30 protein-coding genes and 1 riboswitch are annotated in these 44504 nt (G+C 63.9%); of the genes, 13 read left to right on the top strand and 17 right to left on the bottom strand.

Annotation, left to right across the window (positions count from 1 at the left end):
• The first annotated feature begins 97 nt into the window (after positions 1–97).
• Positions 98–1414, top strand: coding sequence for a lipid IV(A) 3-deoxy-D-manno-octulosonic acid transferase (gene waaA / locus LN450_RS10475; RefSeq protein ID WP_011348528.1), 1317 nt, complete (start codon positions 98–100; stop codon positions 1412–1414).
• Between the two features lie 274 nt (positions 1415–1688).
• Here the strand turns inward: waaA and LN450_RS10470 are convergent, their stop codons facing one another.
• The 3 genes from LN450_RS10470 to LN450_RS10460 all read right to left on the bottom strand — a co-directional run bounded on the left by LN450_RS10470 (position 1689) and on the right by LN450_RS10460 (position 4530).
• The gene (locus LN450_RS10470; RefSeq protein ID WP_011348527.1) at positions 1689–3071 is read right to left on the bottom strand and encodes a TolC family outer membrane protein; all 1383 of its coding nucleotides are present in this window, start codon (positions 3069–3071) and stop codon (positions 1689–1691) included.
• 20 nt (positions 3072–3091) lie between these two features.
• A complete protein-coding gene (locus LN450_RS10465) occupies positions 3092–3748 on the bottom strand; it encodes a protein-L-isoaspartate O-methyltransferase family protein (RefSeq protein WP_011348526.1) in 657 nt (218 codons plus the stop codon).
• Between the two features lie 128 nt (positions 3749–3876).
• A complete protein-coding gene (locus LN450_RS10460; protein WP_003483364.1) occupies positions 3877–4530 on the bottom strand; it encodes a TetR/AcrR family transcriptional regulator in 654 nt (217 codons plus the stop codon).
• Positions 4531–4747: 217 nt separating this feature from the next.
• On the opposite strand from LN450_RS10460, the gene LN450_RS10455 reads away from it, so the two are divergent.
• A complete protein-coding gene (locus LN450_RS10455) occupies positions 4748–7750 on the top strand; it encodes a two-component regulator propeller domain-containing protein (protein ID WP_011348525.1) in 3003 nt (1000 codons plus the stop codon).
• Positions 7751–7992: 242 nt separating this feature from the next.
• On the opposite strand, the gene LN450_RS10450 is transcribed toward LN450_RS10455, so the two are convergent.
• Positions 7993–8877, bottom strand: a complete 885-nt coding sequence (locus LN450_RS10450; RefSeq protein WP_011348524.1) for a LysR family transcriptional regulator — start codon at positions 8875–8877, stop codon at positions 7993–7995.
• Positions 8878–8997: 120 nt separating this feature from the next.
• Between LN450_RS10450 and leuC the strand changes: the two genes are divergently transcribed.
• The 3 genes from leuC (at position 8998) to leuB (ending at position 12325) form a co-directional block, all read left to right on the top strand.
• Entirely contained in the window at positions 8998–10446 is a 1449-nt protein-coding gene (gene leuC / locus LN450_RS10445) for a 3-isopropylmalate dehydratase large subunit (RefSeq protein WP_011348523.1), read from the top strand.
• A gap of 67 nt (positions 10447–10513) precedes the next feature.
• Positions 10514–11161 (top strand): 3-isopropylmalate dehydratase small subunit, encoded by a 648-nt coding sequence (gene leuD / locus LN450_RS10440; RefSeq protein ID WP_007967735.1) that lies wholly within the window; start codon positions 10514–10516, stop codon positions 11159–11161.
• Between the two features lie 90 nt (positions 11162–11251).
• Positions 11252–12325 (top strand): 3-isopropylmalate dehydrogenase, encoded by a 1074-nt coding sequence (leuB, locus tag LN450_RS10435; RefSeq protein WP_011348522.1) that lies wholly within the window; start codon positions 11252–11254, stop codon positions 12323–12325.
• Positions 12326–12669: 344 nt separating this feature from the next.
• On the opposite strand, the gene LN450_RS10430 is transcribed toward leuB, so the two are convergent.
• The 5 genes from LN450_RS10430 to ilvC all read right to left on the bottom strand — a co-directional run bounded on the left by LN450_RS10430 (position 12670) and on the right by ilvC (position 18430).
• Complete coding sequence (locus LN450_RS10430; RefSeq protein ID WP_011348521.1) at positions 12670–14232, bottom strand: 2-isopropylmalate synthase; 1563 nt, start codon at positions 14230–14232, stop codon at positions 12670–12672.
• A complete protein-coding gene (locus LN450_RS10425; protein WP_008573702.1) occupies positions 14229–15299 on the bottom strand; it encodes a threonine dehydratase in 1071 nt (356 codons plus the stop codon). Before LN450_RS10425 ends, LN450_RS10430 begins: the two co-directional genes overlap by 4 nt.
• A 123-nt stretch (positions 15300–15422) precedes the next feature.
• Positions 15423–15680, bottom strand: a complete 258-nt coding sequence (locus tag LN450_RS10420) for an ACT domain-containing protein (protein WP_003483347.1) — start codon at positions 15678–15680, stop codon at positions 15423–15425.
• The gene (gene ilvG / locus LN450_RS10415; protein WP_011348519.1) at positions 15664–17385 is read right to left on the bottom strand and encodes an acetolactate synthase 2 catalytic subunit; all 1722 of its coding nucleotides are present in this window, start codon (positions 17383–17385) and stop codon (positions 15664–15666) included. Before ilvG ends, LN450_RS10420 begins: the two co-directional genes overlap by 17 nt.
• Positions 17386–17428: 43 nt before the next feature.
• Positions 17429–18430 carry a ketol-acid reductoisomerase gene (gene ilvC / locus LN450_RS10410; RefSeq protein WP_011348518.1) on the bottom strand — a complete coding sequence of 334 codons (1002 nt, stop codon included), beginning with the start codon at positions 18428–18430 and terminating at the stop codon, positions 17429–17431.
• A 651-nt stretch (positions 18431–19081) separates the two neighbouring features.
• On the opposite strand from ilvC, the gene ggt reads away from it, so the two are divergent.
• Positions 19082–20791 carry a gamma-glutamyltransferase gene (ggt, locus tag LN450_RS10405; RefSeq protein ID WP_011348517.1) on the top strand — a complete coding sequence of 570 codons (1710 nt, stop codon included), beginning with the start codon at positions 19082–19084 and terminating at the stop codon, positions 20789–20791.
• Between the two features lie 60 nt (positions 20792–20851).
• Positions 20852–22708, top strand: a complete 1857-nt coding sequence (locus LN450_RS10400) for a methyl-accepting chemotaxis protein (protein ID WP_170811237.1) — start codon at positions 20852–20854, stop codon at positions 22706–22708.
• 263 nt (positions 22709–22971) lie between these two features.
• Here LN450_RS10400 and LN450_RS10395 read toward each other — a convergent pair whose 3' ends face one another.
• Positions 22972–25743 (bottom strand): TonB-dependent receptor, encoded by a 2772-nt coding sequence (locus LN450_RS10395; RefSeq protein ID WP_039417072.1) that lies wholly within the window; start codon positions 25741–25743, stop codon positions 22972–22974.
• A 430-nt stretch (positions 25744–26173) separates the two neighbouring features.
• A riboswitch (TPP riboswitch) is annotated at positions 26174–26271 on the top strand.
• Positions 26272–26362: 91 nt separating this feature from the next.
• Here LN450_RS10395 and thiC point away from each other — a divergent pair.
• From thiC to LN450_RS10375, 4 genes are all read left to right on the top strand, one after another.
• Positions 26363–28240 (top strand): phosphomethylpyrimidine synthase ThiC, encoded by a 1878-nt coding sequence (gene thiC / locus LN450_RS10390; RefSeq protein ID WP_011348514.1) that lies wholly within the window; start codon positions 26363–26365, stop codon positions 28238–28240.
• Positions 28241–28665: 425 nt separating this feature from the next.
• The gene (locus LN450_RS10385; RefSeq protein ID WP_039417070.1) at positions 28666–31005 is read left to right on the top strand and encodes a winged helix-turn-helix transcriptional regulator; all 2340 of its coding nucleotides are present in this window, start codon (positions 28666–28668) and stop codon (positions 31003–31005) included.
• A gap of 110 nt (positions 31006–31115) precedes the next feature.
• Entirely contained in the window at positions 31116–32009 is an 894-nt protein-coding gene (locus LN450_RS10380) for a helix-turn-helix domain-containing protein (RefSeq protein ID WP_011348512.1), read from the top strand.
• Positions 32010–32057: 48 nt separating this feature from the next.
• Positions 32058–34901, top strand: coding sequence for a TonB-dependent receptor plug domain-containing protein (locus LN450_RS10375; protein WP_008573719.1), 2844 nt, complete (start codon positions 32058–32060; stop codon positions 34899–34901).
• A 416-nt stretch (positions 34902–35317) separates the two neighbouring features.
• Here LN450_RS10375 and LN450_RS10370 read toward each other — a convergent pair whose 3' ends face one another.
• Positions 35318–36466, bottom strand: a complete 1149-nt coding sequence (locus tag LN450_RS10370; RefSeq protein ID WP_029820216.1) for an HDOD domain-containing protein — start codon at positions 36464–36466, stop codon at positions 35318–35320.
• A 113-nt stretch (positions 36467–36579) separates the two neighbouring features.
• On the bottom strand, positions 36580–37116 hold the full coding sequence (ppa, locus tag LN450_RS10365) for an inorganic diphosphatase (RefSeq protein WP_005911986.1): 537 nt from the start codon (positions 37114–37116) through the stop codon (positions 36580–36582).
• 197 nt (positions 37117–37313) lie between these two features.
• Between ppa and LN450_RS10360 the strand changes: the two genes are divergently transcribed.
• Positions 37314–37796 (top strand): hypothetical protein, encoded by a 483-nt coding sequence (locus LN450_RS10360; RefSeq protein WP_011348511.1) that lies wholly within the window; start codon positions 37314–37316, stop codon positions 37794–37796.
• 287 nt (positions 37797–38083) lie between these two features.
• Here LN450_RS10360 and LN450_RS10355 read toward each other — a convergent pair whose 3' ends face one another.
• Entirely contained in the window at positions 38084–40111 is a 2028-nt protein-coding gene (locus tag LN450_RS10355; protein WP_011348510.1) for a sodium-translocating pyrophosphatase, read from the bottom strand.
• A gap of 251 nt (positions 40112–40362) precedes the next feature.
• On the opposite strand from LN450_RS10355, the gene LN450_RS10350 reads away from it, so the two are divergent.
• Positions 40363–40887 (top strand): hypothetical protein, encoded by a 525-nt coding sequence (locus LN450_RS10350; protein WP_011348509.1) that lies wholly within the window; start codon positions 40363–40365, stop codon positions 40885–40887.
• Between the two features lie 161 nt (positions 40888–41048).
• On the opposite strand, the gene LN450_RS10345 is transcribed toward LN450_RS10350, so the two are convergent.
• From LN450_RS10345 to LN450_RS10330, 4 genes are all read right to left on the bottom strand, one after another.
• On the bottom strand, positions 41049–42401 hold the full coding sequence (locus LN450_RS10345; protein ID WP_011348508.1) for a Tle-like phospholipase domain-containing protein: 1353 nt from the start codon (positions 42399–42401) through the stop codon (positions 41049–41051).
• A complete protein-coding gene (locus LN450_RS10340) occupies positions 42398–43045 on the bottom strand; it encodes a hypothetical protein (RefSeq protein ID WP_011348507.1) in 648 nt (215 codons plus the stop codon). Before LN450_RS10340 ends, LN450_RS10345 begins: the two co-directional genes overlap by 4 nt.
• Before the next feature lie 407 nt (positions 43046–43452).
• Entirely contained in the window at positions 43453–43797 is a 345-nt protein-coding gene (locus LN450_RS10335) for a DUF4189 domain-containing protein (protein WP_258292578.1), read from the bottom strand.
• A 209-nt stretch (positions 43798–44006) separates the two neighbouring features.
• The coding region (locus tag LN450_RS10330) for a type IV secretion system protein (RefSeq protein ID WP_228885061.1) at positions 44007–44504 on the bottom strand (498 nt) is incomplete at its 5' end.

The following is a 44504-nucleotide window of genomic DNA, read 5'->3' as shown; positions in this document are numbered from 1 at the left end:
TCGCACTCACCTCAACGTACATACCACGCTCTAAGGGATTGCGCCCAGCAGGCAGCGTGCACATGCGCACGCACGGACGCTCCCGTATCCTGCACGGATGCGGAAAGATCCGATCGAATGGCTGTTGCGCGGGCTGTACTCGGCGCTGCTCTACCTGTTGTTGCCGGTCACGGTGTACCACCTGGTGTGGCGCGGTTTCCGCGTGCGCGAATACTTCAATCGCTGGAACGAGCGCTATGCGTCCTACACGCACGCCTGCGGGCGCCCGCGGGTGTGGGTGCATGCGGTGTCGGTGGGCGAGGTCAACGCGTCCGCGCCGCTGGTCAATGCGCTACGAGCGCAGCGCCCGGATATCCGTTGGGTCATCACCACCATCACCCCCACCGGCTCCGAGCGCGTGCGCGCGCTGTGGGGCGATGCGGTGGACCATGTGTATCTGCCCTACGACGTGCCGGGCAGCGTGGGGCGGTTTCTCGAACACTTCCGCCCGCGCCTGGCCTTGATCCTGGAAACCGAGCTGTGGCCAAACATGTTGTTCGGCTGCCGCGATCGCCAGATTCCGGTGTACATCCTCAACGCACGGTTGTCGGCGCGCTCGTTGCGCGGCTATCGGTTGCTGGCGCCGTTGATCAGTCGTGCGCTGCGTACCGTCACCTGCGTGGCGGCGCAGTCGCAGGACGATGCCGAGCGGTTCGTCACCCTGGGCGCGCGCCCGAATCAGGTGATCGCGCTGGGCAATCTCAAGTTCGATATCGCCGCGCCAACGCAATTGCAGGCGTTGGTCGCGCAGTTTCGCACGCACGTGCCAGCCACGCGCCCAGTGTGGATCGCCGCCAGTACGCACGAAGGCGAAGAGGCCGCCGTTGCCGATATCCACGCACGGTTGCTGCTGCAATTTCCGGATTTGCTGCTGTTGTGGGCACCGCGCCATCCCGAGCGCTTTCCCAAGGTCGAGACGTTGGCACGCGAGCGCGGCTGGCGCGTTGCCACGCGCAAGGCGCAGCAATGGCCGCAGGCGGGCGACAAGGTATTCGTCATCGACACCCTGGGCGAGCTGATGAGCTTCTATGCGTGCGCGCAGGTGGCTTTCGTCGGTGGCAGTCTGCAACCGATCGGCGGGCATAACCTGCTTGAGCCGGCCGCCGTCGGAACGCCGGCAATCACTGGCCCGCATCTGCATAACTTCTCGGAGATTTCGCGGCGCATGCGCCAAGCCGATGCGGTTGCCATCTGCGAGGATGCCGAGTGCGTCTACCAGGCATTGGCGCGCCTGCTCGCCGACCCCGCACAACGCGAGGCGATGACCACTGCAGGCCTGGCGCTGGTCGCCAACGGCAAGGGCGCGGTGGCCCGCACCTTGGTGCAGATCGCTGCCGATCTGCCGCCGCTGGCGAGCGCGGGCGTTGTGGCATGAGGTTTGTCGCTCGCTGCGTGGCTGCGTGGCTGCGTGCATGGGCGTGCCGCACTCCGCCGAGCCTGGCGCCGGAGTGCAGCCCTCGTTGCGCTCAACCGTGAGAACTTGCGCCGGGCAGTGAGACGCGTGGTGGGATCACTTGCATCGGATGCTGCACGCCGGCGTTGCCGGGTTAGCGCACTTGCAGCCGCCGTCACGACAGGCGCGCATGCGGTTGCATCGCGCACAAAAAAGCGGGCCTTAGCCCGCTTTTTTTTTGTGCATCCAGCTCGCCTTACTGCAACGACCCACTGCCCTGCAGCTTGGATTCGGCGTCCTGCGATAGCAGGCGGTTGACGTCCTGCAGATCGGTGATGTCGAGCTTGCCGATGGCCTGGCCCAGCAGCAGGCGGTTCTGCAGGAAGTTGTAACGCGACTGTGCGTAGTTCAGTTGCGCCTGGAACAGCGTGCGCTGGTTTTGCACCACGTCCAGCACCGTGCGCGTGCCCACTTCCAGACCCACTTGCGAGGCGTCGTAGGCGGCTTGCGCCGACACCACGGCCAGGCGGCGGGCTTCCACTTCGCTGATACCGGCAACAACAGTCTGGTAGGCATTGCGGGTGTTGCGATCCAGCGCGCGCTTCTGCTGCTCGTAGGTGTCCTGCTGGATATCGCGTTGCGACAGTGCCTGACGCACGGCCGACTGGGTCGCGCCGCCGGCAAAGATCGGAATCGTCAGCGTGATGCCGACGGAATCGGTGTCGATGTCGCGGCCTGCGGTGGTGAAGTTGCCCGCCGCCTCATCCACCGTTCCCTGACCGCCCCAGCTATTGCTGCGGCCGACATTGGCACCCAGGCTCAGCGTGGGCAGATGGCCGGCACGCGCGGCACTGACCTGCGCCTCGGCAGCACTGACCTGCAACTGCTGCGCCCTCAGCGCCGGATTGTCGGCGATCGCGGTGGCAACCAATTGATCCACGTTGCTGTAGGCGGCCGGTACTTCGGGGCGGAACTCATCTGGCAATGCGCGCAAGCCGACCACAGGCTGGCCGGTGAGCTCGGTCAGTGCCTGGTAGTAGTCCTTGAGCGTATTGCGCGCGTTGATGGTGTCTGCCCGCGCCTGGTCGTACTGGGCGCGGGCCTCGTGCACGTCGGTGATCGGTGCAAGACCCACTTCCAGACGCTTGTCGGCGTAGTCGAACTGCTTCTTTGCGGCCGCTTCGTTGGTCTCGGCTGCCGCCAGCGACTCGATCCCCACCAGCACCTGGAAATATGCCGCCGAGGTGCGGGTGATCAGGTCGTTGTTGGCCGATGCCAGGGTGAAATCCGCAGCCTTGGCCACTTCGCGCTGCGCACGCAGGTTGGAAAACTGCGCCCAATTGAAGATGGTCTGGCTGCCCTGAATCGCGTACTGGCGCTGCTTGGTCGTGGAGCGGCCATCGACGCCCTCCAGCTCACGATGCGACTGGGTGTAGCCGGCGCTACCGTCCAGCTGCGGCAACAACGCCGCACGCGCCTGTACCTGACCCTCCCGATTGACCAGGCGCGTGGACTCGGCCACGGCCAGCTGCGGATCGCCGTTGCGGGCCATTTCGTAGACCTGCAGCAGGTCGGTGGCGTGCGCAGCCATCGGAGACAGGGCGGCGGCCAGGGCCAGGACGAGGGATCGGCGGATCATCGGGGGAGCTTCCTTGGGAATCAGAATTGGAATCGGGGCGTCGGTGCGGCGCCCTGGAGATAGGCGAGGTCGGTTTCGAACAACGATTCGATGCGCGGGGCGTTGACCTCGCCACGGACCAGGACCGCTTCCATCACCGGGTCGTGACCGCGCACGACGAACAACCGGCCGTTCGGGCGCAACCACTGCAGCCACTGGACGGGCAGCGTGTGGACCGCGCCGGTCACGCAGATGGCGTCGAAGCGACGCTCGCTCTGCCAGCCGAAGACATCGGCGGTTTCGATACGGACGTTGCTGCCCAGGCCGGTGCGGTCCAGATTGGCGCGCGCAGCCGCGGCCAGCGCCGGGTCGATCTCCAGGCTGAGGACTTCGCGCGCGAGTGCGGCCAGGCAGGCGGTGGCAAAGCCACTGCCGGTGCCGATTTCCAGTACGTCCTCGCCCGGTTGCAGGTCCAGTGCCTGCAACATGCGGCCTTCGACCACCGGCTTCATCATCTTGTGACCGGCCGACAGCGGAATTTCCACGTCGACATAGGCCAGCGTCTTGTAGGCCTCCGGCACGAAGGCTTCGCGCGGCATGCGCGCCAGCACGTCGAGTACGCGCAGGTCCAGCACGTCCCACGGCCGGATCTGCTGCTCGACCATCTTTTCGCGGGCCTGGGTGAAATCGATCGTCATGGTGCGGGTATCCAACGCGGTGGGGCGAACATTTTACCGGTGCGCGAGGCACCTGGCGCATCTAGCATCGCCGCGCGCTGCCATCCGGCGCAGTGCCGGAAGTCATCGCCACCAAAGGCCGGGGGCGCTCAGCGCGGTGCATAGGCCCTCAAAAAGAAGTCCACGCTGGTGTCGATGTGCTCATTGACCTGGGCGCGGGTGGGCTGGCCGTGCAGGCCGCACATCATCAGGGCGTAGAGCTCGCCCTTGAGCAGGCAGAAGAATTGCGAGGCAGCGCGCGCCACGTCCGGAATCTCCAGCTGGCCGTCGGCCACCCGCGCAGACAGGAAATCCGCCAGCGCCCGCTGCGTGCGCTTGGGGCCTGCATCCCAGAACATCTCGCGGATATGCACGTCGCCGGTCCCGGGCGCCATCATCATGCGGTGGGTGGAGATGGCCGATTCGGTGCTGACCATGGCGAAGAACGCATGGGCAATCTCGGTGAGCTGGTCGCGCAATGCGCCCTTGGGGGCGTGATCGAACAGGTCGTCCGGCATCATGTGCTGGCACTGGGCGCGGATCGCCTCGGAAAACAGGCTCTCCTTGTCGCCGAAGTGGCTATACACGGTCAGTTTGGAGACGCCGGCCTGCGCGGCGATCCCATCCATGCTGACCCCTGCATAGCCCTGCTCCATGAACATGGTGCGGGCGGCACCCAGGATGGCGGCACGCTTTCCAAGATCCTTGGGACGACCAGGGCCATTGCTCTTGGTCTTGGAATTGAGGGGGGACGAGCTGGACATGCCGTCAATACTAGACCATCGGGTTCTATATTTATACTCGGCGCACGACCGCTACGTTAACGGTTGCGCCTGCCCGGTTCCCGGTGTCGTGCCGCTCCCGGCAGCTGTCAGGGATCCACCGAAGGCAGCACAAAAACCCCGATGATAAATTTGCCGTAGGCCTGCCGGTGCATACGGGCAGGTATCTCCAGCGAGCACGGACGAGGGGACGGGGAGCGTGGGAAGGGGCGGTACGCAGGCGCACACAAGCTGCGTTCGCAGCACGTGCGTGCGGCGGATCGGGCAGGCGTGGCTGTGGCTGCTGTTGTGTTGCGCACTGCTCAACGCCTGGCCCGCGGCTTCGCAGGTGCTCAAGCACACTGCGTACCACACCGTCACGCGCTGGAACATGGACGACGGCCTGCCGCACAACCTGGTGCACGCGGTGGCCCAGGGCGAAGACGGGCTGATCTGGCTGGGTACCTGGGAAGGCGTGGCGCGCTTCAATGGGCGCGATTTCACCGTGTACGATCGCCAGAACACTCCCGGCGTCGAGCTGGGCGGGGTATTTGTGGTGGTTCGCGACAGCACCGGCGGCATGCTGTTCGGCACTGCGTTCGACGGCGTCTACCGCTATCAGGACGGTCATTGGCAGCAACTGGGCGATGCGTCGGCGCGGCATCTTGCGGTCAGCGCCCTGCTGCGGCGTGCCGATGGCGCGCTGTGGGTGGGCACGCCGCAGACGCTGTACCGCATCGAGGGCGACGGGCGGGTGGTCGACGTCGGCCGCCAGACCGGCTTGCCGCGTGCGCGCGTCACGGCATTGTCTGCGGACGAACGCGGCGACCTGTGGGTTGGTACCGAGGTCGGGCTGTATCGGCTGCCGCACGATGGCGTCCAGGCGGTGGCCTGGGGAAGGGGGCATGGAATGCGCGATGCGCCGGTACGGCGGCTGGCCAGCGACCGTCAGGGCGGCCTGTTGGTCGCCGGCGACGATGGCGTGTGGTGGTGGAGCCGTGGCGGTGGCCTGCAGCGTTTCCGCCAGGGCCAACGCGTGGATTCGCTGTTGCTGGACCGCCGCGGGCACCTGTGGATGAGCCTGTCTTCGGGCACGCTGGTGGTGCACAGCGGGCCGAACGACCCGGACGAGCAGATCGCCATTTCCGGCGTCGCCAGCCCGGCGCTGCTGGAAGACGCCGAAGGCCTGATCTGGGTCGGCAGCACCCACGGGCTGTTCCGCATTGCCGAGGGCGCCGCGCACGGCGTCACCCACGACGAGGGTCTGAGTTCGGACTACGTGCGCTGCGTGCTGCAGACCGGCGAGGGCACGGTGTGGGTGGGCAATGCCGTCGGCCTGGATCGTTGGCGCGAGGGCACCATCAGCCGCGTGTCGCTGTCGCCCAGCGAAGGAGGGCGCGTGCTCGAGCAATCGGTGCTGGCGCTGGCCGATGCTGGCGATGGCGGCGTGTGGGCCGGTACCTATAGCCAGGGCGTGGTGCGTCTGGACGCGCAAGGCCACGTGCTGGTGCGCATCGGCGCGGCCGATGGCCTGCCCTCGATGTCGGTGCGTGCGGTGTTGCCGGACGGCGACGATCTGTGGATCGGCACCACCGCCGGGCTGGTGCGCTGGCGCAACGGCAAGGCACGCCGCTACACCGCAGCCGACGGCGTACCGGATGGCTCGGTGCAGGTGTTGTACCGCGATGCGCAGGGCATCGTCTGGATCGGCACCGATCGCGGCGTGACCGCGCTGTCGCCGGACGGCAGTACCCGCGCCTGGCTGGGCGAGCAGGATTTCCCCGGACAGAACGCCTTCGATTTCCTGCGCGATGCCGCTGGCGATGTGTGGATTGCCAGCGATCGCGGCCTGCTGCGGTTGCGCGGCGATAGCTTCCGCGTCTACGACCACCGGGTCGGGCTACCGCGCGACAAGGTGTTTCGCGTAATCGACGACGGCCGTGGCTATTTCTGGCTGTCGAGCAACCACGGGGTGTTCCGCATCGCACGCGATAACTTCGACCAGCTCGATGCGGGCACGCGCGAGCAATTGAGCGTGGAAGTGGTCGACCGCAGCGACGGCATGCCCAGCAACCAGGGCAACGGCAGCAGCGCGCCGGCTGGCTGGCTGACCCAGTCCGGGCAGTTGCTGTTCCCCACCGCCGCAGGCCTGGGCGTGATCGATCCGGCCCGCGTGGGCACCTTGCAAGGCCATCGGGTGCCGATCGTCTTCGAGCGCCTGCTGGTCGATGGCATGGTGCAGCCGCTCAGTGGCCCGCACCGGTTCGGCGCCGAGACCCGGCGTATCGCGATCGTGTATGCCGGGCTGAATTTCCGCGGCCCGGACAAGGTGCGGTATCGCTACCGGCTGGAGGGCTTCGACCCGGAGTGGGTGGATGCCGACAATGCCAGCGAAGCGGTCTACACCAATTTGCCGCCGGGCCGTTTCCGCTTCCGCGTGCAAGCGATGTCGCTACCGGTGGATTGGCGGCAGAACGACCTGCTGGGCGAAGCCAGCCTGGTCATCGAACTGGCGCCGCCGTGGTGGCGCCGCGGCGAAGTGATCGGCCTGGGCATCCTCGGCCTGGCCAGCGTGATCTACGGGTTGTATCTGTGGCGTACCGCCAGCTATCGCCTGCGTCAGCGCCAGCTCAATACCGTCATCGACCGGCGCACGCGCGAACTGAGCGACAAGAACCTGGCGCTGCAGCAGGCCAGCCAGGAGCGCGAAGCGTTGATGCGCCAGCTGGAACACCGCGCCAGCCACGACGTGCTGACGGCGCTGCCGAACCGGCGCGAAGCCGAGCGTGTGCTGCAGCAATGGTTCGATGAGGCGCACGCCGGTGGCGCGGCGTTGGCGCTGGCGTTGATGGATATCGATCACTTCAAGCGTATCAACGACGACTACGGCCATGAGGTGGGCGATGCGGTGCTGTCGTCCATCGGCGGGGTGTTGAGCGAGCAGGATCAGGCGCATTGCTTTGCCGCGCGTCATGGTGGCGAAGAATTCCTGCTGGCGGCCACCGGGCTGGATGCAGGGCAGGCGCGCGCGCTGTTCGAGCGCATGCGACAGCGACTGGCCGTCATCGAAGTCGATGCGCAAGGCATGACCGTGCGTTGTACCGCCAGCATGGGCATGGCGATGAGCGATGAGGCGCCCAGCCGGCGCGAATTGCTGGCGTTGGCCGACCATCGTCTGTACGAAGCCAAGCGGCAGGGGCGGGATCGTTTGATCGGGCCGTAAGACGTTGCTGAGGCCTGTGAACTGCTGCATGCGGGCCCGATGCAAGACAGGTGTTGTTACATTGCACGGGCGGTGCGTGGCGAAGAAGAAGCGCAGCGTTGCCGGCCGGGCCGCGGCATCGCCGAGTCAGCAAGCCGCGTGCGCAGGACGCATCGCACCTCTCGTGCGCTCGTGCCGAGATCAAACTGCTGACGTTATCTTTCGCCGACACGTGCAGCACGCTGCAGACATTCGCCCACAGCCTACGCCTGCGCCGGATCCGCCTGCGCATGCAACAGCGCAACAAACACCTGCGCCGCACGCGACAAGGTGCGCCCGCCATGGGTAACGCATCCCAGCTCGCGGGATAACGCGACATCGGCCAGCGGGAGCGCCACGATCTGGTGGTCGATCATGCGCTCGGGCAGCACGCTCCAGGCCAGGCCCACCGACACCAGCATCTTGATCGTTTCCAGGTAATTGGTGGTCATGCGCAAACTCGGCACCAGGCCGCGCTCGGCGAACAGGTTGGCAACGATGCGATGGGTGAATGTGCCCGGATCGGGCAACACCGCCGGGTGCGCCACCACATCGTCCAGCGACACTGCAGGCAGTGCAGCCAACGGGTGATCGGGTGCAACGACGAACTGCAGGCGGTCGTGCCAGATCGGCTGCGCGCGCAGCGGAGCGCGCGTGTCCGGTGCCAGGGTGGTCACTGCCAGCTCCACCTCGCCGCGCAGCACCGCGGCGTACGCCAGCTCCGAATCCAGGAACTGGATGTCCAGCGCCGCCTGGGGATGTTGCGTGGCAAAACCGCGCAACAAGGCCGGCAGGCGGTGCAGACCCACATGGTGGCTGGTGGCCAGGCTCAAGCGGCCGCCAACGGCTGCACCCAAATGCTCCAGCACGCGGCGGGTGTCCTGCAGCTCGGCCAGGATGCGTTGCGCGCGCGGCAGCAACGCCTGTCCGGCTTCGGTCAGCACCACCTGCCGGCCCAGGCGATCGAACAGCCGCGCCGACAATTGCGCCTCCAGGAGTGCAATGCGTTTGCTTACCGCAGGCTGGGTCAGGTGCAAGGCCTCGCCGGCTGCCGAAAAGCTGCCGCTCTCGGCGATCGCCACGAATGCATTGAGGCTCGCCAGGTCCATTGCTATTCCTAAAATTCATTTCTTGAATAAACAATATGAATTTGCGTAATCCAAGGCAAGCTCCTAGCATCGATCTCAGCCAGGTGGGCGCACCCACCATCCGCCACTCGGATTGCCGCGATGACTGCCAAGACCCTGTACGACAAGCTGTGGGACCTGCATGAGGTCACACGCCGTGACGATGGTTCGTCGCTGATCTACATCGACCGCCACATCCTGCACGAGGTGACCTCGCCGCAAGCCTTCGAAGGCCTGCGCCTGGCCGGGCGCAAGCCATGGCGCATCGACGCCAATATCGCCACGCCCGATCACAACGTGCCGACCACGCGCGCCGAGCGCCAGGGCGGTCTGGAGTCGATTTCCGACGAGGTCTCGCGCCTGCAGGTGCAGACCCTGGACGAAAACTGCGACGACTTCGGCATCCTCGAGTTCAAGATGAACGATACCCGCCAGGGCATCGTGCACGTGGTCGGCCCCGAGCAGGGCGCCACCTTGCCGGGCATGACCGTGGTCTGCGGCGATTCGCACACGTCCACGCACGGCGCATTCGGCGCGCTGGCCCACGGCATCGGCACCTCGGAAGTCGAGCACGTGCTGGCCACCCAGTGCCTGATCGCCAAGAAGATGAAGAACATGCAGGTGCGCGTGGAAGGCACGCTGCCGTTCGGGGTGACCGCCAAGGACATCGTGCTGGCGGTGATCGGCAAGATCGGCACCGCCGGCGGCAATGGCCATGCGCTGGAATTTGCCGGCAGTGCCATCCGCGCGGCGTCGATGGAAGGCCGCATGACCATCTGCAACATGGCCATCGAAGCCGGTGCCCGCGTGGGCATGGTGGCGGTGGACGAGAAGACCATTGCCTACGTCAAAGGGCGGCCGTTCGCCCCCAAGGGCGCCCACTGGGATGCGGCGGTGGCGCTCTGGAGCACGCTGGTCTCCGACCCGGACGCGCACTTCGACACCGTGGTGGAGTTGCGTGCCGAAGACATCAAGCCGCAGGTCAGCTGGGGCACTTCGCCGGAAATGGTGCTGGCCATCGATCAGCACGTGCCCGATCCGGCCGCCGAGCAGGACCCGACCAAGCGCGATTCGATCGAGCGCGCGCTCAAATACATGGGATTGACCGCCAACCAGCCGATCACCGCCATCCGCCTGGATCGCGTATTCATCGGCTCGTGCACCAATTCGCGGATCGAAGACCTGCGTGCCGCCGCCGCAGTGGCCAAGGGCCGCAAGGTCGCTTCCACCATCAAGCAGGCGTTGGTGGTGCCGGGCTCGGGCCTGGTGAAGGCCCAGGCCGAAGCCGAAGGCCTGGACAAGGTGTTTCTGGACGCCGGCTTCGAATGGCGCGAGCCAGGCTGCTCGATGTGTCTGGCCATGAACCCGGACAAGCTGGGCAGCGGCGAGCATTGCGCGTCCACCTCCAACCGCAACTTCGAAGGTCGCCAGGGCGCCGGCGGCCGCACGCATCTGGTCAGCCCGGCGATGGCGGCGGCTGCGGCGGTGAGCGGGCATTTTGTCGATGTGCGTGAACTTGGAGATTCGGGAGTGGGGATTCGGGATTCGTAGAAGCGCTCCGCCCATCCGCAGCCTTTTCGAATCCCCAATCCCCAATCCCAAATCCCGGCCTCTCTCAATGACCCCTTTCACCCAACACACCGGACTGGTGGCGCCGCTGGATCGCGCCAATGTCGATACCGACCAGATCATTCCCAAGCAATTCCTGAAGTCGATCAAGCGCACCGGTTTCGGTCCGAACCTGTTCGACGAGTGGCGCTATCTGGATATCGGCGAGCCTGGTCGCGACAACAGCACGCGCCCGCTCAATCCCGAATTCGTGCTCAATTTCCCGCGCTATCAGGGCGCCAGCGTCTTGCTGGCCCGGGAAAACTTCGGCTGCGGTTCCTCGCGCGAGCATGCGCCGTGGGCGCTGGACGAGTACGGCTTTCGCACCGTAATCGCGCCGAGCTTTGCCGACATCTTCTACAACAACAGTTTCAAGAACGGCCTGCTGCCGATCGTGCTGGCCGAAGCGCAGGTCGATGCGTTGTTCGAACAATGCCTGGCGACCGAGGGCTACCAGCTCACCGTGGATCTGGCCGCACAACGCGTGCGCCGCCCCGATGGCGTGGAGTACGGCTTCGACATCGATGCCTTCCGCAAGCACTGCCTGCTCAACGGGCTGGACGATATCGGCCTCACCTTGCAGGACGCCGATGCCATCGGGCGCTTTGAGCAAGGCCATCGCGCGCGCCAGCCGTGGTTGTTTGGCGCGCTGCAGTGAGGTTGAGCCGCACGTGCGTGTGTCGATCGTGCCGCGTGCGTGTATTGCATTGAATTCAATGACGCTGCGGCGTCACTTCACGAGGGTGGCATGAGCAAGCAGATTCTGATTCTTCCCGGCGACGGGATCGGCCCGGAGATCATGGCCGAAGCGGTCAAGGTATTGAAGCGCATCGACGCGCAACACGGTCTGGGTTTCGAGCTGGTGTATGACGAGCTGGGCGGCGCTGCGTACGACAAATACGGCAGCCCGTTGGCCGATGAAACACTGGAGCGCGCGCGCGCCGCCGATGCGGTGTTGCTGGGCGCGGTGGGTGGCCCGCAGTGGGACACCATCGACCCGTCGCTGCGCCCGGAGCGCGGTTTGCTCAAGATCCGCTCGCAGCTGGGCTTGTTCGCCAACCTGCGGCCGGCATTGCTGTATCCGCAGCTGGCCGATGCGTCCACGCTCAAGCCCGAGGTGGTGGCCGGGCTGGATCTGCTGATCCTGCGCGAGCTCACCGGCGGCATCTATTTCGGCCAGCCGCGTGGTAACCGCACCTTGGACAACGGCGAACGCCAGGCGTACGACACCTTGCCGTATAGCGAGAGCGAGATTCGTCGCATCGCCAAGGCAGGTTTTGAGATGGCACGCCTGCGCGGGAAGAAGTTGTGTTCGGTCGACAAGGCCAACGTGCTGGCATCGAGCCAGCTATGGCGTGCAGTGGTCGAGGAAGTGGCCAAGGACTACCCGGATATCGCGCTGTCGCATATGTACGTGGACAACGCGGCGATGCAGTTGGTGCGCGCGCCCAAGCAGTTCGATGTGATCGTGACCGACAACATGTTCGGTGACATTCTCTCCGACCAGGCATCCATGCTCACCGGTTCCATCGGCATGCTGCCGTCGGCCTCGCTGGATGCCAACAGCAAAGGCATGTACGAGCCGTGCCATGGTTCGGCGCCGGACATCGCCGGCAAGGGCATTGCCAATCCGCTGGCCACGATCCTGTCGGTGGCGATGATGTTGCGCTACACCTTCGCGCAGGCCGATGCCGCAGACGCCATCGAGCGCGCCGTGGGCAAGGTCCTCGATCAAGGCCTGCGCACTGCCGACATCTGGTCGGAAGGCACCACGAAGGTGGGCACCGTGGCAATGGGCGATGCGGTGGTGGCTGCGCTGTAAAAGCGCTCGCAGTCCCGGAGCGTTGTAGTGCGCGGGAATGGTCGCCAGCGCAATAACGCATCCGTGTCCTCAGCTGCCGACAGCAGCCGGTGGTACCTGCGCGTGTGCCGGTGTGGCAACTTGAGCGGCATGGATGCTGCGCCAGAGCCTACATGGATGTGCTTGCGGCGTGTCCCAGGCCGGTACGCGTGTAAGCGCCTGCAGCAGACCGGAGCTTTGCCACGTTGGCAAGCGCGCAAGCAGCCAACCGACACACTTGTAAAAAGTTCGCAAGCAAAAACCGAAACGGCCAGCAGATCACTCTGCTGGCCGTGAGGCTTGCATCATCGATCCAACGCGCAGCGTTACGCGACCGCAGCCGTCTTGCCGGCGACCACGCCACGTTCGCGCTGACGCAACAAGCGGTTGGCCACATCCAGCCACGCCAGCGCACTTGCTTCGATGATGTCCTTGCTGGTGCCGGTGCCTTCGTATTCCACGCCGTCGTGGCGCACGCTCAGGCTGGCTTCGCCGCGTGCGTCCGCGCCGATGCCCACGCTGTGCACCTGGTAGCTGTCCAGTTCCAGCTTTACGCCAGTGGCCGAGGCCAATGCACCGAAGAGCGCATCCACCGGGCCATTGCCCTGTGCGGTTTCGGCCACGCGATTGCCTTCCGGGTCGGACAACTCCACCAGTGCATTCGCGCGGCTGCCCACATCGCTGATGGTCATCGATGCCAGGCGGTAGCCTTCCTGCACGGTGGCGTCCTGCATCAATGCCTGTAGATCGGCATCGGTGACCACGCGCTGCTTCTCGCACAGCGCCTTGAACTGTTCGAACACCAGCTTGACCTCTTCCTCCTCCAGCAGATAACCCAGCGCACGCAGGCGCTGCTCGACCGCGGCGCGGCCGCTGTGGCGGCCCAGCACCATTTGCGAGGATTCCCAGCCCACATCTTCCGGGCGCATGATTTCGTAGGTGCCGCGATGGCGCAGCATGCCGTGCTGATGAATGCCCGATTCGTGCGCGAATGCGTTGCCGCCCACAACCGCCTTGTTGCGCTGCACCGGCATGCCGACCAGACGCTGCAACAATTGCGAGGTGGAGACGATACGCGGCGTATTGATCGCCGAATCGATGTTGTAGAACGCACCGCGCACCTTCAGCGCCATGGTGATTTCTTCCAGCGCGCAATTGCCCGCGCGCTCGCCGATGCCATTGATGGTGCATTCCACCTGGCGCGCACCGCCTTCGATGGCCGCCAGCGAGTTGGCCACCGCCAGGCCCAGATCGTTGTGGCAATGCGCGCTGAAGATGACCTTGTCGGCACCTTCCACGCTGGCGATCAGACGCGAGAACATGCCGCGGATTTCTTCCGGCGTGGTGAAGCCGACCGTGTCGGGCAAATTGATCGTGGTGGCGCCGGCGGCGATCGCCACGCGGGTGACTTCGGCCAGGAAATCTTCTTCGGTGCGGGTTGCATCCTCGGCAGAAAATTCCACATCGTCGATATAGCCGCGCGCCAGCGTCACGTGCCTGTGCACCGATTCCAGCACCTGCTCGCGGCTCATGCGCAGTTTGTGCTCGCGATGCAGCGGGCTGGTGGACAGGAACACATGCAGGCGCGGGTTTGCGGCTGTTTCCAGCGCCTTGGCCGAGGTTTCGATGTCGGCCTGCAGGCAGCGCGACAACACCGCCAGGGTGGGGCGACGCAGTTCGCGGCCCATCATCGCCACCGCTTCGCGGTCCGAATGCGAACTGGCGGGAAAACCGGTTTCGATGATGTCCACGCCGAGTTCGTCCAGCGCGCGCGCCATGACCAGCTTCTGCTGGGGCGTCATGCTGCAGCCGGGGGATTGCTCGCCGTCGCGCAGGGTGGTGTCGAAAATTCGGATACGCGGGGTCTGGTTGGATACGGTCGTGTTCACCAGGAAGACTCCTCTACGGCGATGGCGGTGACAGGCGTTGAAGCGACTGCGGATGGGCGGGAATGAACGTGTGTGGCGGGTGGCGGATTGGCGCTGCGTTCGTTGCGCAGCCGCTCGGTATTGCGACGGCGCGGCTTGCGTGGCGGACGCGGCCGCACCTCGGACAAGAGTGTGGCCAGCACGGTTGCGTCGATATTACCGCCAGAGACCACCGCACATTTGCGTTTGCCGGAAACGCGGCGACCGGCGGCCAGGGCGAGGGCGCCGGCGCCCTCGGCAATGACGTGTTCTTCCAGTGCCAGGCGTACCAATGTTTCGCGCAATTCGGCCTCGCGCACGATCACCACGTCATCGAGCAGGCTCGAGCACAGGCGGCGCGTGAGCAGGCCTGGAATCTTGACCTTCACGCCATCGGCGAGTGTCGGCACCGGGGTGATCTCGCGCAGATCGCCACGGACGGCGCGCGCCATCGAATCCACACCTTCCACCTGCGCCCCGACCACGCGCACGCCTTGCGACTTCAATGCCAGCGCCACGCCGGAGGCCAGGCCACCGCCGCCGATCGGCACGATCACCACGTCCGGCGCATGCGCCGCCAGCTCGATGCCAACCGTGCCCTGGCCGGCGATCACGTCCGGGTCGTCGAAGGCGGACAGGAAGCGATAGCCGTTTTGGTCGGCCAGCTCGCGCGCAAACGCGAACGCTTCGTCGTAGCTGTTGCCATGCTGGCGCACGGTGGCGCCCCAATGCGCGACACCGGCAATCTTGGTCTGCGGCGCGCCGTAGGGCATCACCGTGATGGCCTGCACGCCCAGCCGGTACGCCGACCACGCCACGCCTTGCGCGTGGTTGCCGGCCGAGGCGCAGATCACCGGGCGCTCGTCGCCGCGTTCCAGCCCGGCCAGCAACGCATTCAATGCGCCGCGCACCTTGTAGGAGCCAGTGCGCTGCAAATTCTCCAGCTTCAACCACACACCGAAGCGTTCGGCGTAGTGCAGCGGCGTGGGCGACAGGTACTTGCGCAGGCGCGCCTGTGCGGCCAGCACGTCGGCCACGCTGACGGCCACGTCGCCTACCTCTGGCTCCTGTGCGGAAGGGCGGCCGGAATCAGGCATTGCGGCACGCGCGCGGCCGATCCGGAAGAAGACACCTCCGGACGGCAGTCTGATGGTCGCGCGAGGTCTGCATGCTCATGCCGCAGCCTCGACCGATTCCAGTGCGGTGATTACCACCGATTCGCAGTCGTAGACCTTCTCCAGCTGCAGGCGCAGCGTTTCCGGCGGACGGTTGCTGTCCACATCCAGCAGCAGATGCCAGCGCCCGGCATCGTCCGGCGCTGCTGCGCCCTGGATCGCACATGGGCGGAAGCCACGGCGTTCGGTCATGCCGATCACCCGCACCAACGCGCCTTCTGCCGGCTTCAGCACCAGATCAAGCCGGTAACGCATGCGATGTCTCCTTGGCCGCGTGTGCGGGATTGCTGTCCAGCATGGTGCTGTTGGCGTTGTTGGGCGGCACCAGCGGCCACACATTGGCACGCGCGTCGATCGCGACATGCAGCAGGCCGGGACCGGGCTGGGCCAGCAGCTCGGCCAGTGCCGCATCCACGTCGCCGCGGGCGATGATGCGCTTGGCCGAAATGCCGAACACTTGCGCCAGCGCCGCAAAATCCGGGTTGTCGGACAGGTCGATTTCGCTGTAACGCTCGGCAAAGAACAGTTCCTGCCACTGCCGCACCATGCCCAGCGAGCTGTTGTCCAGCAGCACGATCTTCACCGGCAGCTTGCAGCGTGCGATCGTCACCAGCTCCTGCACGTTCATCATGAAACTACCGTCGCCGGAGACCAGCACCACGGTGCGGTCAGGGCAGGCGAACTGTGCGCCCATCGCGGCCGGCAGGCCGAAGCCCATGGTGCCGAGGGCGCCGCTGGTGAGGTGATTGCGCGGATCGTTGAAGCGGCAATGCTGCGCCACCCACATCTGATGCTGACCCACATCGCAGGCGATGATGGTGTCGGCCGGAGCCACTTCGCTCAGGCGCTTCAGCAGCGCCGGTGCGTAGATATCGGTGCCGGGCGCGTCGTAACGCGCGCCGAACTTTTCGCGGTTGGCAAAACAACGCGTGCGCCAGGCCTGGCAGTTGCCGCGTGCCGCACTCAAGGCCTTCAAACTGACTGCTACGTCGCCGGGCACCGCGATATCGGCAGTGCGCAGCTTGGAGATTTCATATGCGTCGGCATCCAGATGGATGACGCGCGCAAACGGGGCGAACTCGCTCAGCTTACCGGTGGCACGGTCGTCGAAACGCGCACCGACCACCACCAGCAGATCGCATTCCTGGATGGCCATATTGGCCGCACGGGTCCCGTGCATGCCAAGCATGCCAAGGTAGTCCGGATGCGCATGCGGCAATGCACCCAGGCCGCGCAAGGTCAGCGCGGTCGGGATGCCGGTGGCTTCGACGAAACGGCGGAACGCCTCCACCGCGCCGGCCAGCGCGATTCCGCCCCCGCCGTACACCACCGGGCGCTCGGCACTGGCGATCGCCGCCAGTGCTTCGGCCAGCTTTGCGTCCGCCGGCGCCGGCGGCGGCTGCACCGCTGCCGGAACATGCAGGGGCAGATGCGAAGCGTCGGCCACCTGCACGTCCTTGGGCAGGTCGATCAGCACCGGCCCGGGACGTCCTTCGCGCGCAATGCGGAATGCCTCGCGCACCATCTCCGGAAGCTCCTCCACACGCCGCACCAGAAAGCTGTGCTTGACGATCGGCATGGTCATGCCGAACACGTCCAGCTCCTGGAAGGCGTCGGTGCCCAGCAGCGGCGTGGCGACCTGGCCGGTCAGGCAGATCATCGGCACCGAGTCCAGCATCGCATCGGCGATGCCGGTAACCAGGTTGGACGCGCCCGGGCCGGAGGTGGCCACGCACACGCCGACCCGGCCGCTGGCACGGGCATAGCCGTTGGCAGCCAGTGCGGCGCCCTGTTCGTGACGAACCAGGATGTGCTTGAGCCTGGAATCCACCAGGGCGTCGTAGAACGGCATGATGGTGCCGCCCGGATAGCCGAACAGCGTTTCCACGCCTTCGGCTTCCAGGGCCTGCGTCAGCCAGCGCGCGCCATTGCGGGGCGTGCTGTGTGCGGAGGTGTTCATGCGTTGCGGACCTTCGGTTTAAGCGGTGGGGGAGGCGGCGGCGTTATGCCGCCTGTTGATTCGCAGGTGCGGCAGCGGCTTGCTGTTGCCCGTTGAGCCACACCATCTTGGCGCGCAGCTTCTTGCCCACTTCCTCGATCGGGTGTTCCAGATCGGCCTGCTTGAACTTGTTGTAGTTCGGCAGGCCGGCGTCGTATTCGGCTACCCAGTTCTTGGTGAAGGTGCCGTTCTGGATGTCGGTCAGCACATCCTTCATGCGCGCCTTGGTGCCGGCATCGATCACGCGCGGGCCGCTGACATAATCGCCGTATTGTGCGGTTTCGGACACGAATTCCAGCATGCGGGTGATGCCGCCTTCGTAGAACAGGTCCACGATCAACTTCAATTCGTGCAGCACTTCGTAGTATGCGATTTCGGGCTGATACCCGGCCTCGACCAGCACTTCGAAACCGGCCTGCACCAGCGAGGAGGCGCCGCCGCACAGCACGGCCTGCTCGCCGAACAGATCGGTTTCGGTTTCTTCCTTGAACGTGGTCTTGATGATATTGGCGCGCGCGCCACCCAGGCCGCCGGCATAGGTCAGCGCGAACTGCTCGGCCTTGCCGCTGGTGTCCTGGTAGACCGCATAGATGCACGGCACGCCGCGGCCGATTTCATATTCGCGACGCACCAATGCGCCCGGGCCCTTGGGCGCGACCAGCACCACGTCCAGATCGGCGCGCGGTTTGATCATGTCGAAGTGCACGTTCAGGCCATGCGCGAACAGCAGGCAGGCGCCCTGCTTCATGTTCGGGGCGATGACCTCTTCGTAGAGCTTCTTCTGCACCATGTCCGGGGTCAGGATGGCGACCAGGTCCGCGCTCTTGACCGCTTCGGACGGCGCCACGACGATGAAGCCATCGGCCTGCGCCTTGGCTTCGGTCGGGCCGCCGGCACGCAGGCCGACGGTGACGTCGAAGCCGGAATCGCGCAGGTTCAGCGCATGTGCGCGGCCCTGGCTGCCGTAGCCGATGATCGCGATTTTCGGTTGGGTGTCGTTGCTCATGGAATGTCCTTGCGGGGTTGGCAGTGGAGATGGGCAGTGGATAAATGGATCAGCCGGCAGTGCGTGCACTGGCCGGCTGAGCAAAGCGGGGACGCGCGATGACAGTGCGCAGGCAACCACAGGCACTCATGCGCAGCTGGGCGCATGGCGATGTTGCGGATGTGGCAGTGATGTCGTTCATGTCATTCGAAACTTTTGGTGATCCCTGAAACGCGAAACCCCGCGCCGTTGCCGGTGCGGGGTCTGATCGAAGCCTTGTGTGTCTGTTGCCTACACGAAGTCTCGTCCCGCACCGGTTGGCGAGGTAATAAGTACGAGCACGAGAAGCGACGCAGCCAACGCGCCGGAGGGCGCGGACAGTGGGGCGTTCGAGGTGGTGAAGTGGTGCGGCATGGGCCTGAGATAACCACCGCGGCAACCAGGGTGTCAACCCTTGCGCTTGAAACATCCGCATCGATGGGCCGAGTCGCGTGCAAAGCCCCGTCGCAGCTGCATGGTTACTGCTGAAACCTGATCGGGACGGCACGACAAGCGCCGACGGGGATCACCATCTGCGCGGCATTGAGCGCGCTGCCAAGTGTCGATCGGACGGCAGGACGCGGCCCGCTGGTATGGTTGGCACCTCATTCTCAGTGTCAGGGGCCCTCGGTGATGCGTCGCGTACCTGTGTTGTTGGTGTCTGCTCTGGCGTTGCTCGCGCCGCCCCTCGGCGCTGCCGACCGCGTCACCGGGCAGCCGTTTGCCACCCGCTCGGAAGTCATTGCGCCGCATGCCATGGCCGCGACCTCGCAACCGCTGGCCACCCAGATCGCGCTGGACGTGATGAAGGATGGCGGCTCGGCGGTGGATGCAGCGATCGCGGCTAATGCGGCGCTGGGCCTGATGGAGCCCACCGGCAATGGCGTGGGAGGGGATCTATTTGCGATCGTTTGGGACCCCAAGACCCACAAGCTCTACGGCTACAACGGCTCCGGCCGCTCGCCCAAATCGCTGACCCTGGCCGAATTCCAGCGCCGTGGCTTGAAGGACATTCCGCCGACCGGCCCGTTGCCGGTGTCGGTGCCGGGCGCGGTGGACGGCTGGTTCGCGCTGCACGCGCGCTTCGGGCGCAAGCCGATGGCACAGAACCTGGCGCCGGCGATCCGCTACGCGCGCGAAGGCCATCCGGTCGCCGAGACCATCGCCTATTACTGGGACCGTTCGGTGCCGCGCCTGTCGCAATACCCCGGGTTCAAGGAGCAATTCACCATCGACGGCCACGCCCCGCGCAAGGGCGAGCTGTGGAAGAACCCGAACCTGGCCAACACGCTGCAGCAGATCGCCGACGGCGGCCGCGACGCGTTCTACGAGGGCGAGATCGCGCGCACCATCGGTGCCTACTTCAAGGCCAACGGCGGCTACCTCAGCTATGAGGACCTGGCCAGCCATACGGGCGAGTGGGTCGAACCGGTGTCCACCAATTATCGCGGCGTTGATGTGTGGGAACTGCCGCCCAACAGCCAGGGCATCGCCGCGTTGCAGATGCTCAATATCCTGGAGGGTTACGATTTCTCCAAGATTCCGTTCGGCTCGGCCGAGCACGTGCACTTGTTCACCGAGGCCAAGAAGCTGGCCTTCGCCGACCGCGCGCGCTTCTACGCCGACCCGGCGTTTCAGCCGGCACCGCTGGCCAGGCTGATCTCCAAGGACTACGCCAACCAGCGGCGCGCGCTGATTTCGATGGACAAGGCGCTCAAGGAAGTACAGCCAGGGACACCCAGGCAACTGGAAGAAGGCGACACCATCTATATGACCGTGGCCGATGCCGACGGCATGATGGTCTCGCTGATCCAGTCCAACTACCGCGGCATGGGCAGCGGCATGGCGCCGCCGGGGCTGGGTTTCATCCTGCAGGACCGCGGCGAGATGTTCGTGCTGAAGAAGGATCATCCCAACGGCTACGCGCCGGGCAAGCGGCCGTTCCAGACCATCATCCCGGCCTTCGTCACCAAGGACGGCAAGCCCTGGCTGAGCTTCGGCGTGATGGGCGGGGCGATGCAGCCGCAGGGGCACGTGCAGATCGTGATGAACCTGGTGGACTTCCACATGAACCTGCAGGAAGCCGGCGACGCGCCGCGTATCCAGCACGAGGACTCCACCGAACCGACCGGGCAGGCCACCGCGATGCGCGATGGCGGCGAGGTGAATCTGGAAACCGGCTTCTCCTACGACACCATCCGCGCGCTGATGCGCAAAGGCCACCGGGTGATCTTTGCCGACGGTCCGTACGGCGGGTATCAGGCCATCGCCCGCGATGCGGCCAGCGGCGTGTACTACGGTGCGTCGGAAAGCCGCAAGGACGGCCAGGCGGCCGGATACTGAGCGCGCGACACGGTTGAGGTTGCCGCTCAACTCCGGCCGCCGCACGCCGCTAATCACGGGATGGAGCAGGAGCCCCTCATGAATTCGATGCAACAGCCCGATCCGCCGTCGCAGACCCAGACGGCCGTGCTCCCGGATGCGCCCGTGGCCTTGCTGCGTTTGTCCGCCGAGGCGTGTGTGGTGGCCTGCAACCGCGTCGGCCTGGATGTGCTGGGCAAAACGGCGCTCGAGCTGCAGGGCGCGCCGGCCTCGGTGGTGTGGGGCTTGAGCGCCGCCGATCTGGTTGGCGAAGACGGCGTCTGGGCTGCCCCGGGCGACGACCCGGCGCGGCGCGTGCGCTATGTGCGCGACCGCGCGCATGGCGGCTGGATGCTGTCGCTGCCGCATGTGGAAACGGCGATCCTGTTGCGCGAGGCCACGCGTCTGGCCGACGGCAGCCGGCCGGTGCCGATCTCGCCCCTGCTGCAGCCGCTGGTTGCACGCCTGCAGGCCGAGCACGAAGACCGCACGGTGCTCGAGCGCACTGCCCAGGCGCTGGCCGGCTGCGAACTCGAACTCCTGTTGCCGCCGGGACTGGCGGATACCGAGATGGGCCGGCGCCTGCAAGCCGGGTTCGGCAATCTGGCCGAGGCCATCCGCCAGGCAGTGGCCTTGTCGGTGCAGATCGCTGCCGAAGTGCCGCCGCTGGTGGCCGAGAACGACGAAATGGTGCGCCAGTCGCAGGCGCAGAACGAGGCACTGGACGGTGCGCGCACCGCGGTGGAGCGCCTGTCGTCCAGCCTGCAGGACGTCAATGCCGACCTGGCGCAGGTGATTGCGCTGGCCGCCAGCGCCGACGACAGTGCGCGGCAAGGTGTGGCTGCCGCGCATGCGCTGGGCCAAGCAATGCACGAAGTGGAGCGCCGAGCGTCACGTGCGGGCGAAGTCATCGAGGTCATCGATTCGGTGGCGTTCCAGACCAATATCCTGTCGATCAATGCCAGCATCGAAGCCGCGCATGCCGGCGATGCCGGGCGCGGGTTTGCGGTGGTGGCCACCGAGATCCGGCGGCTGGCCGAACGCGCCGCAGCGGCCGCACGCGACGTACGCGCGATCCTGGCCGAAACCAGCGCCGCCGTAGGGGAGGGCGCGGCCTCCGCACGTGGCACCGAAGCGGTGCTCGATGGCATCACCCGCGTGCTCGGGCAGGCCAGCAGCGCGATGACCACCGTGGCCGGGCGCATCCAGGCGCAGGACGGCGAAATTCGCGGGATCGAGCGTGCGGTAGATGGCGTGGTGGCGTTGGGCCGCAGCAATCTGCAGCATGCCGCGCACGTGGCCGAACGCAGCGAAGCGCTGGAGCGCGGCACCGAAACCCTGCGCGATTGCGTGGGCTTGTTCCGGTTGCCGCCGGACCCGCTGCAGGTGCCCAGGCACGCGCGGGTCAAGGAGCTGGCCGTTGCCACGGCCGGCAAGATCGGCAGTGCGCTGGCGCAAGCCATTGCGCGCGGGCAGATCGAGCAAGCCGCATTGTTCGCGCGCACCTATACGCCGATCGCCGGCGTGGAGCCGCCCAAGTTCAGTACCGACTTCGATGCGCTCTGCGACCAGCTACTGCCCGCTTTGCAGGAGCCGCTGCTGGACGCGCACCCGTGGATTGTCTTCGCCATCTGCGCCAACCCCGATGGGTATGTGCCCACGCACAACCTGCGCTTCACCCAACCGTTGACCGGCGATGCCAAGCGCGATCTGGTCGGCAACCGCACCAAGCGCAAGTTCACCGACCGCGTTGGGCGCAGCGTGGGCGCGCATACCGATCCTTACCGCCTGCAGGTCTATCGCCGCGATACCGGCCAGATCATGTTCGACCTGTCCACGCCGATCTTCGTCGGCGGCAAGCACTGGGGCGGCTTGCGGGTGGGCTATACGCTGGAGTGATGGCCTCGCCCGGCCGGGGTTTGGCTGCTGCGCCTCAAGCCGGACAGCAAAAAAAAGCCGCCGAAGATCGGCGGCAGGGAGAGAGAGCAGGTTTCTTGTTGTAGTAGCTGCAGGCTAGCGGTGCGATATGCCCTGGAAATGTCTGTGCATGTCGCTATCGCCGTGCCGTGTGCCAAGCGCTCGATTGCGTGTTAGCCGTGCCACATAGACAACGACCTCCCGAGGGAGGCCGTTGTGACAACACGTGGATCAGGACAGCATGCTCAGAAGCGCTGCGTGTACTGCAGGTAGCTGTAGCGTCCCGGGATGGCGTAGGCCGGATCGAACGAGTTGGCCGAGGCGCTGAGCGCGACCGGCGGGTCGCGGTCAAAGACGTTGTTCAGACCCAACCGCACGGTCGCATTCCATGGAAGCTGGTAAGACACCTGCATGTCGTTGAACGCAGTCGCCGCAACGTGGCGATAGTTTCCGTTGTCGTCCAGTTCCGAATCGTAGTCCTTCATGCCCGAGTAGTACCGCACGGCCCAGTTGGCGGCCAGATTGCCGTAGCTCCAGTCCAGGGTGAGCGTGCCGCGGGTGCGCCAGTTCGGATTATTGGTGTGGTAGATGCCGTTGTAGCTTTCCCACGCAGAATTGTCGTCCTGCTTTTGCTCGTTGACGGCCACGTAGGTCGAATCCAGCGTCAGCATGAACTGACCGATTGCGGTCTGCGGCAGTTTGTAACGCGCGGTGAAATCGTAGCCTTGCATGCGTTGCTCGCCGACATTCACCGGCTGGATCACCAGGCCGGTGATGGTCCCTGTCGCATCGCGGGTCACCAGATCGCAGAACGCCGAGATGTTGAACTGGTAACACTGCGACAGGATCTGATTGGCGCTGAATTCGGTGATGGCGTCGGTGATTTCGATCTTCCACCAGTCCAGCGACACGTCCAGGCCCTGCACCGAAGCCGGGCTGTAGACAAAGCCAAGCGTGGTGTTCTTGGATTTTTCCGGTTGCAGATTGGCGTTGCTGGTGTAGGTGAACGGATAGATGGTTTGGCCGGAGTTGCCGCTGGCGCTGTTGTATTCGGCAACGTAATTGGCAGGCACGCCGCGGGCTGCGCATGCGGCCGCAATCGCGCTGGTGTAGGAGGTGCTATTGGTCGAGCAGGGATCGGAATAGGTGTCGAAACTGTCCGAGGCGCCCAGATACAGATCTTCGATCGATGGCGCGCGGAAACCGGTGGCGTAATTGCCGCGAATCAGCAGGTCGGCGACCGGCTTCCACTTGAAGCCGAACTTGCTATTGGTGGTGCTGCCGAAGGTGTTGTAGTCCGAATAACGCACTGCTGCGCTCAATTCCAGCAACTGCGCACCGGGCACATCCTTCAGCAGCGGAATCGCCACTTCGGTGTAGTAGTCGTTGAGCGTGTACGAGCCAGAGGTGGGCGTAAACGAATTACCCGAGGTATAGCCGGCCGAAATCAAGGCATCCGGTGAGGAGAATCCGCTTTCCTCGCGATGTTCGACACCGGCGGCAAAACTCATCCAGCCGGCGGGCAGCTCGAACAGCTCGCCGGTGAGGTTGGCGGTGAAGCTACTGTTTTTATATTGATATGTGTTGTGCGCAGTGAACAGGATGTAGTCCAGCATTTCCTGGGTCACGCCGCCGGCCGGCGACAAGGGGTTGAACGGTACGCAGCCGGCAATAACGGCGCCGCCGCTGTCCAGGCACGCCAGGGTGCCATTGACGATGCCCGATGCACCGAGCGCATTGCCCAGGTTGAGCAGATTGACATCGCCATACTGGGTTTCGGTCTGGTCGGTCTGGTTGTGCGCAAAGCCCACATCCCAACTGAACTGCCTGTCGGCAAACTGGAAGTCACCTTCCAGCCCGGTGTACACGTGCGAGGTCTTGACGTCCTGCTGATAGGTGCGTGCGAATTCGGTCAAGCGGTGCGACCAACCCACATCGCGCCCGTCGCCGCCGTAGGCAGTGTTGTACGGGTTGTAGTAGCTTTCGCCGCTCAACAGGATGCCGGTGTTGACGGAGGCCAGCGGAAAGCCTGCCAATTGCTGTGACGACTGGCGCCGGTTATACAGTCCATCGAACTTGAAGCGCACGTTGTCGGTGAGTGCGTAGTTGCCCTGCACGTACAACGCGTCGCGCTTCTGCGGCGTGACCAGGTAATTGTCCTTGGCGTAGTTGTAGCCATATTCGGACGTGTTGAAGGCGGTGTACTGGTCCAGGCCATAGCGCGGATACCTGCTGTCGCCGCTCGCGGTGGCGCTGTCGGGCAATACCGTCCAGGCGCCGCTGGTGCCATTTGCACGGAGGCGGCCGCTTGCCGAGTAGCTGCTATAGGCCGACGAGCCCGCGCCGTACACCGGCTCGGCAGAGATCTCCCGGTCGCCTGCCATCACCGCATCTTCCTTGACGCTGGACAAGCCGATGACCAGATTGCCGCGCTCGCTGGTGGCGCCCACGGTCGCGTCGAAGGAGGTGCGCTGACCGTCGCCCTGGCCGTATTGGCCAACGTAGGCGTTGACTTCGGCGCCATCGAAATTGGTACGGGTAATGATGTTGACCACGCCCGCGATGGCATCGGAGCCATAGATCGACGAGGCGCCATCCTTGAGGACTTCCACGCGCTCCACGATGGCCGAGGGGATGGTGTTCAGATCCACCGAACCGGACAGGCCCGAGACCCAGCGCCGGCCATTGACCAACACCAGCGTGCGTGAGGCGCCCAGGTTGCGCAGGCTCACCGTGGCCGAGCCGTCGCCGCCGTTGTTGACGGTGCTGTTCATCGTCGCGCCATTGGAGGGAATGCGCTTGAGAACGTCGGCAACCGAGGTCAGGCCCTGCTTTTCGATGTCCTGGCGCGTGAGTACCAGTACCGGTTGCGAATTTTCCACGTCGACCGAGCGGATGCGCGAGCCGGTGACTTCGATCTTGTCCAGGTTGGTCGGACTCTTGTCGGTTTGTTCCTGGGCGATGGCGCTCGTGCTGACGCACAGGCTGATGGCGATCGCGAGCGAGCCCCGACGCATCGTCGGGTGGAGCGTTGTCTTAGTCATATGTACGGCGGTTCCCGGTAGAGGAGGAGCGACAGCGCGATCCCCGTGAATGACACCTGCATGCGTGCGGCGTCTTCGGCACGCCACGCAGGCTTAGCGGGAATTTAACGAGCGGGTTTCGCCGCCGTTTTTCGTCAATCGGCGCCTTGTTGCGTGGCGACGCGCGCAATGCATCGGCGCGCCATGTAATGCCCGGGCGACGCTGGGCGTGTGCTGCAGCGACGTGAGATGACCTGTGCGGACATATGTCGCCGCCGAACGCGACAACCTTGCGACGCGCAACAGCAGGCCGGTGCGGCCGCTGCTTCAGTGCGGTATGCCCTACGGGTTTAGCGCGGGCCGTGCGCGCTGGGGGTATGTGGCGGATTTTGTTTAGCTGCGCAGGTGCAATGTGGTTTAATCGCCGCCGAAGTGGGGGTACCGCAGCGTGCTGCGGTTGAGATAGTCCCTTCGAACCTGATCCGGCTGATACCGGCGTAGGGAAGCTTCGTCAGATGCGATGGTTCGTGCGTGCACGGGCAGTCGGTATCGAGCGCCGCCGCTTCGTCCGCACTGCGACTCCTTCGCAGGGCCAGCACACAGGACGAATGCCATGAATGCCGCGCCCACCGTTTTGCAACAACAAGCCCAGTCGTTGTCGGAGGCTGTCACCCAGCCGATTCCCGGTTCACGCAAGATCTTCGTGCAAGGCTCGCGCGCCGATCTGCAGGTGCCGATGCGCGAGATCGCCTTGACGCGCACGCCCACCTTGTTCGGCGGCGAAGAGAATCCGCCGCTCAGCGTCTACGACACGTCCGGGCCTTACACCGATCCGCGGGTGGCGATCGATCTGGCAGCCGGTCTGGCACCGCTGCGTGCGCAGTGGATTGCCGAGCGTGGCGACACCGTCGCCCTGGACGGGCTGAGCTCCAGCTTCGGGCGTGGCCGCGAGCACGATGTGCGTCTGGATGCAGTGCGCTTTCCGGCGCGGCGTCTGCCGCGGGTAGCGCGACAGGGCGCCAACGTCACCCAGATGCATTACGCGCGCCGCGGCATCATCACGCCGGAAATGGAGTACGTGGCGATCCGCGAAAACCAGCGCCTGGAAGCGGTGACCGATGCAAGCTTGCGCAGGCAGCACCCGGGCCAGGCGTTCGGAGCTTCGATCCAGCAACGCATTACACCGGAGTTCGTGCGCGAAGAGATCGCACGGGGCCGCGCGATCTTGCCCAACAACATCAATCACCCCGAGAGCGAGCCGATGATCATCGGCCGCAATTTCCTGACCAAGATCAATGCCAACATCGGCAACAGCGCGGTGTCTTCAGGCATTGCCGAAGAGGTCGAGAAGCTGGTGTGGTCGATCCGCTGGGGCGGGGACACGGTCATGGATCTGTCCACCGGCAAGCACATCCATGAGACGCGCGAATGGATCATCCGCAACTCGCCGGTCCCGATCGGCACGGTGCCGATCTATCAGGCGCTGGAGAAGGTCGATGGACGCGCCGAGGCGCTGACCTGGGAAATTTTTCGCGACACCTTGATCGAGCAGGCCGAACAGGGCGTGGATTACTTCACCATCCACGCCGGCGTGTTGCTGCGTTACGTACCGCTGACCGCACAGCGCGTGACCGGCATCGTCTCGCGTGGCGGTTCGATCATGGCCAAGTGGTGCCTGGCGCATCACAAGGAGAATTTTCTCTACACGCACTTCGAAGACATCTGCCAGATCATGAAGGCCTACGACGTGGCGTTTTCGTTGGGCGATGGCCTACGCCCCGGCTGCATCGCCGACGCCAACGACGCGGCGCAATTCGGCGAGCTGGAAACGCTGGGCGAGCTGACCAAGCTCGCCTGGAAACACGATGTGCAGACCATGATTGAAGGCCCCGGCCATGTGCCGATGCAATTGATCAAGGAAAACATGGACAAGCAGCTGCGCGAATGCGGCGAGGCGCCGTTCTACACCCTGGGGCCGCTGACTACCGACATCGCGCCGGGCTACGACCACATCACCAGCGCGATCGGTGCGGCGATGATCGGCTGGTTCGGCACCGCCATGCTCTGCTACGTCACTCCGAAAGAGCACCTGGGCCTGCCCAACCGGCAGGACGTGCGCGACGGCATCATGGCCTACAAGATCGCCGCGCATGCCGCCGACCTGGCCAAGGGGCATCCGGGCGCGCAAGTGCGCGACAACGCCTTGAGCAAGGCGCGTTTCGAATTCCGTTGGGACGACCAGTTCCATCTTGGCCTGGATCCGGAAAAGGCCAAGGAGTTCCATGACCAAACCCTGCCCAAGGACGCGCACAAGCTGGCGCACTTCTGCTCGATGTGCGGGCCACACTTCTGCTCGATGAAGATTACCCAGGACGTGCGTGATTACGCGGCCGAGCACGGCATGAGCGAGGCGCAAGCGCTGTCGACGGGCATGCAGGAAAAGTCCGCGCAATTTGTCGCGCAGGGCGCGCAGGTCTATCGCGCCACGTGACGCGTTACATGGCAGCGTTTCATAAAACGTGATGTAGCGCCTGCTTAGGAAAGGTTCAGTTTTGTACTGAACAGATTACGGCGCGGTCCGCAAGTGCCGCGCTATGGCAGGGTTGCAAGCGATTCCAGTAAATAAGGGTTTCAGCTGATTTAGCTGAATCGCAGATAAAAAAATCGCGCCAGAAGGCGCGAAGGGTACGTCGTAATTATTCGAATTCGTCGGCGAGAGAGAGAGAGAGCCTGACGCTGCCGCCTGTCTTAGGAAGCAACGGGGCATAGCGTAAAATTTGCACCAAATGGATGCATGACACAGTTGGTCGTCGTCCTTTGCTGAATTTGGCGTTTCGCGGAAGGCGCGGGGCGCTCTTTGTTGTTCTTGCATGCCGACGCGTGTTTTTGCCGATGAGTGTTCCTCCCGCTATTGCAATGCCATCGGGCCGGCTGCGTGTCGGTCAGTGCGTGGTCGACATTGCCTCGCGCGAGGTGCACGCACCTGGCGCAAAGCGTCCGCTGCGGCTGGCGCCCAAATCCCTGGCGGTGTTGCTGACCCTGGCGCGGCAGCCGGGCCAGGTGGTCACGCGCGAGCAACTGCTTGCCGAGGTTTGGCCCGATACCTTGCCGACCAACGATGTGGTGACCCAGGCGGTCACGCAGCTGCGCAAGGCGTTTGCCAGCCACGGCGGGCAGCGCTCGGAGCACATCGAGACCATCGCCAAGACCGGGTATCGCTTGATGGCGGCGGTTGTGTGGGAAGCGCAGGCACCTGCATCGGCGACGCTGCCTGGTGAAGCACTGGGTCCGGATACGCTCGAGCCGGCGCAGCCAGACCAAGGCGTGGCGTCCGTCCCCGACGAGTCCGACGCTACCGCATCGCCCGTCCGCACCGCGCCTGGCCAGCCTGTAGCGCCCGTCGTTGCGGCGCCGGCCGCGCCACGACACCGGCGCTCGATGGCGCTGGCAGTCGCCAGCGTGGCGTTGCTGGTCGTGCTGAGCCTTGCGGTATGGACCTCATGGCGACCTGCTCCGGCACCTGAGACCGCGCAAGCGCATGCGGTGCTGGGCAGCCCCAAACGGCCGTATCAGGTCATTACCGCAGGCGGTGGATTCGATCTCACGCCAAGCCTGTCGCCCGATGGCGCGAGGGTGGCGTACGCCTCATTGACCAGCGATCGCACCGGCACCTCGATCCTGGTCAAGACCACCGACAACGCCTATCCACGGGTACTGGAGACGCCTGCGCCCGGCGTCTCCGATCGTTTGCCGGCGTGGTCGCCGGATGGCCGGCAGATCGCGTTTTCCAGGCAGGCGCCCGATGGCAGCTGCCGGGTCATGATTGCCGCAGCCACCGGGCCTGCGGCGTCGCGCGAGGTAATGCGGTGCGATGGTGCCGACATGCTGAGTTTCAGCTGGTCGCCGGATGGGCGCGCGCTGGTGTTCGGCAGCATGACCGGCAAGCACGGTGCGGCCCGCATGCGTCGCCTGGATCTGGCAACCGGGCAGTGGCAGACGCTGGACTATCCGGCGCAGGCGGGTGATTTCGATTACGCGCCGCGGTATTCGCCCGATGGGAATTGGATCGTGTTCCTGCGTAATCCGCAGCTCGGGGACCTGTGGCGGATTCCGGCCGAAGGCGGCGTCGCCGAACGGCTCACCCATGACAACGCCGATATCCGTGGATGGAGTTGGCTGCCCGATGGCAGCGGTTTGATCTTCGGGCGTCGCGTGGACAGCGAGGCGCGGCTGTATCGCCTCGATCTGCGGGACCACAGCTTGCACGATGTGGGCGTGGACGATGCGCAAGCACCGGACGTGGCGCATGGGCATCTGGTGTTCGTGCAACGCAAACCGCAGTTTGGCGTCTATCAGGTCATTGGCGACACGATGAACGGTGGCTACATTCGACGCCGACTGTTTCCATCCAGCGGGCGCGACGATCAGCCGATGATTGCGCCGGATGGGCGCCAGCTGATCTTTGCATCCAATCGATCCGGTGCGTACGCACTGTGGTGGGGCGATGTCCGCAAGCCCGGTTCGGTGCGCTTGATCGAAGGGCTGCGCCCGGATTCGCGCCAGGCCGCCGACTGGTCAGCCGATTCGCAACGCGTGCTGGTCAGCGGCAGCGATGCGGCCGGGCATGCGGCGCTATTCGAAGTGACCCCCAGTAGCGGCCAGGTAGTGCGACTACCCGTGCCGCAGCCGCGCCCGCTGCAGGCGATCCATCTTCCCGATCCGGACCGGCTGCTGGTCCTTGCTGCTGCCGACGACGGGCATACCTTCGCAACGCTGTACGACCGGCGCAGCAGCCCATGGCGTGCGCTGGCAACGCTGCAGGACGTCTCGCAATTGCGACTGGACCGCGTCAGCGGACAGGTCTTGCTGACCCGCCTCAGCGGGGGCGGTGTGTGGCAGGTCGCTCCATCGCTGGCCGCCGACACCTTGCATGCTGTCGATCCGCAACAGCCATCGCGCTGGCGGTATCGCAGTTGGGCTCCGGGCGTGAATGGCCAACTGCATTACCTGTCGTCCACCGACAGTTGCGCTGCCTACGATCGCGAGTTGCGCAGCGGCCGCGGCCAGTGCTTGGATGCGGTCAAGTTCACCACCATCAACGGTTTCAGCCTGAACCAGCGCGATGGGACGCTGTATGTGTCGCTGGCCGAAGAAGATGGCAGCGCCATCGCGTATATGCCATTGCCACAGCATTCCGTGGCGCCTATGGGCGTCATTGCTAACTTATTGTCGATATTGAGAAAAATCGCCTCGTAAGTTCTTCGGAAAGGCTTCGTGGCAATTTCGGCGCAGTTTCGTCAAAACTTCCTGACTGACGCCACAGTCGGCAAAACACTACGCCCTCTTTTGTACAGGGGGCTGCCAACATGCAACAGGTCATCACCGCGGATCGTGGGCTTGCGCTCGCGCTCGATAGCGCCAACGAGTCGACATCGACCACCTGTCTGGCGGTCTCGCGGCTCGGCAGCATCCGTACCAACGCAGCGACATTCACCTTGTGGATACAGCTACGCGGACGCGCATGGGTGGAATCCAAGGAGGGCCGCTTTCGTCTGCGTGCCGGCGACTGGATCGCCTTCGACAAGGATTCCCATCCCACCGTGCAGGCAGATCGCAGCGCGCTATGCGTGGGCGTCGGTCTGGATGGCGAGAGCCTGCAGTCGCTTGCCGAACTAACCGATGCCACGCTGTATCCCGGCCGCGCCCAGTTGTCGCGCAGCGATCTGCGCATCGCCTTGCGCCTGTGGCGCAGTGCCGCCGCACAAAGCGGCAGTGCGTCCGCGCGGCCGTTGCTGTTGCACCTGGCCGCGATGCAACGCGATTTTATTGCGCAGGAACAGCGTTGCCCGGGCCGCTCGCGCAGCCGTCGGCGTCAGGTGTTTGGGCGTATGCAGCGTGCACGGCTGTACCTGGAAGGCAACAGCGACCGCGTGGTGCGCATCAGCGAACTGGCGCAGCTGACCAACTTTTCCAGTTGGTACGTCTCCAAGACGTTTCAGAGTTTGTACGAAGAAAGCCCGCAGGCGCTGTCCGCACGCTTGCGTCTGGAACGTGCATCCGATTTGTTGCGCGATACCTCGATGATGATCGGCGAGGTTGCAGCCGCAAGCGGCTTCGACAATTGCTGCAGCTTCGCGCGTGCGTTTCGTGCGCGCTTCGGTGTCTCCGCATCGCACTACCGCGACCAAACGGCAAATCCGCCAGATTCGGCAAAGCCACGTAACGTGACGCGCAAAGCGACGGCATTCACGCAATCGTAATTTGCACAGGGGCGCTTAACGCGCCACTAACGAACCCTGGAGAGATTGATGAACCTTCGCACCTCCGCAGTGCGGCTGGGCCTGTTGCCCGCCGGTATTGCGATCGCGTTGACGCCGGCTTTTGCCGCCGCACAAGAGTCGACCACCACGCTTGACCGTATCGAGATCACCGGCTCGCGCATCCGCAGCGCCGACGTCGAAACGCAGCAGCCGATTTTGACCCTTGATCGTCAAGCGCTGGAAAAGCAGGGCCTGACGTCTGTTGCCGATGTGCTGCAGAACCTGACCTCCGCCGGCTCCCCGGCCATCTCGCGTGCCGACGCGCTGTCGTCCGGCGAAGACGTTGGCGGTTACTACGTCGACCTGCGCAACCTCGGCGCGCAGCGTACGTTGGTGCTGGTGAACGGTAAGCGTCTGGGTGCGTCGACCTCCGGTCTGCAGGATCTCAGCCAGATTCCGATGTCGGCAATCGAGCGTATTGAAGTGCTGAAGGACGGCGCCTCGTCCATCTACGGCTCCGACGCAATCGCCGGTGTGGTCAACGTCATCACGCGTAAGCGTTTCGACGGCGCTGAAGCCAGCGTGCAGTTCGGCCAGTTCGGCCAGGGCGACGGCGACACCACGCAGTACTCCTTCACTGTTGGCTCGCAGGGCGAGCGCGGTGGCGTGACGCTGTCTGCCGAATATTCCAAGCAGGACCCGGTATTCGCCAAGAACCGCTGGTTCAGCCGCGATGGTTCGCGCGGTCCCAACTCGACCCCCAACAGCTGGAGCCCCATCAGCCAGAACGGTTCGTGGTGCAATCCGCTGCAGGTGGACTGCGATGATCCGGACACCGCGGTGTGGCAGACGCTCAATGCCGGCGGCAACCCGAACAACCCGGCCGACTATCACCCGATCACGCCGGCCGAGTACGCCAACTCGAACCAGCAGATGATGGTGCAGACCGGTATCGAGCGGAAGTCGGTATTTGCAAACGTCAACTACGACGTTGCCGATGCCATCACCTTCAACGCCGATATTGCCTACAACGAGCGCACGACCGACGGGCAGATCGCGGGCTACCCGTATCAGTCCGGTTCCTTCGGCACTCCGCTGGAAGGCAGCAGCGCATTCAATCCGATCGGCCAGGATGTCGACTTCCGTCGTCGTCTTTGGGAAGTGCCGCGTGCCAGCGAAAACCAGCTCAAGACCCTGCGCTTCGCGCCGACCTTGAGTGGCTACTTCGACATCGGCGGCAAGACCTGGGATTGGGATGTGGGTGCGTTGTGGAACCGCAACGAGAACACCAAGCGTAGCCGTGGCGACATGAGCCTCATCGCGTCGCGTCAGGCGCTGGGCCCGTCCTTCATCAACGGCCAGGGCGTTGCGCAGTGCGGTACCGCTGCAGATCCGATCTCGCTGTCGGCCTGCCGTCCGTGGAATCCGCTGCTGCCGTACAACGTTGCAGGTCAGGGCTCGCTTGCCGACCCGGCGCTGCAGGAATTCCTGTTCCCGACCTTCACCGATACCGGTCTGACCAAGACCACCAGCTTCACCGCAAACCTGTCCGGTTCGGTGGTTGAGCTGCCGGCTGGCGATCTGGGCGTTGCGGTGGGCTACGAACACCGTAAGGAAGAAGGTCGCTTCTCTCCGGATGCGTTTGCGCAGTCGGGCGAAAGCACCGGTCTGGGTGCCAAGACCACGCAGGGCCAGTACTCGCTGGACGAGGTCTACCTCGAATTGAATGTTCCGCTCCTGAGCGATGTCGCCTTCGCCAAGGAACTGACCTTCAACGCTGCAACGCGTTACTCGGACTACAGCAACTTCGGTAACACGCTGAACTCGAAGTTCGGCCTGACCTGGCGTCCGCTGGAAGACCTGCTGGTGCGTGCGACGTATGCGGAAGGTTTCCGTGCGCCCACCATCAGCGACCTGTACGGCGGCCTGAGCAGCAGCTTCGAGGATTACATCGATCCTTGCGGCGTCGGCGCCCCCAACAGCGTCAACGGCAACGCGGCCTGCACCAACGCTGGCGTGCCGCTGGGCTACACCCAGCTCGGCCAGGGCTTCGTGCCTTGCACGACCTATCCGTGCCAGACGCCTGATGAATTCATCAGCGGCGCCAACCCGAACCTGAAGCCGGAAACCTCCACGAGCAAGACCGCCGGTCTGGTCTGGAGCCCGCGTTGGGTGCAGGGTCTGGACATCTCGCTGGATTGGTACCGCTACGAGATCAACGACATGATCATCGCCGATAGCGTCGACCGCATCCTGCGCGACTGCTATGTGCTCGGCGACGCTGAACGTTGCGCCAATGTCACACGTGCAGCCGATGGTCACATCTCGGCGATGAGCTACGGCGTGGCCAACCTCGGTCAGATGGAAACCGAAGGCTACGACCTTGGTGTGAAGTACCGCCTGCCGGAAACGGCCATCGGTTCCTTCACCTTCGACTGGCAGACCAGCTACGTCAGCAAGTACGACGAAGCCGGCCAGGACAGCGCAGGCAACGCCATCATGATTGGCCGTGTCGGCGAGCCGGGCATCTTCCGCGTGCGTTCGAACGTTGGCGTGAACTGGTCGCTGGGTGATTTCGGCGTCAACTACACCCTGCGTTACTACTCGGGCATGAAGGAAAGCTGCATCACGCTGGCCGAAGGCTATTGCGATGCGCCGGACCATATCGCCAACGGCGAGTCCGACCCGCTGCGTCACACCGGCGCCAACACCTTCCACGACCTGCAGGTCAACTGGAAGGCGCCGTGGGACGCCACGATCGCACTCGGCGCGAACAATGTGTTCGATCACCGCGGTCCGCTGCAGTACTCGGCACCGAACAGCAGCTTTGCCTACTACGGCGGCTTCGAAATCGGTCGTTTCATGTACATGAAGTACACCCAGCGCTTCTGATTCATCGACGCGCGTAGTAAATGAAAGACGGGCCGCAAGGCCCGTCTTTTTTTATGCAGTGCCCTGTTGCGATGAGGCAATGCGCATGCGGCGCGTGATTTAGATGCGAAGTCATCGCTGCGCGACTCAAGCGGTGCGGCAGTTCCGCGAAAAACGCGCGCAGGATGTGGAAGTTGCTCAGCGACTCCGCTCGCAAAGAACTGCAGTCTTTCTTCTCGGGCAGCTTCCACAGCGCCTGAGCGCATTGTCTGCCTGTAGTGCGGTGCGCTTGGGGTGAGTGCCGTGACACATCGCCCAGACCAAGGCTTGCAACGCGCGGCCCTGGCGCAACGGCCCCATGCAGGGCGGTCGAAGAAACGGCATAAAAAAAACGCGGCCTTGGCCGCGCTTTTTTCGGGATGCCGCATGTGAGTGACTTACGCCTCGGCAAGCCCCAGCAACGTATCGGCCTGTTCGCGCCAGCTCGGCAGGCGGGCGATGACGCCGACCTTGGTCAGGTACTCTTCGTCCACGCTTTCGCCGCTGGCCAATGCCGTGGCGACATGCACTGCGCCGGTGACCCAGAAGCTGCGCATGCTGGAACGCAGCGGATGGCGATGGAAGGCCACCGCTTCGATGATGGGCATCGGCAAGCCCCACAGGCCGAGCAGGTAGGCGCCGGCTTCGGTGTGACCCAGGCGTTCGTCGCCACCTTCGGCCGGCGCCTCGCGCTCGTCGCGTACGCCCGGCAGCAGCAAGCCGATGTCGGCCAGCAGTGCGGCGGTGGAACCGAGTTCTGCGCTGGTCGGCGGAAGCACCTTGGCCGCCAGGCGCGAAGAGAGCAGGGCGCGGCGCTGCATCGCGTTGCGCTCGGCCGGCGTAAGCGTCTGGACCGAAAACACTTCGCTGGCCAGCACCAGGTCGCGCAGCGTCGCCACGCCCAGGCGGGTCACCGCCGTGCGCAGGTCGGTGATGCTGCGGCCACCGGAAAAGAACGCCGAATTGCACAATTGCAGCACTTTCGCTGCGATCGCCGGGTCGCCGGCGATCAGCTTGGCGATATCGGCCGCGTCGGCGCCGTCGTCCTCTTCCAGCGCATGCATCAGGCTCAGGTACAAATGCGGGGGCGAGGGCAGCTTTTCGATCCGCCCGATCGCCGCGCGCAGGCGCGGATTGCTGAGCAGCTCGCGCAGTTCCTCCAGGCTGGTAACCGCTTCGAGCAGCACTTCGGGCGCCAGCGGCATCGGCAAGAAGCGATGCGCCACGCCGATGATGCGGGCCGGCGGCGTGCGCTGGCCGCCTTGCGCATCGATCAACGCAATACGAATGGTGTCCGGGCGCAGCGTGCGGATTTGCCCCAGCAAGGTGGCGGCAGTCAGGTCCGGCAGGACCGGGGCAACGATGACGGCGTCGAACGGCGACAGCGCGGCAGCTTCGATCGCCGAATTGCCATCGGCCACCTGCTGCGCCTGCCACTGGTCGCCCAGGTCGGCGACGTAGTCGACAAGGTCGGACGGAAGACTGGCTTCGTCCCCAACAAACAGAATACGCAAGACACTTCCCCAGAAGTCACCGGTGACAGACACCGGCCAAACGCTTTCGGCAATGTACCCAATCTGCCGACTGCGGTCACCGGGATCACGCCAGAAGCGTGATCCCGATCGCCCCCTACACGCAGGGCAGCATCACGATCGATGGATCAGGGTGCGTCGGAATTGTAGCGTTCCACCGATTCGGTCAGGATGCGCTTGGCCTCGGCCGCGCCGCCCCAGCCGTCCAGCTTGACCCACTTGCCCTTCTCCAAGTCCTTGTAATGCTCGAAGAAGTGGCCGATACGTTCCATCCAGTGGCTGGACACCTGGTTGATGTCTTCGATGTGCGCGTAACCGGAGAAGATCTTCTCGATCGGCACAGCCAGGATCTTTTCGTCGCTGCCGGCCTCGTCGCTCATGCGCAGCACGCCCACCGGACGGCAGCGCACCACCGAGCCCGGCACCAATGGCAAGGGCAGCACCACCAGCACGTCGGCCGGGTCGCCATCGCCGCACAGGGTGTTGGGCACGTAGCCATAGTTGCAGGGATACCGCATCGGGGTCGACAGGATGCGGTCGACGAAGATCGCCCCGCTGGCCTTGTCGACTTCGTACTTGACCGGCTCCGAATCCTTGGGGATCTCGATGACGACGTTGATTTCTTCCGGCAGATTCTTGCCAGAGGTGACCAGTTCAAGGCCCATGCGGGTAGCTCCGAGGCGTCAGCAGTGTGTGGAGCGCGATTCTACGCGTTCGGCTGTTGCGCTGCAGCGACACTGAATGGGCAATGTCCTGACCGCTGCGTGCGGCATAGCCCGCGTTCATCGCGGGTGGCTGCCTGATCGTTGCGGCCCGGCCGGAGGCGCACGCTGCAGGCTCATCCACCGCATAGGAATTGCCCATGTCCAGGCTTGCGCGTTTGCTGGTTCTCCTGCTGCTGTCCCTTACCGCCCAGTTCGCTGCCGCCGCGACGCCTCCGCCCACCTTCGTGGATGCGGTGGACTGGCCCGCCAATGGCGAGGGCTGGGAGGCGTTCATCGATCTGGAGCAGCGGCTGGACCGCGATTTCGACAATATCTGCGGCGACACCTTTTGTGGCGGCGACTTCAGCGACTACCAGCCGCTGCGCTTCCGCTGCTCGGTGCATCGCGTCACCGGGGTGGTGCGGAGCTGCATCTGGACCTTCGGCGCCAGTGAGGTCAGCGTCGACCCGCGTAGCGGTTACTTGCGGTCGGACAGCCGGGTGTGGCGCTGCACGGCACCGTTGAAGGCCGGTACCCGCCTGGATGAGATGTATCGCACGCTTGCGGTGGCCAATCCGCTGTTCAAGCCACTGCCGAGCGGCGCACCGCCGATCTATGACGGCCTGATCGGCTGCCTGTGATCGTAGGCCGGGCGGGACGGGGGCTTGCCGGCACAGGCCAGCCCCTTCTGCCTGATGGCGCCATCTTCTTATCGACGATGGGGGCCGCCAGCGGGCCCCGGCGCGATGCCGATCCTGAGCTGGGAAGGGCAAATGCCCCGGCCCGGCGACGCCTTATTGGCCCGGTCCCTATGCCCCAGTTGCCGCTTTCCGCAGTGACGGGTTCGGACCTGCCGCGACGCGTTCGGTCGGTCGGCTGCTTCCCGACCTCATGACCGCAGGTCACGTGACCTGCGGTCATCGCAGCGTTACAGCAGGGGCACGAGCAACAAGGCCACGATGTTGATGATTTTGATCAACGGGTTGATCGCCGGCCCCGCGGTGTCCTTGTACGGGTCACCGACCGTGTCCCCGGTGATCGCAGCCTTGTGCGCCTCGCTGCCTTTCCCGCCGAAGTGGCCGTCCTCGATGTATTTCTTGGCGTTGTCCCACGCGCCGCCGCCAGTGGTCATCGAAATCGCCAGGAACAAACCAGTGACAATCGTGCCGATCAACAAGCCACCCAGTGCACGCGGGCCCAGTAGCAACCCGACAATGATCGGAACCACCACCGGCAGCAGCGAAGGCACGATCATTTCGCCAATCGCCGAGCGGGTCAGCATGTCGACGGCGCGGTCGTACTGCGGCTTGGCGGTGCCGGCCATGATGCCGGGAAGTTCGCGGAACTGGCGGCGCACCTCTTCCACCACGGCGCCCGCGGCGCGGCCGACCGCTTCCATCGCCATCGCGCCGAAGAGATAGGGAATCAGCCCGCCAATCAGCAGCCCGATGATCACCGTGTGGTCGGATAGATCGAAGGCGTACACCTGGTCGGGATTGGCCGCCTGCAGGTTGTGCGTGTAGTCGGCAAACAGCACCAGCGCCGCCAGCGCCGCCGATCCGATCGCGTAGCCCTTGGTCACTGCCTTGGTGGTGTTGCCCACCGCGTCCAGCGGGTCGGTAATGTTGCGGACCTCGGGAGGGAGCTCGGCCATCTCGGCGATGCCGCCGGCGTTATCGGTAATCGGTCCATACGCATCCAGCGCAACGATCATGCCGGCCATCGACAGCATGGCCGTTGCTGCAATCGCAATGCCGTACAAGCCGCCGAAGTGAAACGCACCCCAGATTGCTGCGCAGACCGCGATCACCGGCAGCGCGGTAGATTTCATCGAAATACCGAGCCCTGCGATGATGTTGGTGCCGTGCCCCGTGGTACTGGCCGATGCAACATGCTGCACCGGGGTGTACTGCGTGCCGGTGTAATACTCGGTAATCCACACGATCAGGCCGGTGAGCACCAGGCCGATCAGTGCGCAGGCGTACAACGCCGCGGCGCCGTGGGTGTTGTCGCGCATCAGCGATTGGGTGATGGGCCAGTAAGCCAACGCCGCCAGCACGCCCGACACGATCACGCCTTTGTAAAGCGCACCCATGATCGAACCGCCACCTTTGACCTTGACGAAGGCCGCGCCCACGATCGAAGCGATGATCGATACTCCGCCGAGCACCAACGGATAGAGCACGGCATACGGACCAGTTTCGGCCAGCGTCAGACTGCCGAGCAGCATCGTGGCGATCACGGTGACTGCGTAGGTTTCGAACAGATCGGCGGCCATGCCGGCACAGTCGCCCACATTGTCGCCGACATTGTCCGCAATCACTGCCGGATTGCGTGGATCGTCCTCGGGAATGCCGGCCTCGACCTTGCCGACGAGATCGGCGCCCACATCTGCGCCCTTGGTGAAAATTCCGCCACCCAGGCGCGCAAAGATCGAGATCAACGACGACCCGAATGCCAAGCCCACCAAGGCATGCAGGTTCTGCTCCAGTGGCAGCCCCATACCCTGCAGCACAGCAAAGTAGCCGGCCACGCCGAGCAGCCCGAGGCCGACCACCAGCATGCCGGTGATCGCGCCGCCGCGGAACGCCACATCCATCGCCCTGCCGATGCCATGCCGCGCCGCCTCGGCGGTGCGGACATTGGCGCGCACCGAGACGTTCATGCCGATATAGCCGGCTAACCCGGACAACACCGCACCCAGTGCAAACCCGATCGCGGTGTACCAACTCAGGAACAGCCCGACCAACACGAACAGCACTGCCCCAGCAACCGAAATGGTGAGGTATTGCCGGTTGAGATAGGCACGCGCGCCTTCCTGGATCGCGGCGGCGATCTCCTGCATGCGTGCATTGCCGCTCGGCTGCGCGACCACCCAGCGCGCCGACACGATTCCATAGACGATTGCCAAGACAGCACAACCCAGCGCAAGCCACAACCCATAGTGTTCCAGCATGACCCCTCCCAAGAGAATGGATGTCGTCCGGTCGGGACGAACCAAGGGCGATGCACACAACGAGTGGACTGACGAATACGGACTCGACGGCCGCCTGGGCCGTAATGCGCGTCGCGAATGTTCAGGTGGCCGGATCGCGACCGAGTATGCGCCGCGCCGTGCGTGGCGACCAGCGTTATGGCTTTGGCGCGTCGTTCAGTTGCGGCGTGACAGCCTGCGGCCAACGTAATTCGGTCGACCCAGGAGTGTCCATGTCCCACCATGCTGCGCAAAAATACGCCGCGATGCTCGCAACGCTGTTGCTGACCAGCCAAGCGTTTGCGGCCGATCCCACGCCCGAACTCAAGCCGCGCGCACCCGGCACCGCGCAAGCGGTCGGCGCCGTGCACACCTTGCGTCAGATCCCGGAAGCCTGCGCACGACTGGAAGGCGTGTTTACCGGAAATGCTGCACAGCCGTATACATTGTCGGTGGTCCGCAGCAGCCCCACCTGTCAACCACGCGCACGCTTCGTGGATTTCGCCAAGGCCGCGCCCAGTGTCGCCTCGGGCTGGATCTTCAACGATGTGATCCGCGTGCCAAGTGCAGCCTGCCCGTCACAGCAAGCGGTGGTACGCGTATGGCGCAAGCCGGTGGATGCCAAGCCGCAGCTCGATGGCCAGGGCCAGTCGCGCATCTATCTGGAAGACGCCAAGCAACAAGCCGCTGCCGGCAAGATCCCGCAGGTGCCCATGTTCGCTGCGCAGATGACGGTGGAAGGCAAGGCGTGTCAGTAGAGAGCGGCGAGCAAGCTCGCCTCATAGCACTCAGGGCGATGCGGCGAGTTCTGATGTTTGGCAAGCACCACTTCCATGTTCCAATACTGTTCGTCGTCTGTATCTCAGGCCAGGCTCCTGGAGCATATTGCTGACATCGTCGTTTTTGATCAGCCATCGTTCTAGATCACGCGCGCCGGTGTCGGTTTGGTCATCTCCGGCTGCGTCCGTTGTGTATCCGGTGCGTGCAACTGTTGCTGGCCCCCTTGCAACGGCGGTGCCTCTGCCACCAGATCCACCTTGGCCCGGAAGCCCGGGGTGTTGCCGACGATCCAGGCGTTGCCGTCCTGCACGGTGACGCTGCGCAGCTGGTCGACGTTGACGATGCCTGCACGTTTAGCCTCGACGGTGGCATGCATGGCGACGGCATCGGAGGTGCCCTGCGGCAGTTTGCTGTGGATGGACCGGTACAGCGGATCATTGGACATGGCCGCCGCGCCCGAATCCATGCAGTGCGCTGGGGTATTGCCCAGAGGCAGCTTCCAGCCAGGAGCCACATAGACCGGCTTGTCTTCGCGCTCCATGCGCTGCTGCGTTTCCTTCCAGCGCTCGGCTGCCATCTCCGCCGCGCCAGCACCGGGGGCTAGGGTATCGCGCAACTGATTGATGCCATCGATTACGTTTATGGACTGCAAGTGGCGTGATGCCAGGGTCAGGCCGCCCCGCAGCATTGCAACATCGTCGCGATACTTGTCGATCATTGGCGCATATTGCTGTGCCAACTGCTGCGATTTAGGATCTTCTAGCACCGAGCGATCTGGTTTGCCGTTACCATCGACGGGTAGGAAGTTGTGGATGCGGTGTGAGTCACCGAGCGGGATGGCTACAGCTGGATTGCGCGCATCCAACACGCTGGGGGTATTTTCGTAGCCAGCTTGTTTAAGCAGGGCGATCTCTTGAGACGAAGCATAGACCTTCACTTGGCCGTAGTGCTTGCTGGCAGCACTGACCGCATCGCCAGCCATCACATGATTGATCACATCGGTGCCGCCTTCGGGGATACGTCGGTCCAGGCTGACCGCGCCGTAGGCGTTGAAGGTCTCGCCTTTCAGGCCGTAGTGATGTGCCGTGACTTGCGCCAAGTCGCCGCCAAGCGAGTGGCCGGTGACGGTGACTTCGGGCGTATGCCCGTCACGCGTGCCTTGACGCTCAGCTATCTGCATTGCATGTCGGGTGAGTTCAATTGCATCGGCAGCTTGGTAGTTGTGACGAGCTGCGACCATGCCGCCATCGGCGTAGGCACCATCTTGTTTGGGTTGACGATCAAATTCGGTGCCGCGATGGGCGACAATAATTTCACTCGTATCTATGCGCTGATAGATGATGCCTTGATAGCCCGAAGGTGTGTCAATGTATTCGAGCCGTTTATACAAAATGCCGCCTATATTTGCCGTTTGACTATCCTCACCCGTTTCGTCTGGCTTTCTATAAACATCGCTTGCCAGCTCAGCATATTGTTGTGCGGTCAGCTTCATAATGCGTCCTTTCTGGCAATCAGAGTCACTTTGAACAGCTGTTTGCGTAAATCTTCCTTAAATTGAGTCGGGTCTGAGTGACCTGAGTCGGGGTAGTTGTCCATCTCATCTTTAGGATATCCGCCTGACCAGAAATAGGTCGTAGTCGGGAGGCCGCTCGATATTTTATCTTTGTATAGACCTGGCTGAAACCGTGTTTCTTCGTTCTTCCCTGTTGCCTTTAACGAAACATCCACGCTAGTGAGTTCCCACCGGCAGACGCCCTTGCCATAGTAGTCCGCATCAATCATGCCATCGGCATAGATCGTCGCAACGTAGGTGGATGCATCGCGCTTTTCAAAATTGATTGGAATGCCGTGTTCATCAGACTTGTTCCACACGCCGGCAATGGGCTCGATTGGCGTGCATTGCCTGTGGTTGGTCATCTGGTAGAACGCCGTGCCCGAGATCCATTCAAACGGACCCGGCGCATCCTCGATCGTCATCGTTAGCCGGTACGCCTGCATCGGATGCGGGTTCTTCTGGTAAGTCGGATCGCTGCTCGTCGCGTCTGCTTTTGAGGATGGCGTAGTCATTGGTTGGCATCCTGCAACGAGGAGGGGCATGAGGAGGAAAATGAAACGGCCGATAATCTTGGGAGCCATTGGAGATGCCTCTGCTGCATGCACGCATTGCGCGATAGAAGATGCGGAGTTTTTGGCTCTAATTGAGGTGATGCGCATTATACTTGACATCGTATCAGCGCGTATTAGCAAGATCCGCAGAAATTCAAGAGTGCACTTGCAAATAAGCGGTCCGCATGAGCCATGACTGCCTGCAAGGCTACGCGAAATTAATACACTAGAAGCCAACTATTACCGGTACCTAGCTCAGATTTTCGGGTCGTATGCGACAGGGTAGAAGCGCGCAAACATCTGAGCAGACACTGCGTTGAGCCGGCAAAAGTTCCTAACTGTAACCGTTCCGGTGGCTGGCCAACAGGGAGCAGTAGTCGGCCGGCAGACCTAGCTTTGAGAAATGCCCGCAGTAAAGCCTCTAGTTAAAATATTGATCAATAAGCTTTGAATATAGGCTCCGAGCATGCCTCATAGATAATCTTGCACTCCACTCCTGGCGTGGATCTATTTTCAATTCTGCACCTTTCCAAAGCGACATTACTTGCTTCCATGGTAGTGCCCGCACCGACAAAATTCGAAAGGCCACTTGAAAATGGTTTCCCGTTAACTTTTGGCTCAGCGATAGCAGCGCATTGATTTTTGTAGGCAAGCCCAATCTGGCAGTTTTTTTCGCCATGGGAGGCGCAACGATTCAGTGCATCCTTTTCAGCCTCAGATTTCGACAGCTTGCCAGTAGTTACGCCGTAGCTAAAAACAGAGTCGACAGACCCCATCGCTATAGCTCCCCACGTTTTTATCCATTTACCACTTGGGCGAGATTGCTGTTCGGTCGAATTTCCTTGCGGAATTGGTGCGCACGCAGCTACACCTTGGCCGCCAATAGGATACTGGCCCGGCGGACAGCCCTACTCCGCCTTAGCAATATTCGCTGTCCAAAGCGTGGAAAAAATCAATGCCCAGCCCAATTTCATAAATACCTCAATTCGACTCAAGTCAGCCGACTGGCGCCCTGATTAGCGACACCTCTAGAACCACTACCCTCTTGAGGCGGAGGTGCTTGCGGAGTGCCGGAAACCCTCTGATCCGCTGAACCTAGAGATGATGGCGGTGTAACTGAATTATCTTTAGGAGCCTGTTGCGGCATATACGACCCAGCCGGCTGCCCCTGCGGGCCAGGGGATGCCGCATTATTAAACGCTGTGTAAGTGAGGAACGTGCCCATATTGCCCTGCCATAGCGCGGCGGCAATGGTGGGGACGGTGATGATGAGCATCGTCATGATCAGTCCGATACCGCCTTGCTGTAGCGCCTGGCTGGACAAGCCTTCGGCATTGCCGAATGGAATGAATTTGACCGCCCAGTAGGCGGCGGCCACCTTGGCGGTGAACTTGAGCACCATGGCCGTGACCACCGACAGCATCGACATCGAGAACAAGGTGCCGATGACGTAGAACAGCCACTTCTTGAACAGGTCCTTGGTCTGGTC

The sequence above is a fragment of the Xanthomonas euvesicatoria pv. euvesicatoria genome (genome assembly GCF_020880415.1).
GTDB lineage: Bacteria > Pseudomonadota > Gammaproteobacteria > Xanthomonadales > Xanthomonadaceae > Xanthomonas > Xanthomonas euvesicatoria.
This window is presented reverse-complemented; position numbering and strand designations above follow the sequence as displayed.

Coding starts and splice junctions, on each gene's coding strand:
- waaA (WP_011348528.1), top strand. CDS start 98: ATGCGGAAAGATCCGATCGAATGGCTGTTGCGCGGGCTGTACTCGGCG.
- LN450_RS10470 (WP_011348527.1), bottom strand. CDS start 3,071: ATGATCCGCCGATCCCTCGTCCTGGCCCTGGCCGCCGCCCTGTCTCCG.
- LN450_RS10465 (WP_011348526.1), bottom strand. CDS start 3,748: ATGACGATCGATTTCACCCAGGCCCGCGAAAAGATGGTCGAGCAGCAG.
- LN450_RS10460 (WP_003483364.1), bottom strand. CDS start 4,530: ATGTCCAGCTCGTCCCCCCTCAATTCCAAGACCAAGAGCAATGGCCCT.
- LN450_RS10450 (WP_011348524.1), bottom strand. CDS start 8,877: ATGGACCTGGCGAGCCTCAATGCATTCGTGGCGATCGCCGAGAGCGGC.
- leuC (WP_011348523.1), top strand. CDS start 8,998: ATGACTGCCAAGACCCTGTACGACAAGCTGTGGGACCTGCATGAGGTC.
- leuD (WP_007967735.1), top strand. CDS start 10,514: ATGACCCCTTTCACCCAACACACCGGACTGGTGGCGCCGCTGGATCGC.
- leuB (WP_011348522.1), top strand. CDS start 11,252: ATGAGCAAGCAGATTCTGATTCTTCCCGGCGACGGGATCGGCCCGGAG.
- LN450_RS10420 (WP_003483347.1), bottom strand. CDS start 15,680: ATGCGTTACCGGCTTGATCTGGTGCTGAAGCCGGCAGAAGGCGCGTTG.
- ilvG (WP_011348519.1), bottom strand. CDS start 17,385: ATGAACACCTCCGCACACAGCACGCCCCGCAATGGCGCGCGCTGGCTG.
- ilvC (WP_011348518.1), bottom strand. CDS start 18,430: ATGAGCAACGACACCCAACCGAAAATCGCGATCATCGGCTACGGCAGC.
- ggt (WP_011348517.1), top strand. CDS start 19,082: ATGCGTCGCGTACCTGTGTTGTTGGTGTCTGCTCTGGCGTTGCTCGCG.
- LN450_RS10400 (WP_170811237.1), top strand. CDS start 20,852: ATGGAGCAGGAGCCCCTCATGAATTCGATGCAACAGCCCGATCCGCCG.
- LN450_RS10395 (WP_039417072.1), bottom strand. CDS start 25,743: ATGCGTCGGGGCTCGCTCGCGATCGCCATCAGCCTGTGCGTCAGCACG.
- thiC (WP_011348514.1), top strand. CDS start 26,363: ATGAATGCCGCGCCCACCGTTTTGCAACAACAAGCCCAGTCGTTGTCG.
- LN450_RS10385 (WP_039417070.1), top strand. CDS start 28,666: ATGCCATCGGGCCGGCTGCGTGTCGGTCAGTGCGTGGTCGACATTGCC.
- LN450_RS10380 (WP_011348512.1), top strand. CDS start 31,116: ATGCAACAGGTCATCACCGCGGATCGTGGGCTTGCGCTCGCGCTCGAT.
- LN450_RS10375 (WP_008573719.1), top strand. CDS start 32,058: ATGAACCTTCGCACCTCCGCAGTGCGGCTGGGCCTGTTGCCCGCCGGT.
- ppa (WP_005911986.1), bottom strand. CDS start 37,116: ATGGGCCTTGAACTGGTCACCTCTGGCAAGAATCTGCCGGAAGAAATC.
- LN450_RS10360 (WP_011348511.1), top strand. CDS start 37,314: ATGTCCAGGCTTGCGCGTTTGCTGGTTCTCCTGCTGCTGTCCCTTACC.
- LN450_RS10355 (WP_011348510.1), bottom strand. CDS start 40,111: ATGCTGGAACACTATGGGTTGTGGCTTGCGCTGGGTTGTGCTGTCTTG.
- LN450_RS10350 (WP_011348509.1), top strand. CDS start 40,363: ATGTCCCACCATGCTGCGCAAAAATACGCCGCGATGCTCGCAACGCTG.
- LN450_RS10345 (WP_011348508.1), bottom strand. CDS start 42,401: ATGAAGCTGACCGCACAACAATATGCTGAGCTGGCAAGCGATGTTTAT.
- LN450_RS10340 (WP_011348507.1), bottom strand. CDS start 43,045: ATGGCTCCCAAGATTATCGGCCGTTTCATTTTCCTCCTCATGCCCCTC.